The organism is Streptomyces sp. SID13031 (genome assembly GCF_010548305.1).
Lineage (GTDB): Bacteria > Actinomycetota > Actinomycetes > Propionibacteriales > Kribbellaceae > Kribbella.
Map to the genome: position 1 here is coordinate 112,707 of NZ_JAAGLV010000003.1, position 57,671 is coordinate 170,377.

Here is a 57,671-nt window from a genome sequence, read left to right on the forward strand (position 1 = left end):
CCGCTGGCGGAGTTCCGGATCGACCCGCTGACCGGCGACACGATCACCTTCGCCACCCACCGCAACACCCGGACCTACATGCCGCCGGCCGACCAGTGCCCGCTCGACGCCAGCAAGCCGGGCAACGCGACCGAGATCCCCGACCACGACTACAACGTGGCCGTCTTCGAGAACCGGTTCCCGTCGTTCTCCGGACCCGGCCGGTGCGAGGTGGTCTGCTTCACCAGCGACCACAACCAGTCGTTCACCGAGCTGTCCCAGGGCCAGGCCCGGCTCGTCGTCGACGCCTGGGCCGACCGGACGGCGGAGCTCAGCGCCCGCCCCGACGTCGAGTACGTCTTCCCGTTCGAGAACCGCGGCCGCGAGATCGGCGTGACGCTGAATCACCCGCACGGCCAGATCTACGCCTACCCGTTCCTCCCGCCGCGGATCAAGACGCTGATGGCGCGTGCCCGCGAGCACCAAGAAGTTGCCGGGAGCAACCTCTTCGCCGACATCCTGGCCGCCGAGCGCAAGGACGGCCGCCGGGTCGTGGCGGAGAACGGGAACTGGACCGCGTTCGTGCCGCAGGCGGCCCGCTGGCCGGTCGAGGTCCACCTGTACCCGCATCGCCAGGTCGCCGACATCGCCGGGCTGACCGTCGAGGAGCGAGACGACTTCGCCCTGCTGTACCTCGACGTACTGGGCCGTTTCGACGGTCAGTACGACGACGACCTGCCCTACATCGCGGCCTGGCACCCGGCGCCGGTCCGGGCGGATCGCGAGCTGGGCTACCTGCACCTGGAGTTGTTGTCGATCCGGCGGGCCCAGGACAAGATCAAATACCTCGCGGGGTCGGAGTCCGGGATGGGCGCCTTCATCTCCGACACGCTGCCCGAGGACGTCGCCGAGACGCTGCGGAAGGTTGGCTCGTGAGCAGGTTCGTGGAGTACTTCGGAGTCGAACCCGACGGGTCCTGGCGCGCACCCGGCCGGGTCAACCTGATCGGCGAGCACACCGACTACAACGACGGCCTGGTGCTGCCGATCGCGTTGCCGAACCAGATCACCATCACCGCCTCGGCCCGGACCGACGGCCTGATCTCGGTGGCGTCGGCGGGACAGGACGGGGTCATCTCGTTCTCGCTGGACTCCCTGGCTCCTGGCTCCGTGAAGGACTGGGCTGCCTACCCGGCGGGCGCCGCGTGGGTGCTCCTGCAGGACAAGTACGAGATCGGTGGCGCCAACCTGCTCGTCGAGTCGGATCTGCCATCCGGTGCCGGCCTGTCCTCGTCAGCTGCCCTGCTGTGCGCGACAGCCGTTGCCCTGCTGGGACTGCACGACATCGAGGTCGACCCGGCCGAGGTCGCGCGGCTCGCTCAGCGCGCCGAGAACCAGTACGTCGGTGCGCCGGTCGGCCTGATGGACCAGATGGCGTCGATGTGCTGCACGGCCGGCCACGCCCTGTACTTCGACATCCGCGCGATGACGACGGACCAGATCCCCTTCGAGCCCGCGGCCGACGGTCTCGCCCTGCTGGTCGTCGACGTGAAGGCACCGCATCGCCTCGTCGACGGCGAGTACGCGGCCCGCCGCAACTCCTGCGAACAGGCCGCCGCCCAACTCGGCGTACCGGCCCTGCGCTCGATCGCCTTCGAAGAGCTGGACGATGCCCTGGCGAGGTTGAGCGACGACGTCGACCGCCGCCGCGTACGCCACGTTGTCACCGAGATCCGCCGCGTCGAGGACGCCGTAGCCCTCCTGCGCGCAGGCAACCTCCGAGCCGTCGGCCCCCTCTTCACCGCCTCCCACGCCTCGCTCCGCGACGACTTCGAAATCACCGTCCCCGAACTGGACGTAGCCGTAGACACCGCCCTCGCCGCCGGCGCCCTAGGCGCCCGGATGACCGGCGGCGGCTTCGGCGGCTGCATCATCGCCCTGGTCGAAGCCTCAGCCACCGACACGATCCTGACCGCCATCGACAAGTCCTTCGCCGACCACGGCTTCACCACCCCGAGCGCCCTGGACGCAACCCCTTCAGCAGGCGCCTCCCGCATCTCCTGACGCCGGCGAGGGATGACGAGGAGCGCCGGGCCGGATGTGCTGCTGCCCGGCTTCGGCTTTGAGCGCGTCGACCAGCGGCTTGGGGAGGCGCAGCAAGGTGGTGACCATCGGCGGATCAACCCATTCGCCGCCGCTCATCTCCGAGCCGGTGTCATGGCCGGCGTAGTGCTCAGCCAACGTGACCTCGCACCCGAATTGAGCTCACCGAAGTTGAGGCACCTGCGAGGTCGCCGGAGGCGGCGAGCCTTGAACCGGCGGGGTGGGTCAGGTGGTGATGATCAGGTCGCAGCCGGTTTCGCGCATGGATTTTTTGGCGGACGGGGGGAGGCCGGAGTCGGTGATGACCACGTCCAGGTCGGACCAGGTGGCGAAGGTGCTCAGGCCTACGGTGCCCCATTTGGTGTGGTCGGCGACGAGGACCACCTCGCGGCTGGCGGCGATGAAGGAGCGGTTGGTCTCGGCTTCCATCAGGTTCGGAGTGCTGAGGCCGTGTTCTGCGTCTACGCCGTGAGCGCCGAGGAAGAGCATGTCCAGGTGCAGTGACTGCAGGGCGGCGGTGGCGATCGGGCCGACCAGCGCGTCGGACGGCGTCCGGATTCCACCGATCAGTACTACGGTGCGGTCGGAGCGGCCGTTGCCGTGGAAGACGTCGGCGATCCGGGCCGAGTTGGTGACGACGGTGAGGTTCTCGACGCGGAGCAGCTGCCGCGCGAGCGCGTAGGTCGTCGTACCGGCGCCGATGCCGATCGCGCTGTCCGGTTGCACCCGGCGGGCGGCCTCGACGGCGATCGCGTGCTTGGCGGCCGACTCCTGGGTGAGTTTGGCGTCGAAGCCCGGCTCGTGCGCGCTGCGCAGCCCGACCGAGGTCGCGCCGCCGTGCACCTTGTGCAGCAGGCCGCTGGAGTCGAGGGCGTCCAGGTCGCGCCGGATGGTCATGTCGGAGACACCGAAGCGGTCGACCAACTCGGCGACCGTGATCGCGCCGCGGCTGTTGACCTCGGCAACGATCGTGGCCTGCCGCTGGGCGGCGAGCTGACCGCCCCGGCCGCGGGACGGTTCGGTGGGTCCGGCTGCGTTCACATCTGACAGCCTAAGGTCTGGACTGCTCGATCGCAGTCGGAATCTGTTGATTTGTGTGCCGCTCCTTGTGACAGCCGGTGAAATGGCGTTGCCGCCACGGTCTTGGCTTGTCAGGCTGGGCTATGCGATTCCCCGAGGACGTCCCCACCCTGACCGACGATGGCGTCACGCTGCGTGCACACACGGTGGCGGACGTCCAGCCGGCGTACGAGATCTGCCAGGACCCGGAGATGCAGCGCTGGACGACGATCCCGGTGCCGTACGTGCTGCAGGATGCCGCGCACTTCCTGACCGAGCTCATCCCGGCGGGTTGGCGCGAGGGCAACACCTGGGCCTGGGCGATCGAGTACGACGGGCGCTACGCGGGCACGATCGATCTGCGCCCCGAGGACGGCAACGTCGGCGAGGTGGGCTTCGCGATGGCGCCATGGGCGCGGGGCAACGGCGTGATGACCCGCGCACTGGGTCTCGTGGTCAGGTACGGGTTCGAGCGGGGCTGGGACCGGGTGACCTGGCGCGCGTACGTCGGCAACTGGGGCTCCCGGCGGGTCGCGTGGAAGTGCGGCTTCCGGAATCTGGTGACGATTCCAGCCGGTGGCGTGCAGCGTGGGGTCCGCAGGGACGAGTGGGTCGCGTCGATCGCCCGGGACGACGTACCGGAGCCGCAGGGGAACTGGTGGCGGGTGCCGGCGATCGAGGCCGATGGCGTGCGGCTGCGGACGCTTCGCAGTACCGACGCCAAGCGCCTGATGGAAGCCTGCAACGACGCGCGGACCCAGGAGTGGCTGGCCGGCCTCGCGAAGCCTTACCAGCTGGAGGATGCCGAGGGGTTCATCGAGAGCCGGCAGGAGAATCTCGCGAGCGGCGAAGGCGTCACCTGGGGGATCGCCGACCCGGACACCGACGAGTTGCTCGGCAACGTGAGCGTGTTCGACCTGAAGAACCGGATCGACAAGACGATGGGCGAGGTCGGCTACTGGGCGCACCCCGACGCGCGCGGCCGGGGCGTGATGAGCGCCGCGGTCCGGTGCGCGATCGGGCACGCTTTCACCCCGGTCGAGGACGGCGGCCTCGGCCGGCGCCGGCTGGTGCTGTTCGCTGCCGAGGGCAACACCGCCTCCCAGCGCGTTGCCGAGGTCAACGGGTTCACCCGGACCGGGCGTGAGCGCGCCGCCAGCCCGGGCCGGGACGGCACCTTCCGCGATCTGCACGCCTTCGACCTGCTGAGCACCGACCGGCTGCCGGGTTCGGGCCGGTGAACGGCCGTGAAAAGTCGTTCGCGGAGGTAACGAATCCGCTCTTCTGGGACCAGTTAGTGACTGACGACACATCTTCCCCTCGCCGTGGAACGTTCTGACTGATTGAATCGACGAGTGAGAGATCGTGAGGAACTCGTCCGCCGCTGGCAGGCCGGGTGGTCTGTATCGCGGGGCTGGACCACAGTCGAGGATGACAACGACGGGATCCTGACCGTCCGCGCGGGTGAGGACAACCGCGCGATGGAGTACGTCGTCCTGGACGCGGACGACAAACCCGAGCGCGTCGAGCGCGCGGCCGAGCTGGCCAGAGCCGCGGGCAGCGGCCGGGGCGCCGGCTGGGTCACCCTCGCCACCGACGACCGGGAGGCGCGGATCGAGCAGCTCGAGGATCTGGGGCTGGAGGTGCAGCGCGACCAGGACTGGCTGATGACCATCCAGCTGTCCGAGCAGCCCGCCCTCAAGCTGAACGAGCGCTACGCCCTGCGCACGGAGCTCGAGGACGACCTGATCATCACCCGCGCCACGCTGCACGGCGGGGTCGTCTCGAGCGGCCGGATGGCGGTGGTCGGTCAGGACGCCGTCGCCGACCGGATCGAGACCGATCCGGCCCACCGGCGCCGCGGTCTGGGCAGCGCCGTGATGGCCTCACTCGTGGAGACGGCCGCGACCCAGGGCGCCAAACGCGGCATCCTGATCGCCTCGATCGACGGTCTGCGCCTCTACCGGAGCCTCGGCTGGAAGGTCATCGCCGACATCGTCATCGCCCGGTCCTGACGGTCGCCGTCAGCACCGCCTCGGTGCTGACGGGAGTGATCCCGAAGGTGTTCTGGGCGTCGGTGGAGTCGAGCACGAACGTCGCCCGGAACTGATACTGCAGCTCGCGGATCTCCTTCGCCTGTTTGTTGAACAATCCACCCATCCAGAGCACGGCCGGCGGCATCGCCGACAGCCGGGGAGCCTGTACTCCGGCCAGCGCTGCCGCCTGCGTCGCCAGCTCGCGGATGGAGACCGGCGGCGGGGTCGGCACGTGCCAGATTCGGCCCAGCGCGGTGTCGTCGGAGGCGATCGCGACGAGCGTCCGGGCGACGTCGTCCACAGCGGTCCAGCTGTGCAACGCGTCGAGATCAGCCGGTACCGCGGTCTTCTTGCCGGCCAGCACGCCGGGCAGCACCCCGATCGTGAAGAACGACGCCGCTCCCGCCCCGAGATAGTCGGAGCCACGGACTTCCGCAGTACGGATCTGGCCGGCCTGATGCGCGGCGAGCGCGGCGGCCCAGAGCTTCGCCCGGACGTGGCCCTTCACCGAGTTGGGCCGATCGGGATCGCCGTCCCTCATCGCGCCGGCCGGTTGCCCATAGCCGTAGAGGTTGCCGGTGGTGAGCAGTACGGCGCCGGTCGCCTCGGCCGCCTTGACCAGCGAGGCGCCCAACGGCGGCCAGTCGGTGACCCACTTGTCGTACGCCGGTCCACCACAACTGAACACCGTTTCGGCACCGTCGGCGAGCTTTGTCAGTACTGCGGGGTCGCTGGCGTCGGCCTGCACTTTCTCCACACCGTCAGGCCCGCTGCCGCTCCTGGTGACGAGTCGAACCTGCTCCCCGCGCTCGACGAGCAACCGCGCCACCGCAGTACCGACCGGACCCGAACCGACGACGACGCGCACTGTTTCCCCTGTCTTGGTAGAGGTCTAGAACACTACGGGCTGTCGGTAAAAGGTTCGTCAATGCGGGCGTGAGGTATGCCGCAAGGGGTCGTGGTCCGCACTGAGATCCGCTAACGTCCGTGCCGCAACGACCTGGGGATCACGGGGATCGACGCAGGACGACGAGAGGCTCGCTGGCTCCATGACCGACGCACCAAACGATCCCTTCTACTCACAGAACAACGAGCCGCCCCGCTCGCACAGCCGCAAACCGCGGCGTGGTGGGGTGGCCGGACCGATCCTGGGCGCGGCGGCAGTGCTGGCCTTGCTGGCCGGCGTCGGCTGGTACGTGACTCGTGACGACTCCCAGCCGACCAGCCAGAACGAGCCGCTGACGGTCAAGGGCAGCTCGCTGGTCACTCCGACCGACGACGCGAGTAGCCCGGCCGACACGCCGGTACCGACCCCGACGCCCACCCGGACTCCTTCGGCCACGCCGTCCAAGACGCCGTCGAAGACCCCCACGGCGACCCCGACCCGGTCGACCAGTGCGCCGAGCCGTCAGGGCACCCGCTCCCCCAAGCCGTCGACGAAGCCGACGCCGCGACCGACCCACACCGCGACCCCGAAGCCGCCGACCACCAAGCCGCCGGCGCCGAGTGGTGGCGCCGAGTCGCAGGTACTGCAACTGACGAACGCTGAACGCGCCAAGAACGGCTGTGGTCCGCTGCGGACGAACAGCGCGCTGACCAAGGCCGCCGACCTGCACGCGACCGATATGGTCGCGCACCACTTCTTCGACCACAACAGCCAGGACGGCCGGTCGCCGTTCGACCGGATGAAGACGGCCGGCTTCAAGGGTGGCGCGATGGCCGAGAACATTGCCGTCGGCTACAAGAGCGCGGCGGCCGTGGTGGACGGCTGGATGCACAGCGAGGGCCACCGCAAGAACATCCTGAACTGCGACTACACGATGATCGGCATCGGCTATGACAGCGGCCAGGTCAAGCCCGAATGGGGCAATGGAAGTTGGGTCCAGGACTTCGGCGGCTGACCCGGAATGCTCCGAATCTAAGGGATTCGTTAAGACGTTTGCTTGAACCGTAACAGTGACCATGCGTGTCGGTTAAGGTCACTGTTCGGTAACCAGGGGGGCTGGCTACGAACATGGCAACGAACACGCGCGGGGAACGACGGATTTCCGGTAGTACGACGAACTGAAGAGGACTCGCCCACCCATGACGGAAACGCCTACCCCTGGGCGGCACCGCAGCAGAAAGGCACCCCGACGCCGAGGCCTGATCGGCCCGGTCGTGAGTGCCCTGTCGGTGCTACTCGCCATCGGACCCGTGGTCTGGGTGATGTCGGCCCGTGACGGTTCCGCTGTCGCCGACGACACCAAGGTTCTGAACGTCTCCGAGGACAACTCCGGTCCGGCCGCGGTCGAGGGCGGCAGCGCCGGTCTCGGCAAGCCCAAGATCTCCGTGACCAAGACGCTGCCGAACGGCCAGACCACCACGATCACCCCGACCGGTACGCCGGCCCTGGGCTCGGCCGAGTCGACCTCCAGCACGAGTACGTCGGCCACGCCCGGCGCACCGACGACCGTGATCACCACCGGTCCGACCGGCGGCATCGAGACGGTCACCATCACGCCGACCGGTCCGGTGCAGACCGCCAACGACCACGGCCAGCCGACACCGAAGCCGCGTCCCTCGACGACGCGGCCGACCAAGCCGAACGAGCCGTCGAAGACGCCGACCAAGACGGTCACCAGCGAACCGCCGCCGGATGACCCGCCGGCGCCACCGCCGGGTGGAGGCGGCACCAGCGCGACAGAGCGTGACGTCCTCGACCTGACCAACCAGGCGCGGCGCAGCCAGGGCTGCAGCCCGCTGAAGCTGGACAGCAGCCTGGTCGAGGCCGCCGGTTCGCACGCCTCCGACATGGTCCGCCGGCACTACATGGACCACACCAACCCCGACGGCGAGGATCCGGGCGACCGGATGGCCCGCGCGGGGTACAGCGGCTCCGGCTGGGGCGAGAACATCGCCGCCGGCTACAGCAGTGCGCAGAAGGTCTTCAACGCCTGGATGAACAGCGACGGCCACCGGGCGAACATCCTCAACTGCAAGTTCACCAAGATCGGCATCGGGTACGACCCGGGCCAGGTCAAGTCCGAATGGGGACCGGGCAGCTGGGTGCAGGACTTCGGTCGCGGCTGACCGTCGGCAGGTAGTACAGCGGTCGGCATTGTCCGCCGGGCACCGAGTTCGTCACAGGCACTGTGGCGAAGCGACAACGGAGGCCCGATTGGTCGCCGATCGCCGCGGGTAGATCCGTCCTTGCGATGCCACCGGGCGCACCTCACAGCGCCACGGTGAGACGAATGAGGCACGTCTTGGGGGCGCGACCGTGAAGGGAACACGCACGTAATGTCAGAGCGTTCAGCCGCCGGACGGCGGAGTACACAATCAGGCCGGCCGGAGTCTCGCGCCCGCCGGATCGCGGTGGCGATCGGGACCGTCATCCTGGTGATCACGCCGATCTCCTGGATCCTGCTGCACCAGCCACAGTCGAACGAGGCCGACGCCTCCGTTCCCTACGTCACCCGCGACGACGACACCTACATCAAGACCTCGACCAAGCCGGTGGTGGCAACGCCGTCCGCGACGACACCGGGCAGCACACCGTCCGGTACTCCGACCAGCGCGACGCCGACACCCACCGACACACCCAGTACCCCGGGCCAGACACCGTCGACGACCCCCACGGACGGCCCGAGCACCACGCCGACCAGCGGGCCGACGGATGGCCCGACGGCCGGACCGACCGACGGCCCGAGCACGCAGACACCACAAGTTCCCCCGAACAGCCAGCAGCCGACGAACACCCCCAGCAGCACGCCATCCAGCACGCCGAGCACCAGCACCCCGCCACCACCCACGGACGACGGCGACATGTCCGGCGAGGAGGTCGAGCTGTTCTCGCTGGTCGACAACCAAAGGGTCGAGAACGGCTGCGCACCGCTGCGCCGCAACAGCAGCCTGAGTGGCGGCGCGGGGGCCGAGGCGGACGATCGGGCCGAGAGCAACAGCTACTCCAGCGGCTCGTCGAAGGCCTCGACCGGCGGCAAGGACATGACCGCGAAGACCGCGTTCAGCCGGCTGATGGACAACAGTTCCGGGACGCTCCTCGACTGCGGTTTGCGTGAGCTCGGCGTCGGCCGGGGGGACGCGAAATTCTGCAACGCCTTGATCTGTCTCGGCAGCGTCGGCCAGGCGACCCGCTACGCGTGGGTCGTTGACTTCAAGTAACGAGCAGTTCACCGGAACGGCGGCTCGGCGGTTCGCGGGCCGCCGTTCTTGGCTTCGGGGTGGGACGATGGGGAAAGGTGCTTGAGTCGACCCGCGGGGCGGGGTTAGCTTGAGCCTCCACCGATCCTTCGGGAGGCCGGGATGTACGGCGAGCGCGACGATCTCGAACCGGCCCGGCCTGCGCCGTACGGCATCCCACCCGATGCGATCGCGGACGAGCGCCCGGACCGCCGGCCGGAGGACGCCAAACGGATGGGGCTGAGCCGGCACACCGAGGAAGGCGCGGTCGTGCACTTCGTCGCCAACCTCGATCGCGCCAAACCCGGGCACAAGATGATGGCCTGGATCCTGCTCGTCACCTTCGCCGGACCGGCGCTCTACACCTTGCTCCTGCTGCTCTAGTACCCCGAGTTGGTCCAGCACTTCCGGCGGCATTGTCACGCTGCGTGGTGCGAGGCCTTGACGGATACGGAGGGTGACTTTATCGTTCAACCCGCCGGGGGGAATCGGCAGTCAGCAGTTCACCGGGCCGGGGGGAATCGGCCCACAGCCGGAGGGAAATCCGTGTTCGTACGTCGCTTCAGCCTGCCCATCGCCGCCGTCGCCAGCGCGCTCACCGCAGTCGTCGGGTTCGCCGTACCGCTGCCCGCGATGGCGGCCAGCACGATCGTGCTTTCCGGGATCCAGTACGACCCGGCCGGGACCGACACCCGGACCAACGCGCACCTGAACCAGGAGTTCTTCACCATCCGCAACCTGAGCACGCGGCCGATCAACCTGACCGGGTACATGGTGAAGGACGTCGCCAACCACACCTATGTCTTCCCGCGCGGCTACGTGCTCAAGGGCCGGACGACCGCGATCATCCGGACCGGCAGGAACCGCAACACGGCGGTCACCCTGTACTGGAACCAGGGCAACTACATCTGGAACAACACCGGCGACACCGCCCGCTTCATGACGCCGGCCGGCAAGACCTTCGACACCTGCTCGTACAAGGCCGTCACCGGCCGCACGCGCGTCGCCTGCTAGCGGCTCGACCCGCTACCGCTCGTCGGGCACTGTGAGGTGCCCGCGGGCGGCTGCGATCGCCACCCAAGGGACGGCGGACAGGGTCCCGATCCCCAACAGGAGCAGGGCCGGTCGCAGGCCCAGCGTTGCGCCGAGCAGGCCTCCGACGAGTCCGCCGAGCGGCCCGGTCCCCCACTCGACCAGGCGGATCACCGAGCCGACTCGGCCGAGCATTTCGGGTTCGACCGTTCGTTGCAGCATGGTCGCCCGGACGATGATCAGGTAGACCACCCCGAGCCCGAGCAGCAGTTGTCCCAGGCCGATGGTCGCGATCACGAGGAGATCCGGACCGCCTGCCAGCGGGATGAGCAGGTTGCCACCGAGCAGGATCGCGGCGATGACCGAGGTCCAGGTCGTACCGAACCGCCGGCTGACCGGGGTCGTGATCACGCCCGCCAGCAGCGGGCCGAGTCGCGACGGCGATCACAGGGATCGCGAACTCGCTGACCTGCGTACCGGCGTTGGAGAGCAGTTGGGCGGACCAGAAGAAGGCGAACGGCCGGTTGCGTCGTAGCGGCACCAGGCCGACTGTCTCAGACTCGGACCGTGTCACGCGCTCACTATCGCCTTGCGGCCCAAGCACCGTCCATCAGTTTATCGAGTGGGCGTCCCAAAAAGCAGTCAGGTCGGTGCGGGTAGCCGCCTGCGCAGCGGCCTTGAAGTCTGCGACCGTCGAGACGCCGTACCAGTGGGACTTCGTGTAGGCGCGGAGCATCGTGGCCATCGCGGGACTGCCCAGGACGCGTTCGAGGTCGTGCAGCATGCACGCGCCGTAGGTGTAGACGTAGCGACTCCAGCCGGCGCCGTACCTCTTCCAGTAGCCCATGTTGTTCGTGATCGACACGTCGAGCGTCCCCGGCCAGCAGCCTTCGGCGGTATCGCCCGTGTGCAGGTCCGTGGAGTAGACGGCGAAAGCCTCGTCCAGCCAGGGATCGGCGTACTCGTTGTTGCCGACGATCCCGTACCACCACTGGTGCGCCAGTTCGTGCACGACCGGGCCCTCCTCGGCCCGCGGCGCGATCAGCAGCACGAAGCCCGGATACTCCATCCCGCTGAAGGAGCCCCACTGGTCGTTGAGCACCAGATCGACCTCGCCGTACGGGTACTTCCCGAACCGCTTGCCGAAGTCATCGATCGCGGCAACACCCTTCGTCCGCGCGTCGGTGACAGCGCCTGCGGTGACCGCGCCGGTCCACCAAGTGCGCACCTTGATCCCGCCCGGCGAGGTGACGACGGATTGCCTGAACGGCCCGGCCGCCCAGGCGAAATCCCTGACCTGCTTGGCGATACTGACCGACGACACCTGCTTGCCCCGGCGCACGGTCGAAGTCAGCCCGGTCGCGGGCACCTGCACCGCGGCGGGATGATCAAGCCGTACGACGAAGTCGGCCGCGAGCGCGTAGTAGCTCTCCCCGATCCCGACGTCGGGCTCGAGATGCCAACCGGCCGCGTCCCGAACCGCCAGCACCGGAAGGGCATTGCCGAAGAAGCTGTAGCCCCCGGACCGCCCGAAACGGTCCGGCCGCTCGGGCGCGGTCATCGTCAGGTCGAACGCGATCGAGGTGCGCTTCCCAGCGGCCAGCGCAGCCGGCAGTTTCACCTTCAGCGCCGTGCAATTCACCGACAGCCCGGCCGGTACGCCGCCGCTGAAGTTGCTCACCTTGACCGGCTGCGCGCAGCCGTCCCAGCCGTTGCCCCACAGCCGCAGATACACCTCCGCCATCGGCATGCCAGAGGTGTTCGTGAAGGCGATCCGCTCGCGCCCGGTCCACGTCCGCCCGGTCGCGTCGCTGGTCAGCTGCACGTCGTACGCCGCTCCGCCTGGCCCGCGCGCAACGTTGCCCACAGCAACCGATGGCGCGACACCCACTGCGCCGAGCCCCAGCACGAACAGGAGAACGAAGATCCGGCGCACGGCGACTCCCCAACGTCGAGGTGGAGTCTCGAACGCTAGCGCGTCGCGGGGGCGGGATCTGCCCCGTCTGGAAGCCAGTCGTGTACCAAGATCTCATCGCCGACCGCGACCGCGCCCGGGGTCAGGACGGCGGCCTTCATCCCGAAGCTGACCCCGCCGCCGTAGCCGGGCTCACGCCGGTACTTCGCCAAAGTGCGCGTCGGCTCGGGCCCGCGCTTCTCCCCCGTGGCCTGGTCTACCGTCGGTACGGCGCAACGAATCGCGCGGGCGGCGTACCCGAAGGAGAGTGCGCCCGCCGACGCGCGCAGTACTCGATCCTCGGTGTGTGCATCGGGCCAGCCCGAGACGACGATGTTGGCGCGGAAGCGGTTCATCGGGATCGGCTCCCCGCCGGCCTCCACGATGCGCCCGTTGAGGCCGTCGAGCGAGGACAGCGACGTGATCAGCAGCGCATGCGCGTCGCCGAAGCCGGTCAGCCCCTTGTGCACACCCCAGCCCGGCCGCTCGTGCTCCGGAGTGACCCGGACCAGCGCGACCGGCTGGCCGAGCCGCTCGGAGAACCACTCCTCGGCGGCGGCAGCCTGCACCACCCCGGCCCCGAACCACTTGCCGAACAGGCTGACGTCTCGCCGCTTCCCGTCGTACGCGACCGGTACCTCGAGGTCGTCGGCCCCGTCGGCGGTCAGCCGCAGCGAGTCACCATCAGCCAGTACTTCGACGCGCAGCGCCGCCATCGCCGGCGTGGTGCGCTGACTCAGGAACGTGCCGTCGCCCGGGTTGACCAGCATGAAGCTCCGGTCGTGCCGCAAACCGGTCGCGAGCACGTCGGCGCGCTCGACGGAAACCCCGGTGAGACCCTTCACCGGGTAGTACGTCAGCGTGGTGACCCTGGCAGCAGACACTCGCCCAAGCTACCCGCGGACAGTCCGACCGGCCGCTCCCTTTGGCCGAAGCTGACCGTTAATTGTCCAGTTCAATCCACCTCGGCCGTCGCGCAGGTTTCCGCGACATCACTTCGACCAGGCTTGGGATCACCTTACTCAGCGGCCGAAAGTGCCCGCCGGCGCCGCCGGGGAGGCGAATCCCTCGGCATCCGTCAGCGGCGCCGCCTTGCCCGCCAGCTCGGCCAGCGGCACCACCTCGTACGGCGGTTGCGCGCGCCGCCCGACCGGGGTCAGGTCGGGGACCGGCTGAGGTGAGCCGACCAGGACGACGTTGCCGAAGCCCTTGCCGCGCAGGACTTTGCGCTCAGCCAGTGCGACGCCGTCGCCGAGGCCTGCCCGGACAGTCGCCGCCACCCGTCGGACGAATCCCAGCCCGGCAGATCCGTCGATCAGATTGAGCACCAGGACCCCACCCGGACGCAGGATTCGGGCGCACTGGGCGATGAACTCGACGGTGACCAGGTTGGCCGGTACCGCCTCCTGCAGGAAGGCGTCGACGATCACGACATCGGTCGAGTCGTCGTACACCTCGGTGATCCCGGCCCGGCCGGTGACGCCGCGGACCTTGATCCCGGCGCGCTTAGGCAGCGGCAGCGTCTCGCGGACGAACTCGGTGAGGTCCTCGTCGGGCTCCAGCACGATCTGCCGGGAGCGCGGCCGGGTGACCGCGACGTACCGGGCGAGGGTCAGCCCGGCGCCGCCGATGTGCACGACGGAGATCGGCTGCTTGCGCGCGGCGGCCAGGTCGAGCACGTCGCCGATCCGCCGGACGTACTCGAACGCGAGGTTGGCCGGATCGGCCAGGTCGACCTGGGACTGCAACGACCCGTCGACGCGGAGCAGGAAAGTACCGTCCGGCTCCGCCTCGACCGTCGCAGTCCCAGTGCCTACCTTTCGTTCCATCCAGTCATCTTGCCAGCCTGATCAGCGCGACTCGGCCTCCGCCGCGACCGCGATGTCGGTGTTGTCGGAGAAGAGACCGTCGATCCCGACCTTGCGGTACGCCGCGATCTCGCCGAACAGGTTGCCGGAGTCCGACGCCACCGTGGAGCTGTCGAAGTCGGCCGGCAGGAAGTTGTTCTCGACCCGGAACGTGTACGGGTGCACGACGAGCCCGGCGCGGTGGGCGTCGCGGACGAGATTGGTCGGCGTACCGAGCTTGCCGGTGGCGTCGAGCGGGATGATCTGGTCCTTCGACGGGCCGACGCCATCGGCATACGAGGCGACCTCTTGCAGACCCTTGGCGGACACGATGTCGGCGTAGGTGCGCTTGTCACCGCTCGCGACGAAGTCGTACGGCGCACCGACCGAGCTGGTCAGCTGGACCAGCGGCACCCGGAGCTGCTTGTCGAGCGCCTTCAGGTTCGCCACCTCGAACGACTGGACGAACACCTTCGCGTCCGACCGGTTGAGGTTGTTGCGGGTGAGCGTCTTGACCAGCTCCGGCTCGAGCGCGAGGCCCTGCTGCTGGAAGTAGGTGGGGTGCTTGGTCTCGGGGTAGATCCCGATCGGCCGGCCGAGCTCGCGGGACAGCCGCTTGGTCAGATCGATGACCTCCTGGAAGGTCGGGATCTGGTAGTGCCCGTCGAAGACGGTGTTGTGCTGCCGGATCGCCGGGATCCGCTCCTTCGCGCGGAGCGTCTTCAGCTCCTTCAGCGTGAAGTCCTCGGTGAACCAGCCGGTCAGCGGGGCACCGTCGAGCACCTTGGTCTTCTTCCGCGCCGCGAACTCCGGGTGCGCGGCGACATCGGTCGTACCGCCGATCTCCGGCTCGTGCCGGGTCACCAGCACGTGATCCTTGGTGGTCACCAGGTCGGGCTCGATGTAGTCGGCGCCCATCCGGGCGGCCAGCTCGTACGACGCCAGCGTGTGCTCGGGCCGGTACCCGGAGGCACCGCGATGGCCGACGATGACGAAGTCGTCGTGGTGCTTGGCCTCCGCCAGCCGGGCCGCCGGAGCGAGCGAGGCCGAATCCTGAGCGGTGGTCTGCGGGGACGAGGTGGACAACTGCGGGACGAACACCGAGGCGCCGACGGCAACAGCCGAGGCGGCAACTGCGACGAACCGGCGAGGCAGCACCGAAATCATCGAACTTTCTCCTTACAAGTCAGGGACTGTGCACACCATCCGGTCAGCAGAAGGCGGGATGGCATCCGGGTGATGAACGGGTGGTGTGGATCACCTGACCCACCGTCGCCTGTCCGGCGGGGACTTGCTAGCGTCCGAAGGGAGTCCGTCGTTGAATCCTTTGAGGAGCGTGTCGTGAGCAAAACCCCCGTGAAGGTCGCCATCACCGGCGGCGCCGGTCAGATCGGATACAGCCTGCTGTTCCGGATCGCGAGTGGCGCGCTGCTCGGGCCGGACACGCCGGTCGAGCTGCGGCTGCTGGAGGTCACCCCGGCGCTGAAGGCGCTCGAGGGGGTCGTGATGGAGCTCGACGACAGCGCGTTCCCGACGCTGGCCGGCGTGGAGATCGGCGACGACGCCAACAAGATCTTCGACGGCGCGAACCTGGCCCTGCTGGTCGGCGCCCGTCCCCGGACCAAGGGGATGGAGCGCGGCGACCTGCTGGAAGCCAACGGCGCGATCTTCACCGTCCAGGGCAAGGCGCTGAACGAGCACGCCGCCGACGACATCCGGATCACCGTGACCGGCAACCCGGCCAACACCAACGCGCTGATCGCCCGCAGCAACGCGCCGGACATCCCGGCCGAGCGGTTCTCCGCGCTGACCCGGCTGGACCACAACCGCGCGCTGGCCCAGCTCGCCAAGAAGTCCGGCACGCACGTGACCGACCTCAAGAAGCTGACCATCTGGGGCAACCACAGCGCCACCCAGTACCCGGACATCTTCCACGCGGAGGTGGCCGGCAAGAACGCGGTCGAGGTCGTGAACGACCAGGAGTGGCTGGAGAACGACTTCATCCCGACCGTGCAGAAGCGCGGCGCGGCGATCATCGAGGCCCGCGGCGCCTCCTCGGCCGCCTCGGCCGCGATGGCGACCGTCGACCACGTGCGCGACTGGGTCAAGGGCTCGGCCGACGGCGACTGGCTGTCGATGGCGGTCGTCTCCGACGGCTCGTACGGCGTACCGGAGGGTCTGATCTCCTCGTTCCCGGTGACCACCAAGGACGGGAACTACGAGATCGTCCAGGGCCTGGAGATCAACGACTTCTCCCGCGCCCGGATCGACGCCAGCACCAAAGAGCTCGGCGAGGAGCGCGACGCAGTCAAGGCGCTCGGCCTGCTCGGCTGACCTACCCACCGCGCAAAGAACCCCGGGGAGCCTCTCTTCCCGGGGTTCTTACGTCCGAAGAACCCAGCAACACGTCCCTCCGGTTCTTCGGACGTAAGCGATCAGCTCAGCGGGTAGGCCGCGATCACCGTCTGGTCGGTCGTGTTGCCGGCCACGTCGGCGACCTGCGCCCTCAGCGAGACCTTCGCACCGGCAGGCGTCGCGAAGATCGCCTGGTAGCCCGCCCCGGACCGTACGACGGTCGCCGCCTTCCACGTCTTGCCGTCATCGCCCGACACCTGGACCGCCACCTTCTTGACCGCCGGCAAGGTCGCGCCCGGCGTTCCGTCGAGAACCAGCGGCAACACCGTCACCGGCGTGCGCTTCACCGTGTTCCGGCTGTCCACCGCCGGCTGGTACCGGACCGTGCGAGCCGGCAACGCGGTCTCCTGCGCCGTCGCCGCCGAGCTGAACGTCAGCGTCAGGTCGGTCCGCCCCGAGTACGCCGTACCACTGCGCATGCCCGTCGTGACCAACTTGTACGACGCATTCTCGGCCGGCAACCCTTCGGCGAAGACGAACCCGAACGAACCCGAGGAAGCGACCTGCTCGCCGTTTCGGTAGAGCGTGCTGCTCGCCGAGTCGGTCCGCTCGATGCCACCGTGCCCGTCGGCGTCCCCGTGTTTGCCGATCCCGGCGTACAACTCACCACCGGTGCGGCTGAACTCGCTGACCTTCGGGACGAAGGACGCGGCGTTCCAGCGTTCGCGATACGTCCGGCCGGCCCGGTACTTCACCGGCGCGCCCGTCACGATGGAGGCCCCCCACCGCGACTCCTCGGTTGGTTCGAACACCTCGCCGAACCAACCGCCTGGTACCTCGTCCAGGTAGTACCGGATCGTCCTGGGCAGGTTGGCGGGGATGATCCGGACGAAGACTCCGCCGACGCCAGGCATCACGGGTGCGATCGCCATCCCCATCAACTGATCCGTTGTCGCATTCATCGTCTGGTCGACCACCGCCAGCTCTGCTGCCTTCGCGGTCCGGTGGAAGCCGGTGCTGAACTCGCCCGGTTGGTAGGCGGCGATCCCGTACAGGTACGGCGTGTTCAGGAAGGAGCCGTCCGCACCGGGCACACCCCACTCGGAGAAGACGTGCCCGGTCATCTGCGCGGCCGGCAGAGCCGGCCCGGCGCTATAGGTGAAGACGGTCTCGAGGTTGAAGCCGAGCAGGTTGGAGAGGAGAGCCCCGCGGCCGTCGGGCGCGGACCTGGTGTAACCCACATCTGCGAAGGCCTGCTCGGCCTCCGGGTTCGGCACCGTCGTACTGACCGCCTTGGCCTTGCGTGCGTCCAGCACGACCGTCTGGTCCGAGGTCAGTTTCACGCTCGGCGCGACGAGCTTGTAGAACTGGTAGTCCTCCTCCGTGACGGCGAACTCCTGGAAGTCGTCCAGCAAGTACTCCCCCTTCGGCAGTCTCACCTTCACCGTGCCACTCGGGTCGTAGAGCTGCTGGAATGTCTCGTTGTCGACGCCCGCCAGCAGGACCGGTCCCATGTCGTCAGGAGTTCCGTCCTTGCGAATCGGCTTGACCGTCAGCGTGTAGGCCTCGCCCTCCTTGGTCACGCCGACCGGTACTACGATGGTGGTTTCCCCGGCGGTCGCGGTGATCTGGCCGGAGTACTCGCCGTCCGGCCCGCTGTGGTTGGTCTTCGAGATCGCCTGCACAGACGCCGTACCGCCGGCCGGAACCGTCACGGACGAAGCGCTCAACGTCAGCGCATCCGCCGGAGCAGCGCTGCCACCGGGTGCAGTCAGCGACGCGGTCAGCGAAAGGGTGACCGGCTGGTCGCCGAGGTTCCGGTAGGTGACGTCCTTGGTCACGGGCACGTCGTCCGCGTGCGGGTAGGAAGCCACGCCGTACGAAACGGATCCCGGCTCGGCGATGACCGTCTGCTTGATCGCCTTGGTCAGGTCGATCCGGCCAGCGCCCTGCTGGAACGCGGTCTGGCCGGTGGCGACCTTGGCCGAGCCCATCAACGTGCTCTTGAGCTCAGACGCCTTCCAGGACTGGTGTTCCTGGACCAGCAACGCCGCCGCACCCGCGGTGTGCGGGGTCGCCATCGAAGTACCGTCGAGCCGGAGGTACTGGGCGCCGACGGGCTCGCCGATGCTGGAGTTCTTGGCCTTCGCCGCGACGATGCTCACCCCGGGCGCGGTCACATCGGGCTTGACCGCGCCGCCGTCGAGACTCGGCCCGCGGCTGGAGAAGTCGGCGAGCTGATCCTGCTTGTCGACCGCACCCACCGTGAGCGCCGCCTCGGCACTGCCCGGCGACTCGATCGAGTTCGGACCGTACTGCGCGCTGTTGCCGGCCGCGATCACGAAGAGCGTGCCGGTCTCGGCCGTCAGCCGGTTCACGGCTTCCTCGAGTGGGTCGATCTCCGGGGTGTTCTGGCCGCCGATGCTGAGGTTGACGATGTTCGCCTTCACCTCGTTCGCGGCCCACTCCATGCCCGCCAGGATGACGGACTCCTCGCACCCCCAGACCTCACAGATCTTGCCGTCGTACAGCCTCGCGTCCGGGGCGACACCCTTGTACTTGCCACCCGACGCGGCACCCGTGCCGCCGATCGTCGACGCCACGTGGGTGCCGTGACCGACCACATCGTCGGCCGATTCGCCGGTGAAGTTCTTCGCGCCGATCACCTGGGTCGCCAGATCGGGATGAGTGGCGTCGATGCCGGTGTCCAGGACGGCAACAGTCACGCCCTTGCCGGTGTAGCCCGCCTGCCAGGCGGCCGGGCCGCCGATCTGCGGCACCGACTGGTCCAGCAGGAGCTTGCGCTTGCCGTCCAGCCAGATCTTGGCGACACCACTGGCCGACCGGGCCTTCGCGCTACCGGTCAGCGCTGTGCCGGTCAGGTACTTCCCGGCGGTCTTCTTGTCCACCCGCACAGCGGCGCCGTCGATCGTGGGCAGCTGCCGGGTGACGGTGCCACCCACCGGAGCGGACCGCTTCGCCTTGCCCTGATAGGTGACCAGCAACGGAATCGTGCTGCTCGCCTTGTCGTCGTAGCCGCCCTCGACGAGCCCGGCGACGTCGAACAAGCGGCGATCCAGCTGCCCGGTCGCGACCTGGAGCCGGACGTCGGACGGGATCACGTACGACGCGTCCTTGGTCCGGTAGCGGTTGAAGACGATCTTCTCCCGGCCGGGTCCGGGCTCGACCGTCGCCTTGCTCGCATCGCCTCCACGCAGGGTGACCCGGTCGCCGGTGATCAGCGTGACGCGCACGTCTGCCGGAGTACCGGCTGTTGTCCTGGTGGTTGGGGCGGCCGGGCCTGGCGGGGCCGCTACCGACTGGCCGACGCCGGCCAGTCCGAGGCCCACGACCGCCAGTGAAGCGACGGTGGGCAGGCCGAAGCGTCTCGATCTCGAGCTGAAAGCCACGATGGGCTCCTCCAAAGGGGGTGCGGAAAAAGTCCTCACTACGCACTGCCTAAAACGGCATCAGCTGCCGTTCGGGTTGCACCCGCACTGTGTCCGGAACGCAGAAACAGGTTCCGGGATCGCGATGAGGATCCCGGAACCTGTTGTGGTGTCAGCGGATCAGCGGAACTGGTAGGCCCCGATGGTGGTCTGGTCCGTCGTGTTACCGGCGGCGTCGACCAGGTGTGCCTTCAGCGAGACCGAGCCGCCCTTCGGCGTCGCGAAGATCGCCTGGTAGCCGGAACCGACCCGGACCACGGTGGCCGACTTCCAGCTCTTGCCGTCGTCACCGGACACCTTCAGATCCAGCTTCTTCACGGCCGGCAGAGCAGCGTTGCCGGGCTGTGCCGTCAAGTGGATCGGCAGCACGGTCACGGCCGAACGCTTGACCGTGTTCTTGTTGTCCACGGCCGGCTTGTAGCCGATCGTCCGCAGAGTGATCGGCTGGACCCCGTCCGCCCCCGCCGACCGGAAGGTGAAGGTCAGGTCGATCTTGCCCGACTGCTTCGCCACCGAGGACCGGTCCAGCGAGGTGACGTACTTGTACGTCGCCTCGGCCGCCGGCAGGTCCTCGACCACCAGGTCACCGAACCAGTCGGACTCCCCGGCGAGCTGGCCGTTGCGGTAGAGCTTGCTGCTCTGAGTGTCCGCGACGGTCACCCCGGCGTTGCCATCGGCATCCGTGGTGGAGAAGAATCCGAGCTCGAGCAGGTTGCCGGTGCGCGTCGTGTAGAACGGCGTCGGCGCGAAGACCGCCGCGTTGAAGCGCTCCTGGTACGACTTGCCCGCCCGGTACGTCTTCGTCGGACCGGTCAGCCGGGTGATGGTCTGCGGGAACGGGTCCTCCGGATCGGCACTCGGCATCAGCTCGGACACCTCGGTCGACCAGTTGACCGGCGCGTGGTCGAGGTACAGCGTCGACTTGACCGGCAGGTCATAGGTCACGATCGGCGTCCAGCCACCGCTCAGACCAGGCGCGCCCGCCGTGACGATCCGCTCGGCCTGCCGGTCCGCGGTCGCGTTGATGGACTGCTTCACCGTGGCGAGTTCCTTCGCCCGGGCGTTGCGCTGGAAGCCGGTGAAGAACACGTCCGGCTTCACGTTCACCAGGCCGTACAGGTACGGCGTGTTGCTGTACCCGCCCTCCGGGGTCAGCTGGCCCCAGTGCGAGTTCACGTGCGAACTCATCTGCCCGGCCGGAGCAGGTCCGCCCAGGTTGGCGGAGTGCAGACCGACGAAGTCGAAGGTCAGGATGCTCGAGCTCAGGCCACCGGTCTCCTCGGTACCGAGCCGGTCGTACCCGAGATCGCCCAGGAAGACCTTCGCGTCCTTGTTCGGCACCGTGGTGGTCACCGGCTTCGTAGTCCTGGCGTCGAACACGACCGTCTTGTCACTCGTCAGCTGCAGCAGCGGCTGGACGATCGTGTACGAGTCGTAGGCTTCCGAGCCCGGCCGCTGGACGGCCTGGTCACCCTGCAGCAGGTAGTCACCCTTGGGCAGCCGGACCTTCGACGTGCCACTGGGGTCGCCGTAGAAGTCGAACCAGGGCGCGCTGACACCGAAGACCAGGCTTCCGCCGCCTTCAGCCGCCGGCTTGCCGTCGGTACCGACGTGGTTCATCGTCAGCGTGTAGCTCTCGACCTCCTTGGTCACCGCGATCGGGGAGACCACGGTCGCACCCGCCGAGGAGGCGGTGATCCGGCCCGAGTAGATGCCGTCCGGACCGTTGTGCTTGGTGTCCGAGGTGGCCTCGACCGTCGCCGTACCACCGGCAGGAACGGTCACCGACGCAGCGCTCAGCTTGATCGAGCCGGCCGGTGCCTGAGCACCGGTCGAGTCCGTCAGGGACGCGGTGAGCGCCAGCGTGACGGCCTGGTCGCCGAGGTTGCGGTAGGTGACCGTCTTGGTCACCGGGGCATCGTCGGTGTGCGGCCACTGCGCCGTCCCGAACGAGACACTGCCCGGCTCGGCGATGACGGACTGCTTGATCGCCTTCGCGACGTCGATCCGGCCCGCGCCCTGCTCGAACGAGGTCTGCCCGGCAGCCACCTTGGCCGACGCCATCAACGCGCCCTTGAGCTCGGTCGCCTTCCAGGCCGGGTGCTGCTGGGCCAGGATCGCGGCGGCGCCGACGGTGTGCGGGGTCGCCATCGAAGTACCGGACAGCCGGAGGTACTTGTCGCCGACCGGTTCGCCGATCACCGCGTCCTTGGAGCGCGCGGCGACGATGTCGACGCCGGGTGCGGTCACGTCGGGCTTGACCGCGCCATCACCGATCCGCGGTCCGCGGCTGGAGAAGTCGGCGAGCTGGTCCTGCTTGTCGACCGCGCCGACCGTCAGCGCGGCGTCCGCGCTGCCCGGCGACTCGATCGTGCTGTCCCCGAAGTACCCGCTGTTGCCGGCCGCGATCACGAACAGCGTGCCGGTCTCGGCAGTCAGCCGGTTCACCGCTTCCTCGAGCGGGTCGAGCTCCGGGGTGTCGCCGCCGCCGAGGCTGATGTTGACGACCTTCGCCTTCACCTCGTTCGCGGCCCACTCCATCCCGCCCAGGATCGCCGACTCGGTGCAGCCGTTCAGCTCGCAGACCTTGCCGTCGTAGAGCTTCGCGTCCGGAGCGACGCCCTTGTACTTGCCGGCCGACGCCGCCGCCGTACCGGCGATGGTCGAGGCGACGTGGGTGCCGTGGCCGACCTGGTCGCCGGCGGCCTCCTCGGTGAAGTTCTTCGCGCCCGCGACCTGGGTGGCCAGGTCCGGGTGGGTGGCGTCGATCCCGGTGTCGAGGATCGCGACCGAGACGCCCTTGCCGGTGTACCCGGCCTGCCAGGCCTCCGGTGCGCCGATCTGCGGTACGGACTGGTCGAGCGAGATGTGCCGCTTGCCGTCCAGCCAGACCTTGTCGATCCCGCTCGCCGACCGCGCGGACTGCGCGCCGGCCAGGCTCGTGCCGCTCAGAAAGGCCGCTGCCTTCGACTTGTCGACCTTGAGGGCCGCGCCGTTGATCACCGGCAGGTTCCGGCTGACGGTCGCGCCTGCGGGAGCGGACCGGTTCGCCTTGCCCTGGTAGGTGACGACGAGCGGGATCACCTTGCTCGACTTGTCGTCGTAGCCGGCCTTGATCAGCCCCGCGACGTCGAACAGCCGGCTGTCCAGCTTGCCGGACGTCACCGCCGCGCTGACGTCGGACGGGATCACCAGCAGTTGGTCCTTGTGCTTGGTCGCGCGGAACGTCACGCCGCTGCGGCCCGGTCCGGGCTCGATCGACGCCTTGGCCGGATCGCCACCGTGCAGGGTGACGCGGTCACCGGTGACGAGGGTGACGACCTGGTCCGGCGCGTTGACGGCCGGTCCGGTCTTGCTTGCTGTCTTGGCGTTCGTACTGCCGGCCGGTTCCGGCCGGCTCGCCTGTGCCTGCCCGACGGCGGTGACGCCCAGGCTCAGCACGGCCAGTGAAGCGACGGCGGTCAGCCCGAGTCGCCTCGATCTGGTTCTCGCTCTGCTTGTGGTTCTGGTTGGCACGATGAGTCCCTCCCAATTCGGTTCCTCAACAGGTGCCGCCTCGACGCCTCACGGTGCGGATGCGCGGCGACACATACGGTGAGACGCAGAGCCCTGCCGAACCGTTGCTCGGCCGGGAATCATTTGCACGAAGATGCAAGTGGCTCCCGGCCTCTTGACCTGGAACGGTTCAGCCCCGTACGCCGAAGGCGCGCAGTACGGTCGGCTCCGCCGTGGCGCCGTCGGCACCGATCTGCGGGAGGGACTGGTCCAGCGGTCAGTTAGGGATGATGAGGCTCAGGATGCCGATGGCCGCGCCGACGCCGAGCAGCAGGAGGATGTCGAACATCCGGCCGCGGACGCGGAGCAGGCCGGCCGCGGAGTCGCTGAGACCGGCCCGCAGCAGGGCGGCGAGCAGGACGCCGCCGGCGAAGATCAGACCGCCGTTACGCCAGTCGTAGAAGGTCAGGACGACCAGGCCGGTGATCGCCACCAGGCCAGACAGCACCAGCGGCCATTCACTGCGCCGCTCTGATGTCACAGGGTCCGCTGCCATCAACCGGCTGTGCCTTGTCGGGCCGATTGGGCCGCCTCGGCCGCCTCGACGACGTTGGTCAGCAGCATCGCGCGCGTCATCGGCCCGATCCCGCCCGGCATCGGCGCGATCCAGCTCGCCACCTCGCGGGCCGCGGCGTCGATGTCGCCGACGATCTTGCCCTCGGCGTTGCGGCTGGTGCCGACGTCCAGCAGGACGGCGCCCGGCTTGACCATGTCGGCGGTGATCAGCCCGGCCGATCCCGCGGCGGCGATCACGATGTCACCGGTCCGCACGACGGCGGCCAGGTCCTTGGTGCCGGTGTGGCACTGGGTCACGGTCGCGTTCTCGGTCCGCCGGGTGAAGAGCAAGCCCATCGGGCGACCCGCCGTCACGCCCCGGCCGACGACGACCACGTGCGCCCCGGCGATCGGTACGTCGTACCGGCGGAGGATCTCCACGCAGCCCTTGGGGGTGCAGGGCAACGGCCCGTCCTGGCCGAGGACGAGCTTGCCGAGGCTCATCGGGTGCAGCCCGTCGGCGTCCTTGACCGGGTCGATCAGGCCGAGGATCTCGTTGGTGTCGACGTGCTTGGGCAGCGGGAGCTGGACGATGAAACCGGTGCAGTCCGGGTTCTCGTTCAGCTCGACCACCTTGGCCGCGATCTCGTCCTGGGTCGCCGTGTCGGGCAGCTCGACCTGGATCGAGGAGATCCCGACCGCCGCGCAGTCGCGGTGCTTACCGGCCACGTAGGCCCGGCTGCCCGGATCCTCGCCGACCAGGATCGTGCCGAGCCCAGGCACGACGCCCTGCTCGGCCAGTTTCGCCACCCGGACGGCGAGCTCGCTCTTGATCGCCGCCGCCGTCGCTTTTCCGTCCAGAATCTCCGCCGTCACAACACCGGAGTCTGCCAGGCCCGGCGGCGGTGACGTGAACTGGAGCACAATACTGACCGATCGGTTGAAAACTGGCCGCGCGGTCAGGAGGATGGGTTCCATGGCAGCTACCACCGTCCGGGATCGGACCCGGCGCGAGATCGTCCAGCAGGCGATGGCTCTGTTCCAGAGCAACGGCTACACGGCGACCTCGCTGCAGGACATCGCGACCGCGACCGGCTGCTCCAAGGCGACCGTGCTCTATCACTTCAACGGGAAGGCCGCGGTGCTCGCCGCGGTCCTCGAACCGTCGCACGCCGGGCTGGTGAAACTGCTCGCCGAGGTGTCGCCACTGCCCGCTGCCGAGGCGCAGCGGATCGCGATCAAGCGGTTCGTCGAACTCGCCGTCGAGTTCCGGGGAGTGATCAGCGTGCTGCAGGACGTGCTGCCGACGATGGACGAGATGCCTGAGTTCACAGATCTGATCAGTAGAGGCATCCAGCTCACCGTGATCATGGCCGGCGGCCCGGACGACCAGCTCGAGCTCGGTCTGACCAAGTTCGCCGTCAACGGGTTGCTCGCCGAATGCCGGCATTCGGGCGAGCGCACCGATGCCGAGTTGCAGGCGTTGTGCGACACGGCCCTGCAGCGACTACTTCGGCTACCCAGCTGAACCCCCGCCCTACTCCCCTGCCTGCCCGCACCAGTGAAACGGACGCATCCTGATGGCCAATCTCCTGTACCGGCTCGGCCGGTTCTCCTACCAGCGGCGGCGGCTCGTCGCGGCGATCTGGACCTTCGTCCTGGTCCTGCTCGGTGTGGGCGCGCTGACGCTCGGCGCCGGGACCACGAACGCCTTCTCGATCCCCGGGACCGAGTCGCAGCGGGCACTGGACGCACTGCAGAAGGACCTGCCGGCCGCGAGCGGCGCCTCGTCCTCCGTGGTGGTGAAGGCGCCTGACGGCAAGAAGCTGACGGATCCGGCGGTGAAGGCGGCGGTCGGCGCGACCGTGGCGAAGGTCGCGCAGGTTCCCGAGGTGATCGCGGCGATCGATCCCTTCACCAGCAAGGCGATCAGCCCGGACGGGACGACGGCGCTGATCAGCGTCCAGTTCGACAAGGCCGCTGACGAGCTGTCCAAGGAAAGTACCGAGGCTTACGACAACCTGGCCTCGCTCAGTACGGGTGATCTGCAGGTCGTACCAGGCGGTCAGATCGTCGGCGGGCCACCGGCGATCGGTTCGACCGAGGCGATCGGCGTCGCGGTCGCGGCGCTCGTCCTGGTGATCACCTTCGGGTCGCTGGTCGCGGCCGGGATGACGTTGCTGACCGCGCTGCTCGGCGTACTCGCCGGGATGGCCGGGTTGTTCATCGTCACCTCCTTCGTGGACGTCTCGTCGACCGCGCCGATCCTGGCGCTGATGCTCGGGCTCGCGGTGGGGATCGACTATGCGTTGTTCATCAGCTCGCGGCACCGCACCCAACTCGCCGCTGGGATGGATGAAGAGGAATCCGTCGCACGGGCGACCGCGACGGCCGGGTCGGCGGTGATGTTCGCGGGGGCGACCGTGGTGATCGCGCTGGCCGGGTTGAGCGTGGTCGGCGTTCCGTTCCTGACCGCGATGGGGCTTGCCGCGGCGGGAACGGTGCTGACCGCAGTACTGGTTGCGCTGACTCTGGGGCCGGCTCTGCTCGGCTTCATGGGCCGGAAGGTTCTGCCGCGCAAGATCCGGAAGACGGCTGCTGCTCCTGCGGCCGAGGGCTTCGGGTTCCGCTGGGCCCGGTTGGTGACGCGGTTCCGGATCCCGATCGTTGCCGTGGGCATCATCGGGCTCGGCGTCCTGGCGATCCCGACGCAGGACATGCAACTCGCACTGCCTGATGGCGCGACGGCTGCGGCCGGCACGAACCAGCGGGTGGCGTATGACTTGTCCGCGGCCGCCTTCGGTGCCGGCTCGAACGGACCGCTGGTCGTGGTCGTGAAGAGCGGCGACGCGGCGACGTCCGGCGCTGTCGTCGAGCAGGTGATGGGCAAGGCCAAGGGGCTGGCCGACGTGATCGCCGTACAGCCTGGTCCGGCGAGCAAGGACGGCGCGACCCAGTTGGTCACCGTGATCCCGAAGAGTGGGCCGGCCACGGAGCAGACCGCCGACCTGGTGAAGGATCTGCGGGCAGCGATTCACCCGCTGGAGACCGGTGGGACGACGGTCTCGGTCACCGGGAACACCGCGGTCGGCGTGGACGTGTCGAACAAACTGACCGCCGCGCTGCCGGTCTACCTGCTGGTCGTGATCGGGTTGTCGTTCCTGCTGTTGCTGCTGGCGTTCCGGTCGATCCTGGTCCCGCTGAAGGCGACGCTCGGCTTCCTGCTGACGATCGGCGCGACCTTCGGGATCACCGTCGGCGTCTTCCAGAAGGGCTGGGGCGCATCCCTGCTCGGCATCGACTCGCCCGGGCCGCTGGTCAGCTTCCTGCCGATCATCATGATGGGCATCCTGTTCGGGCTGGCGATGGACTACGAGGTGTTCATCGTGTCCCGGGTCCGGGAGGAGTTCGTGCACGGCAAGCACGCGACCGAGGCGACGATCCAGGGCGTCGGTCACGGCGCCCGGGTGGTGACGGCGGCGGCGCTGATCATGGCGGCGGTGTTCGCCGGCTTCATCCTGGTCGAGGACCCGATCATCAAGACGATCGGCTTCGGGCTGACCATCGGCGTCCTGATCGACGCCTTCGTGGTCCGGATGTCCATCGTCCCGGCGGTACTCTCCCTCCTCGGCGACCGGGCCTGGTCCTTCCCGAAGTGGCTCGACCGGATCACCCCGAAGGTCGACATCGAAGGCGAGTCCCTCCAGATCCCCCCGAAGCCGACCGAGAAGGAACTCGTCACCGTCGACTGACGGCGAGCCCACCACTGGTGGGCTCGTGGGTTCAAGGGAACCTTTTGTCGCCAGGTGCAAGTTTGTGTCCACCTAAGCCCTTCCCTCAAAGGGATCCTGGCTCGGCTGGCTGTCCCGAGCGACAGGACATAGTCGGCCGTTCGGCCGGCCGCCACGCTCACGAAGGCTGCGGCCGGCGGCGGTACAGGCACTATGTCCTGTCGGTCGGGACACCGGGGACAGAGCGCGAACCCCAGGATCCATCTCCCAACAGGCTCTGGTGGGTTTGCGGCGCTTGGAATGCCTCAGGGGTTGCCGGGGTTGAGCTGGGTAGTTTATTCTTTAACTATCCCGACCAAGGAGCCGACCATGCCCGCCGTCACCGTCAGCGACATCACCGTCCTGCCGCGCGTCCACCAGCCCGACCCGGCCGTCGCGAACGAGCGGAAGGTCCGGTCGGTCACCTCTGCGCCGAGCGGCTACGAGGGCGAGGGGTTCCCGGTACGCCGCGCGTTCGCGGGCGTCGACATGTCAGACCTGGACCCGTTCATCCACATGGACCAGATGGGCGAGGTCGAGTACGCGCCGGGCGAGCCCAAGGGCACCCCGTGGCACCCGCACCGTGGCTTCGAGACCGTCACGTACATGCTTGACGGGATCATGGAGCACCAGGACTCGCAGGGTGGCGGCGGCGTCATCTCCAACGGCGACACCCAGTGGATGACGGCCGGCAGTGGACTGCTGCACATCGAGACCCCACCGGAGCACCTGGTGCTGAGCGGTGGGCTCTTCCACGGCATCCAGCTCTGGGTGAACCTGCCCAAGGCGCAGAAGTGGGCAGCTCCGAAGTACCAGGACATCCGCGGGGGCGACTCGGCACTGCTGTCGACGGCCGACGGCGGCGCGCTGATCCGCGTTATCGCGGGCACCGTCGACGGACATGAAGGTCCCGGCTCGACCAATACCCCGATCACCCTCGTACACGCGACGGTCAGCCCGGGCGCCGAGCTGGTCCTGCCCTGGCAGCCCGACTACAACGCGCTCGTCTACGTGCTCGCGGGCCAGGGCACGGTCGGCGCCGAGCACCGCCCGATCCGCAAAGGTCAGCTCGCCCTCTTCGGCCCCGGCGACACGATCCGTACCGCGGCCGCGCTGTCGCAGCCGTCAGCGGAGCCCAACCTCGACGTCCTCATCCTCGGCGGCCGCCCGATCCGCGAGCCGATCGCGATGGCCGGCCCGTTCGTGATGAACACCCGCGAAGAGGTCATCCAGGCCTTCGAAGACTTCCAGGCCGGCAAACTCGGCTCCATCCCCGCCGTCCACGGCCTCGGCACCGACCTCCACGAGTCCAACTGACCCGTCGAAAGCGTTGCGTCCGAAGAACCCGAGGCACCTGACCCCAGGTTCTTCGGACGCAACGTAGGTGGAAGCTCCGAGGGTCAGCCGGCCAGGCTGTAGACGGTGGAACTACCCACGGTCTGGGCGGTGAAGTTGGCGGTGACCCAGGCGAGGATCTCGGTGCCGGACGAGGTCGAGCCGCCCTGGCCGCCGCCACCCTGGCCGCCGGACACGTAGTACGAGATCTTGCCCTCGGCAACGTATTGCTGGAACTGCGCCAAAGTGGGCGCGTCGTCGCCACCGCTCCAGCCGCCGATGCCGATCACGGCCTTGCCGCTGGCCAACTCCAGGGTCGCGGCGGATTGCGAACCGTTCGTCGCGGCAGCCCAGGTCGACGTCGTCTTCGACAGCAGCGAGGCCAGCTCGGAGTCGGCCTGATCCCCGCCACCCCCGCCGCCGCGTGCCGTCCCCTGCTCACCCGCCGTGCCGCTCGTCTCCTGGCCCGACGCGGACTGCCCCGCATCAGACTGCCCCGCATCAGATTGGCCCGGCGCGGACTGGCCCGAGGTGGATTGGCCGGGACGCGTGCCACCGAGGCCGCCGGTTCTGCCTGCTCCGCCCGGAGCCCCGCCGCCGCCCGGGCCGCCGCCACCGCCCATGGCGCTGGTGGATGGTCCTGAGGTGGGGATGGAGCCACTGTGCACCTGCGACGCGGTCGATACGGCGTACGCGGAACTGCCCACCCCGAGCGCCAGGACGACTGTGACAACCACAACTGGCACCAGACGTCCCAGTCGCCGAACGCCGACGGCAAGGACCGCAGCCGCCACCAGCCCGAGCGCCAGTACTACGAATCGCAACCAGGGAAGGAAGTCCGGCGTACGACCGAGCAGCACGTAGTCCCAGACTCCGGTCGCTGCCGTCATCGCCGCCAGGATGAGGCGAGCCACCAGGTCGGCACGGCGTTGCCAGCAGAGCCGCACGCCGGTCCCGATCAGCCCAGCGATCGCAGGAGCGAGCGCGACCGCGTAGTACGGGTGAGTGGTGCCGCTCATGTAGCTGAAGACGAGCGCTGTCACCACTAGCCAGCCGCCCCACAACAGCAGGCTCACGCGAACCAGGTCGGTCCTAGGCGCTCGGCGGGTGAGCCACAGTCCGCCGACCAGGGCAATCAGGGCTGCAGGCAACAACCAGGAGATCTCCGTGCCGAAGGAGTCCCCGAACATCCGGGTCAAGCCGGTACTGCCTCCGAAGCCCGTGTTCCCGCCACCTCCGCCACCACCACCACCGCCACGGTTGCCGTCGCCACCCAGGATGCGACCCAGTCCGTTGTAGCCGAGCGCCAGCTCCAGCAGGGAGTTGTTCGTGGATCCGCCGATGTAGGGGCGACTCGCTGCCGGCCACAGCTCGACCAGGGCGATGTACCAGCCGGCGGAGACCACCACGGCCGCCAGAGCGCCCACCAAGTGCAGCAATCGCTTCCGTACAGGAGTAGGCGCAGCGACCAGGTACACCAGGGCGAACGCGGGCAGTACCAGGAAGGCCTGCATCATCTTTGCCAGGAAGGCGAAACCGATCGCGACACCAGCCAGAGCCAGCCACTTCGGGCCGGCCTTCTCAACAGCCCGCACGACGCAGTACGCGGCGGCAACCATCAACAACACCAACAGCGCATCAGGATTGTTGAAGCGGAACATCAGGACGGCGACGGGGGTGACAGCGAGTACCGCGCCCGCGAGCAGGCCGGCGACCGCCCCGGAGGTCCGCTTGACCGTTGCATAGAGCAACGCCACTGCCGCAACACCCATCAGGGCTTGTGGAGCCAGCACGGAGAAGCTGGAGAAGCCGAAGAGCCGGGCGAACGCGGAACCGACCCAGAGCGCAGCCGGCGGTTTGTCGACGGTGATCGCGCCGCCGGCATCCAGGGCACCGAACAGCCAGGCCTTCCAGCTCTGGGAACCAGCCTGTACCGCGGCTGCGTAGAAGGTGTTGCCGTAGCCAGAGGCAGTCAGGTTCCACAGGTACAGCACGGCCGTAATGACCAGCAGCCCGAAGGCGGACGGCCGCGCGAAGCCAGGCTGGTCCGCCGGCCCGCGGATCAAGCGTCGGATCCGGCTCGGCGGCGGGGCGGACTGCTGGTCAGCCGAGGTCTGCGACGGAACGAGCAGAGCGGTCATTGGCGTTCTCCAAGTGATGACGGATGGCCCTGAGGCCTGATGGTCATACCGGGAACAATGACAAGCGGGACTCCGTCAGCCCTGGCAGCTAGCTGGGATCCTCCTGTGAACGCAGAAGGACCGGCTCGGTGTTGGGGGCGCCGAGCCGGTCCTTGTCCTGCGAGGTGCCTACCGCAGGTTGCGGTGCAGTGCGGTGATCAGTTCACCGGTCGAGGTGTCGCCGTCGAGGGACCAGATCATCGCGCCGCCGAGGTTGCGGTCGGAGATGTACTTAGCCTTGCGCTTCATCTCGGTCGGGTCGTCCCAGGTCCAGAAGGTGGTGCCGTCGAAGAGCCAGGCGAAACCGGCCTTCGCGTCGCGGTGCACGGTGAACGCGCTCGCCTTCGTCTTCAGGATCCGGTAGTCCTCGTAGCCCGCCTCGTACGTCGCCGGCGCCGGGCCGGTGGCCGGCTGGAAGAGGCCGTTGTTCTGGTTCGTGACGCCCGTCCAGCCGCGGCTGTAGAACGGCACGCCCATCACGATCTTGTTCCGCGGCGCACCCCGCTGCAGGTACGCGTCGACCGTCACCTGCGAGCTGAACTCCGCCGTCGACGGGTCACCCTTCGGCCCGTCGATCGAGGATTGCTGGTTCGTGATCGGATCCCACGCGCCGTGGTAGTCGTAGCCCTGCGTCGTACCGAAGGTCAGGTCCTTGAAGACCTGCTTGACCTGGTAACCACGGTCGAGCTGGACCGGGTCGGCCGGCAGGAAGGCGGACAGGTTGTACCGCCCACTGAACGGCCACGAGGCGCGATCGAGCTGCTTTCGGTACTCGTGGACGAACCCGGTGAAGTTCTCCCGGTCCTCCGGGCGGATGACGTTGCCCGGGTTGCCCTCGCTGGCGGGCCACTCCCAGTCCAGGTCGATGCCGTCGAAGACGCCCTTCGCGGCGCCGGCGGGCGCGCCCGGCAGGTTGCCCTTGATCCACATGTCCAGGCAGGACTTCACGCTCGCGGCCCGGTTGGCCGGGAGGGCGGCGTCGGAGAAGTACTTCGAACCGGTCCAGCCGCCCAGCGAGATGCTGATCCGCAGCTTCGGGAACTTCTTCTTCAGCTCCTTGAGCTGGTTCAGGTTGCCGGACAGCGGCTGGCCGGCGACGTCGGCCTGGCCGTTGACGCTCTGCTCGGCGGTGAAAGGCCGCTGGTAGTCGGCCCACGGGTCGCTGCTGATGCACTTGCCCTGCGCGTCCAGGAAGCCGAACGCGTAGTTCAGGTGGGTGAGTTTGGCGGCCGTACCGTTCTTGACCAGGTCACTGACGAGGAAGTTGCGGTCGTAGCCGCTCCACTGGGTGTAGTAACCGACAACACGCTTCTGACTATGGGCCTCGGCGGGCACCGCGACCAGCCCCAACGGGACTGTGACCGCGGCTGCCACGAGCAGCGCGAGACTCCGACGTTTCACCGACATGCTTCTCCCCAACGGGCGGGTGGAGGGACAGATGCCTCACCCTAGGTCGGCCCTAGTTATTTAGGCAACGTCTCTAACGAAAGCATTTTCCTCCCTCTCCATCCCCCAAGAGAGCGCTTTCTTACCCCATCCCCTGGGGCAAGTCAGCGAAAAGCCCCCGCCGCCCGGAAATCGGCGGCAGGGGCTTCGTCGCAGTACTAGTGGAAGAAGTGCCGGGTTCCGGTGAAGTACATGGTGACTCCGGCCTTCGTGGCGGCCTCGATGGCGAGGTCGTCGCGGATGGAGCCGCCGGGCTGGACCACTGCCTTGACGCCGGCTTCGAGCAGGACCTCCAGGCCGTCCGGGAAGGGGAAGAAGGCGTCGGAGGCCGCAACCGAGCCGGTGGCGCGCTCGCCCGCTCGGGAGACGGCCAAGCGGCAGGAGTCGACGCGGTTGACCTGGCCCATGCCGACGCCGACCGAGGCGCCGTCGGAGGCGAGCAGGATCGCGTTGGACTTGACCGCGCGGCAGGCCTTCCAGGCGAAGGCGAGGTCGGCCAGGACCTCGTCGGAGGCGGCTTCGCCGGCCGCCAGCGTCCACTTGGCCGGGTCGTCGCCCTCGGCCTGGAACACGTCCTTCTGCTGCATCAGCAGGCCACCGCTGATCGCACGGAACTCGACCGGCTGGCCGAACTTCTCCGGCGGGCAGACCAGCAGCCGGATGTTCTTCTTGGCCTGCAGGATCTCGGCCGCGCCGTCTTCGTACGCCGGTGCGACCAGTACCTCGGTGAAGATCTCCGCGACCTGCTTGGCCAGCTCGACCGACACCGGCCGGTTGGTGGCGATCACGCCGCCGTACGCCGAGACCGGGTCGCACTCGTGAGCGCGCCGGTGCGCATCGGCGATGTCCTTGCCGACCGCGATGCCACACGGGTTCGCGTGCTTGATGATCGCGACGGCCGGCTCGCTGAAGTCATACGCCGTACGCCGGGCCGCATCCGCGTCGACGTAGTTGTTGTACGACATCTCCTTGCCGTGCAACTGCTCCGCGGAAGCCAGACCGTTGCGGCCGTTGCTGTAGAGAGCAGCCGGCTGGTGCGGGTTCTCGCCGTAGCGCAGTACTGCCTTCTTGTCCCAGGCCGCGCCGACCCAGGCCGGGAAGCCCGACCCGTCGGTGCTGTCGGTCAGCACGCTGCCCATCCAGGAGGCGACGGCCACGTCGTACTCAGCCGTGTGCACGAACGCCTTGAGGGCGAGCTTCTGCCGCTCCTGCAGCGAGAAGCCGCCCTCGTCGAGCACGGTGTAGACGTCGGCGTACTGGTCCGGCGAGGTCACCACGGCGACGTTCGCGTGGTTCTTGGCCGCGCCGCGGACCATCGACGGACCGCCGATGTCGATCTGCTCGACACACTCGTCGACCGAGGCGCCGGACGCGACGGTCTGGGTGAACGGGTACAGGTTGCTGACCAGCAGGTCGAACGGCTCGACCCGCATCTCGGCCAGCTGCTCGACGTGGTCGGGCTTGCGGACGTCGGCGAGCAGCCCGGCGTGCACCTTCGGGTGCAGCGTCTTGACCCGCCCGTCGAGGCACTCGGGGAACCCGGTCAGCTCCTCGACCTTGGTGACCGGTACGCCGGCGGCCGCGATCCGGGCGGCGGTGGAGCCGGTCGACACGATCTGGACCCCGGCGTCGGACAGCGCCTTCGCGAGCTCCTCCAGACCGGTCTTGTCGTAGACGCTGATCAGCGCCCGGCGGATCGGCCTGCGGTCGGTGCTCACTTCAGTCGAACCTTTCGTCCGGTGATGGTCCAGCCGGCGCGGACCAATCGGCCGACCCACTCCACCAGCTGGCGGCGCTCGACCTCCTTGATCCGCTCCGTCAGGGTGTCTTCGGTGTCATCGTCTTCGACCGGTACGACGACCTGGCCGATGATCGGCCCGGTGTCCACCCCGCCGTCGACGAAGAACAGGGTCGCGCCGGCCACCTTGACGCCGTATTCGAGCGCGTCGCGCGGTCCGTGGATACCGGGGAAGGCCGGCAGCAGCGCGTTGTGGGTGTTGATGTAGCGATCCCCGAAGCCGGCCAGGAAGTCGTCACCGACCAGCTTGAGGAACCCGGCCGAGACGACCAGGTCGGGTTTGTACTGCGCCACCGATGCTGTCAGCGCGCGATCCCAGTCGGCCCGCTCGGCGTGGTCCTTGACCTTGTGCACGAACGTCGGGACGCCGGCCGCCTCCGCCCGGTCGAGCCCGGCGATACCTTCGCGGTCGGCGCCTACGGCCACCACCTGGGCGCCGTACGCCGGATCGGCGCACGCGTCGAGGAGGGCCTGCAGGTTCGAGCCGGAGCCCGAGATGAGCACCACGAGGCGCGCGGGCTCAGGAGTGGGCGCAACCGGGTCTGTCACCCGGCAAAGCCTAGCGTTCGGGGTCGGTCCCGCTCTCCACCGGTCGCCTTGCAGCGATCACAGCAGCGGTGATTGCAGCGCCGATCGCCATCCCGGCGATCAGCACACCGGCCGCTGGGATCGCGCCTGAGATGCCGACCTGAGCCATCCGGCCCGGCCCGGCGGCGCCACCCGCCAGCACCATCAGGACCAGCAGCGCGATCCCGGCCAGCAGAGCCGCTATACCGCCGCGCAGAGCGAAGGCGTCCCAGCCCAGCACATCCGCGTCCTCCGCAGTCAGCCCACGCCGGGCAACCACCAGCCCGGCCACCGCCCCAGCCGCCAGCGGCACCAGAGCCGTCAGTACGAGCAGGTACGTCGGTGTGGCGCCGTCAGCCGGTACTGCGGCCAGCAGCGGCAGCGCAGGGAGGTTGCCGACGTCCACCCCGGTCGGGGCAATCGACGTCCCGACTCCCAGCTGGAATCCGGGTCCTGCGAGGAACGCCACGACGTACAGGATCAGGTTGGGCAACAGCATCAAGCAGATCGCGAAGAGGACCACTGAGCCGACCACACCGGCATCCAGCAGCTCCAGCATCGAGGTGACCCGGGAGAAGTGGATAGCCAGCAGTACGGCGTACAGGAGGCTGGCGACGGCCACGATCGTCAGTACTGCGGCCGCAGCGGCAGGGAACACGTCACGCAGGCCCTGTGGAGTCGCCTCGGCCATGTCGGCAGCGGCTCCCGACTCCACCAGCACCCCCGCGGTACCCGCGATGAGCGCCAGTGTGGCTGCACCGAGGAAGGCAGTCACCGGCGAGACCTTCACAGCTCCGTCGGAGGTCAGGAGCGCAATGATGAGCGCACCCAGCCCGTAGGTGACTGCGAGCACCCCGGAGGCCAGTGCGAGATCCTTGGTCTGGTCTGCTCCGCTGACTCGGGCGGTGAACCGGCCGCCGCGGTACAGACACCAGGCGAGGAACAGGGTCAGCCCCAGCGGAGCGATAGTGAGCCTGGCGTCACCGAGAGTGGCACCAGCCTTGTGCGCGACCAGCCACACAGTGGCACCGGCCCGGACTGCACCGGACGCACCACCGAAGGCTGCAGCGAGCCAGCCGACCACTGCGACGACAGCACACACCAGTAGACCGGTGAGCAGACAAGCGCCTGCTCCAATCACCGCCGAGACGATCACCGGCTTGGTCGGTGCGGTGGCGTCGGGCTGGGCGGGCCCGGGCGCCTGGTGGGATCCGCCGTCACGGGCGCCCGGACGGCTCAACATGTCGGTCATCTGCCTCCATCGTCACTCGCTGCCTGGACCTCGCTCGTTCTGACACGCCGGATATGGAAGACTTCGGCCCTGCTCGGCTGTGTGTTCTTACATTTGCTTGCTCGGGGTGGAGACGACGGACCACCAGGTACCGTCGGGTGGAATCAGTCTGGAGGTCAAGAACTAGTGACCGGTTCCCACCGCGCCCCGCGGGGCGGCAGTCGTGCCGACGCCCGGGAGGCTCGCCGTCAGCAATCGCGCCGACGGAACCAGTTGATCGGCGCCGGAGCCGCCGTAGTACTGCTCGTCGGCGGTGGTGGTATCGCCGCGGTGAACGCCTTCGGTGGCAGCGACTCCCCCGGTGACGCCAAGAACTCCGACGGCGGTTCGGGCGGCGACGACTCGAGCCTGCTCGGCGACGCAGCGGTCCTGCTCGACGGTACGGCGGTCAAGCAGCTCGCCCCGGCCGCGGGCGCCTGGGTCGTCGCCAGTACCGACAACGGCAGCAACGCCCCGGACAAGGCCTTCGTCTGCCAGTCGCAACGCTTCGCCGACCCGGCCGGCATCCGGACCTGGATCCGCACCTTCCAGAACCCGTCGACCAAGGCGACCGCGGTCCAGTACGTCGAGGTCTCCAACGACGAGGCAGCGGCCGGCAAGGCGTACGCCACCATCACCGGCTGGCTCAGCGCCTGCAACACCCCCCAGCTCCGGCTGATCTCCAGCTACACGACCGACGGGCTCGGCTCCAAGGGCGTGGTGGCCGTCTTCGGCCAGCCCGGCCCGAAGACGAACAAGTACCGCACGATCAGCGTGAGCACCGCGGGCCAGACGACGATGGTGGTGGAGTACGACACCGCCGGGACGACGCCGCCCAAGCCGGACACCATGCTCGCGACGGCAGGTGCCGGGCTGAAGCGGATCTGCGCCCAGGCCAAGTGCACGACCGGGACGCCGACGGCCAAACCGGGGCTGCTGCCGACCACCGAGCCGGCCGGTTTCATGGCGCCGATCGATCTGCCGGTGCTGCCGAGCATCGACAATCCCTGGGTCAGCACGTCCAGCGCCGCACCGAAGGGCAGCGGCTGCGAGACCGACAAGCTCGACGTGAAGAAGGCCAAGCCCAAGTCGTCCAAGTCGCAGACGTACGTCGTACCGGAGGCGAAGGTGCCACCGGAGTTCGGGCTCGACACCCTGGTGGTGGCCTTCGCCAGCCCGAACGCGGCCGCCAACTACGTGGCCGCCATTCGCAAGGCTGTGGACAACTGCAAGAAGACCCAGTCGAACGCGACCGTGAAGGCGACCGGCGACATCGCCGTGGGCAGCAGCATCAGGGGTGAGAGCTGGCGGGCGTCTTACGACACCGGCAACGGCAAGATCTTCACCTACCGGGTCGGGATCGCAGCGGCCGGCTCGCGCGCCGTCTACGTCCTCTACCCGGTGCTGAAGGACCTGGACATCACCAACCCCGCCTTCAACGAGGTCCTGACCCGCGCCGCGGAACGCTCCGCGGCGTACAAGTAGCCCTGCTGTACAACGGAGACGGCCCCCAGGATCACCTGGGGGCCGTCTCCGTTGTCGTGCGGTGTTACTTGTTCAGGTTCTGCATGATGCCGCGCATCAGGTTGGCGGTCTCGGTCGGCGTCTTGCCGACCTTCACGCCGACGGCCTCGAGGGCCTCCTGCTTGGCGGCCGCCGTCCCGGACGAGCCGGAGACGATGGCGCCGGCATGGCCCATCGTCTTGCCCTCGGGAGCGGTGAAGCCGGCCACGTAGCCGACGACCGGCTTGGTGACGTTGTCCTTGATGAACGCCGCCGCGCGCTCCTCGGCGTCGCCGCCGATCTCGCCGATCATCACGATCGCGTCGGTCTCCGGGTCGTCCTGGAACGCCTGCAGCGCGTCGATGTGCGTCGTCCCGACGATCGGGTCGCCGCCGATGCCGATCGCGGTGGAGAAGCCGAAGTCGCTCAGCTCGTACATCATCTGGTACGTCAGCGTGCCCGACTTGGAGACCAGGCCGATCCGGCCGGCGCCGGCGATGCTCGCCGGGATGATGCCGGCGTTGGACTCACCCGGGGTGATGATGCCCGGGCAGTTCGGGCCGATGATCCGGGTGGTGCCGGAGGCCTGCGCGGCGGCGAAGAAGGCAGCGGTGTCGTGCACCGGTACGCCCTCGGTGATCACCACGACCAGCGGCATACCGGCCTCGATCGCCTCGAGCACCGCGTCCTTGGTGAACTTCGGCGGTACGAAGATGACCGAGACGTTCGCCCCGGTCTCCTTGATCGCCTCGGCGACCGAGCCGAAGACCGCCACCGACTTGCCGTCGAACTCGGCCGACTGGCCGGCCTTGCGCGGGTTCACCCCGCCGACGATGTTGGTGCCGGAGGCAAGCATCCGGGTGGTGTGCTTGGTGCCTTCCGAGCCGGTCATGCCCTGCACGATGACCTTGCTGTCCTTGGTCAGGAAGATAGACATTTCAGCGATCCCTTACTTCGCAGCCAGCTCGGCGGCCCGCTTGGCGGCGCCGTCCATCGTGTCGACCCGCTCGAGTCCGGCCAGGCCGGCCTCATCGAGGATCCGGCGACCCTCCTCGGCGTTGTTACCGTCCAGCCGGACGACCAGCGGCTTGTTCACGGCCTCACCGCGGGCGGCCAGCAGCTCGAACGCCTGGACGATGCCGTTCGCGACCGCGTCACAGGCGGTGATACCGCCGAAGACGTTCACGAAGACGCTCTTCACCTGGGCGTCGGAGATGATGATCTCCAGCCCGTTCGCCATCACCTCGGCGGACGCGCCGCCACCGATGTCGAGGAAGTTGGCCGGCTTGACGCCACCGAACTCCTCACCGGCGTAGGCGACCACGTCGAGGGTGCTCATCACGAGGCCCGCGCCGTTGCCGATGATGCCGACGGAGCCGTCGAGCTTCACGTAGTTGAGGCCCTTGGCCTTGGCCGCGGCCTCCAGCGGGTCCTCGGCCGACGAGTCGGCGTAGTCCGCGAACTCCGGGTGCCGGAACTCGGCGTTCTCGTCCAGGCTGACCTTGCCGTCCAGCGCCTCGACGTTGCCGTCCTTGAGCTTGACCAGCGGGTTCACCTCGACCAGCGTGGCGTCCTCGGCCAGGAAGACCTGGTACAGCTTGACGATCTCCGGCGCGACCGCGTCGATGATGTCGGCCGGGTATCCAGCTGCCGTTGCGATATCCCGGGCCTTGGCCTCGTCGACACCGGAGGCCGGGTCGATCGAGATCTTGGCGACCGCATCCGGGTTCGTGTGCGCGACCTCTTCGATCTCCATGCCGCCGGCGGCGGAGGCGATGCAGAGGTAGTTGCGGTTGGCCCGGTCGATCAGGAAGGAGAAGTAGTACTCCTCCGCGATCGCCGCGGCCGGCACGATGTTCAGCGTCTTGACGACGTGACCCTTGATGTCCAGACCAAGGATCTCGCGGGCGCGCTCCTCGGCCTCGTCGGGGTTGGCGGCGAGCTTGACGCCGCCGGCCTTGCCACGACCACCGGTCAGCACCTGGGCCTTCACCACGACTGTGCCACCGCCGAGCTTCTCGGCCGCCGCGCGGGCTTCCTCGGGCGTGTGGACGACTTCACCCACCGTCGTCCGTACACCGTGCTTGGCGAAGACAGCCTTCGCCTGGTACTCCATCAAGTCCACGACTGTGGTCCCTCTCTCGCCTGTTCGAGTTAGGCCGCGGCAGGCTGCGGTGCTAGAGAGGCACGGTCGCCGGCGCGTTCCGTCGGGCTGAGACTAGCCACCTCCGTACCCCGCGCGACAGTCGGGGTACACGCTGAGACGACCGTCACAGGCCGCTTGCGCTCGCGTGAAAGGCTGGTTGCCATGACAGAACAAGCGACCAGACCAGCTGACGACTGGTGGCGTAGTGCCGTCGTCTACCAGGTTTACCCTCGGTCGTTCGCGGACGCGGACGGTGACGGCACGGGCGACGTGAACGGTATCCGCTCCCGGCTGCCGTACCTGGCCGAGCTCGGCATCGACGCGATCTGGATCAGCCCGTGGTACCCGTCCCCGCTGCTCGACGGCGGGTACGACGTGTCCGACTACCGCGACATCAACCCGGAGTTCGGCACCCTCGCGGACGCCGACGCGCTGATCGCCGAGGCGCACGCGCTGGGGATCCGGATCCTGATCGACCTGGTCCCGAACCACTGCTCCTGGGACCACCCGGCGTTCAAGGCGGCGCTGGCCGCGCCCAAGGGCTCCCCCGAGCGCGACCTGTTCTGGTTCCGCGACGGCAAGGAAGGTGGGCTGCCGCCGACGAACTGGCCGGCCGCCTTCGGTGGTGGCGCCTGGCAGCAGATCGAGGACGGCCAGTGGTACCTGCACATGTTCGACATCTCGCAGCCGGACTGGAACTGGGACAACCCCAAGGTGATCGAGGAGTTCGACTCGATCCTGCGGTTCTGGTTCGACCGCGGTATCGACGGCTTCCGGATCGACGTCGCCGACTCGATGGCCAAGGACGCGTCGCTGCCGGACGTACCGCTGAAGGACGGTGAGCCGACCCGGGACAAGTACGTCGGCAACCCGTTCTACGACCAGCCCGGTGTGCACGCCATCCACCAGCGCTGGCGGGCGGTCGCCGACGAGTACGCCGGTACTCCGCAGGGGCCGCGCGTGTTCGTGGCCGAGGCGTGGCTGTCCCCGGCCGAGCGGCTGGCGCAGTACGTCCGCTCGAACGAGTTGCACTCCGCGTTCAACTTCGACGTACTCCGGTCCGCCTGGGACGCGAAGGAGCTGCGGCAGGTCATCGACTACACCACCGAGAGCCTCTGGGCTGTCGGTGCGCCGGCGACCTGGGTACTGAGCAACCACGACACCGTCAGGCACCGCACCCGCTACGGCCGGGATCAGCAGCAGGCATTGGAGGGTGCGGGCGTAGTACCGGTTGATCTGGCGCTGGGTCTACGTCGGGCCCGGGCGGCGGCTCTACTGGAGCTGGCGCTGCCCGGTGGCGCCTACATCTACCAGGGCGATGAGCTGGGCTTGCCTGAGGTGGAGGACCTGCCGGAGGACGTACTGGACGACCCCACTTGGGAGCGCTCGGGTCATACCGTCCGCGGGCGCGACGGGTGCCGTGTGCCCATCCCGTGGAGCGGTAGCGAGCCGCCGTACGGCTTCGGCACTGGTGACAGCCAGCCCTGGCTCCCGCAGCCGACGGACTGGGCGCCCCTGACCGCAGAGTCCGAGGTGGCCGACCCCAACAGCCACCTTGCTCTCTACAAGGCAGCGCTGCACATCCGCCGCGAGGAAGAGGCACTCGGCGAGGGCCGGCTGGCCTGGGACACCGAAGCACCCGACGGCGTCCTCTCCTTCACCCGCGACCCCGGCTTCCGCTGCGTGGTCAACGTGAGCGAGCAGCCGATCGACCTCCCCGCCGGCGAGGTACTGCTCGCCAGCGAGCCCCTCACCGGCAACAAGCTGCCGGTGGACGCCACCGTCTGGCTGAAGGTCTGAGCCAACGCCGAGGGCCCGGATCCTGATCGGATCCGGGCCCTCGGTCACTTGGTCACGTCGGTCACTAGGTGCGGTCAGCTTTGTCGCGATCCCGCCGGTCCTGCTCTTCCCGGGCGCGACGCTCCTGCTCTTCGCGGTCCCTGCGTTCCCGGTCCTCTTGATCGCGCTTGTTCCGGTTATCTCCGTAGCTCACTTTTCACACCTCCAAGCGGCTAGGTCTTCGACCATACGCCGATTGAAGGCACTTACTTCACGCCGCCCGCGGTCAGGCCGGCGACGATGCGGCGCTGGAAGAGCAGCACCGCGATCACCAGCGGAATCGTGACGATGACGCCGGCCGCCATCTGGCTTCCGAACGGCTGGTCCCGTCCCGACGCACCGGCGAACTGCGAGATGATCACGTTCGCGGTCTGGTGATCCTTCTTCTGGACCATCGCCAGCGCGATCAGGAACTCGTTCCAGGCCGCGATGAAGGTGATGATCGCGGTCGTGAAGACGCCTGGCGCCGCCAGCGGCAGGATCACCTTGCGGAACGCCTGCGCCGGGGTGCAGCCGTCGACCATCGCGGCCTGCTCCAGCTCGCGCGGCATCTGGCGGAAGAACGAGGTCAGGGTCCAGACCGCCAGTGGCAGGGCGAACGACAAACTCGGCACGATCATCGACTGGTAGGTGTTGATCCACTTGATGTCGACGAACAGCTTCAGCAGCGGAACGATCAGCGAGATCCCGGGGAACATCGACGTCGTGATGATGATCGCGAGGACGAGATTCTTGAACCGGAAATCCAGCCGCGCCAGTGTGTATGCCGCCACCAGACCGATCACCAGGGTCAGGATCGTCACCGTCCCGGCCACCAGCAGGCTGTTCGCCAGACCACGGCCGAAGCCGGTGCCGGACTTGAAGACGTCCTTGATGTTGTCGATCGAGAACGGCCTCGGAATGATCGAGTTGTCGAACTGGTCGCTGGGCCGCCGGAGCGCGGACACCACCATCCAGTAGAACGGCAACAGGCAGTAGAGAACGATCACGGCGACGCCGAGCAGGGGCGCGTACCTACGGAGCGGGCTGCCTTCAGCCCTGATTGTCGTAGCCATCACATACCTCCGGCTGACAGTCCGGCCAGGCCGGCTGTGCCTACACCGGGCGGTGCGGCATCGCCCGACGACTTCTTCTTCTTCTTGGGCTTCGCGACGTCACCGACGACATCGGCGCCGAGCAGCTTGACGAAGGCGAACGCCACCACCGCGACATAGATGAAGAGCAACGTCGCGTAGGCCGCCGCCGGACCGTATCTGGTGTTGAACGCCTCGTCGTAGGCGAGCATCGAGAGCGTCTCGACCGAGTCCTTGTGTGGACCGACCAGCACGAACGGCAGGTCGAAGATGCGCAGTGTGTCGAGCATCCGGAACAGCACTGCGACCAGCAACGCCGGCTTCACCAGCGGAAGCGTGATCATCCGGAACTGCTGGAACGGAGAGGCGCCATCCACCTTGGCAGCCTCATAGACCTCGGCCGGGATCGTCTGCAGGCCCGCCAGTACCAGCAGTCCGATGAACGGAGCGGTCTTCCAGGTGTCGGCGATGATGACCGAGGCCACCGATTGCCAGCCCTCCGTGGACCAGAGGATCTGCGTGCCGAGGACCGAGTTCATGACACCGTCGGCCTGGAAGATCCATTTCCACAGCAGGGCGGAAACCACAGTAGGGATCGCCCAGGGGACCAGGATGCTGGCCCGGACGATGCCGCGGCCCCTGAACGCCTTGTGCATCACCAGGGCCATCGCGACACCGAGCACCGTCTCGAGGACGACGCAGGTGATCGTGAAGAACGTGGTGTTGTAGAACGCGTTCCAGAATCGATCGGCGGTATCGCCGCTGAAGATCGCCGTGTAGTTGCCGAGGCCGACATAAACGTCGCCCTCGTTGACGAAGCCGGTCTCGGGATCTACGCCGCCCGGCTTGTACAAAGACGTACGAAGTGCCGAGACGATCGGGAAAGCGACGACCAGGCCGAGCACTAGCAGCGTCGGCGACAGCAGTAGCGCCGCAAGCTTCCCGGTGCCCTCGTCGTGACGTCTCACCTTCCCCGACTCCGGGGGTTCATTCACCGGTCGTGACGCGACCGGGGCGGGTGCACTCACCTCTGCCTCCTTCTGGCTCCGGGCAGAACCCGGGCTCTGACAGGTAGGGGTCGGTACGCAGCGTTCCGCTGCGCACCGACCCCATCCACTCGGATCATTGAGTGATAAGGCTGCTCAGCTTGGTCTGCAGGTCGGTCAGCGCCTGCTTCGGCTGCTTCTTGCTGGTGAGAGCGTCGTACGCCGCTTCCTGGACGGCAGCGGTGACATCGCCGTACTTGACCACCGAGGGACGCGGCTGCGCCTTCTCGATCGACGCCTTCAGCGGCGCCAGGTACGGGAACGTCTTGTTCAGCGCCGGGTCGTCGTACAACGAGGCCCAGCTCGGGGCCTGCGAGGACGCCTGCAGGTTCGCGCGCTGCCGTTCCTCACTGGCCATGAACTTGATGAAGTCGGCCGCGGTCGCCTTGTTCTTGGCGAAGGCGCTGATCGCGTAGTTGTGACCACCGAGCGTCGAGACGCCCGGGCCGGTCTTGCCCGGCAGCGGAGCGACACCGAACTTGCCCGCCACCTTCGACGAGCCGTCGGTCTTCGAGGCCAGCGCGTAGACGTACGGCCAGTTGCGGTGGAAGAGCAGCTTGCCGTCCTGGAAGGCGCGGCGGCCCTCTTCTTCCTTATAGGTGATGGCGGCCTTCGGAATGGCTCCGGACGCGAAGCCCTTGGTGAGCTCCTCGAGGCCGGCCAGCGCCTCCGGGGTGTCCACGTTCGGCTTGCCGTCCTTGCCGACGACGACGCCGCCCGCGGAGTTGACCGCCTCGGAGAAGTTCACCGTCAGGCCTTCGTACTTCTCGAACTGACCGGCGTAGCAGTTCACGCCCTTACCCTCGGGCAGTGCCGCAACCTTCTGGCAGGCGGCGAGCATCTCGTCCCAGGTGGTCGGCGGCGTCACACCGGCCTTGTCCAGCAGATCCTTGCGGTAGTAGAGCAGCCCACCGTCCGACGTGATCGGGACCGCGTACAGCTTGTCCCGGTACTTCGCGGTCTCGACGGTCGCCGGGATCGCCTTGCCGAGGCTGGGGAACTGGTCTTGTGGTAGTTCCAGAATCCACCGGTTGGCGGCGAACTCCGCGGTCCAGACGACGTCCAGGTTGAGGACACTGAACGAGTCCTGCTTGTTCTGGGCGTTCTGGACCATCTGCTGCCGCTGGCCATCGGCCGACTCCGGCAGCTCGGAGACGGTGACTTTCTCATCCGGGTGCTGCGAGTTCCAGGCTGCGACCTGGTCCGGCAGGAAGCCGGAGGTGTCCTTGCCGGTGGCAAACGTGATCGGGCCCTTACCCTCGAGCGCGGCAACCCCGGTCGTCGCCCCACCGCCGCTGCTGCTGTCGTCACCGCCACACGCGGACGCGAGCAGCAGGAGGCTGCCGACGACCGCCGAAGCGACCGCCTTGCGTGTGTGTGATCGTTCAAACCTCATCGTGTACCTGCCCTCTCCCGATGCGAACTCCTGGTCCTGCGTCGGTCGTCCACAGACCCCACCACGCTGCGAGCCGGCCTATCCGGACAGTAACCGAGATCGGGGGCGATGTGTCCTGAGCCACACATCTTGCCGATCCCGGTGCCATGAACGGACTTAACGCATGGCTGTATGCGACCGCGATTCCACACCGTGCACAACCAGGTGTTTCTTAACGATTAGGTATTACCGATTAGTAACATGCGATCCGTGGGCAGGACGGACCGGATCGGCTGCACAAAGTCGTCGGCACGCTCCGGAACGGATCCGCCGCTCTCGCGCCGGCGTTGCGGAGGGCAACGGGTGAGAGGAGTCCCCGGCCTGGTGTTCAGGCCGGTGTTTCAGGCCGTCGCGGAGGCGTCGCCGACGTGGCCGCGGACCCACTCGACGATCTCGGTGGTGGTCGCGCCGGGAGTGAAGATCTTGTGCACGCCGAGCTCGGCCAGCGGTTGCATGTCGGCCTCGGGGATGATCCCGCCGCCGAACACCACGATGTCGTCGGCGTCCCGCTCGGTCAGCAGCTCGCGGACCTTCTTGAACAGCGTCATGTGCGCGCCGGACAGCACCGACAGGCCGATCGCGTCGGCGTCCTCGGCGATCGCCGTCTCGACGATCTGCTCCGGCGTCTGGTGCAGGCCGGTGTAGATGACCTCCATACCGGCGTCCCGCAGGGCCCGGGCGACCACCTTCGCGCCCCGGTCGTGGCCGTCCAGTCCCGGCTTGGCGACGACTACTCGCAGTGGGCTGGCGACAGACATGAGCACTACCTCTCGATCCGCGGACGCGGCATTGCGCCAGGTGACCATCGCAGGCTATCCGAGCGAGATCTTACGGATAAGACACGGTGCCGTGTGTTCCCGGCCACGCGACCTGGGAACCGGTTACCGTGAGAAGAGATCGGACCAGTTGTACGGGGGGTCTGATTGGGAGTGAGGAGACGCGATGACCGCTGACGGCATCCGGGAAGCTCTCGAGGGACTCAAGTACGGCGCCCGCTCGGTGCTGTCACCCCGCGGTCTGCAGGGTGCCGCCGTCGAGCTCGGCTGGCTCACCACGCATCTGGCCATGTACCCGCTCGGCCTGGTCAGCGGCTCCGGCGCCCGCACCGAGCGGCTCAACCTGAGCGGCCTGACGCCGGCCCAGCGCAGTCTCCTGGTCGGTGACGTCCGCGCCGCCGGTACGCCGATCCTGCTCGCTCACGGCATCATCGACAACCACACGGTCTTCGCCCTGATGCGCCGCCAGTTGCTCCGCCGTGGCTTCACCCGGATCCAGACCTTCTCGTACTCACCACTGACGCTCGACGTCCGTAGTACCGCCGAGCGGATGGGCGCCGAGATCGAGCGGCTCTGCGAGGAGTCGGGCTCGGAGCAGATCCACATCGTCGGACACAGCCTCGGCGGCCTGATCGCCCGGTACTACGTGCAGCGGCTCGGTGGCGCCGATCGCGTCCACACCTGCGTCACGCTCGGGACCCCGCACCAGGGCACGGTCGCCGCGCGGCTGCTGCCGTGGCCACTGGTGAAGCAGCTCCGGCCGGACAGCGACCTGATGACCGAGCTGGCCGAGCCGGCGCCGGACTGCCAGACCCGGTTCGTGGCGTTCTACAGCGATGTCGACCAGCTGATCGTGCCGCAGCGCCGGGCCCGGATCCTGCATCCCGACCTGATCGCGCGCAACATCCGGGTCGACGGGGTGGGACACCTGTCGCTGCCGTTCCACGGAGAGGTCGTGCACCAGATCACCGGGATGCTCTCGCACCTCGACGAGCAGGACACAGTTGCATGAAAGTTCTTCCTGACATAGCAGCCTTCTGAGCGCTCAAGCCGATGCACGTGCAGCCGCGCATGCAAAAGTTTCGTGAAGGTAGGGCCAAGAAGGGGGTGGCAGGGTTTGTCGGCTCGTTGCGGTTCCGTTATGGTGCATGAGCCCCCGAGGGGAATAAAAAACCCTCGGGAGTGGACAGACAGCTGCCCCACCCCAGCCCCCTCCCCTGTGACCGAAAGGCCACGTTGTGTCCCAGCACCGTGCCGCGGCCAGCCGCGTCACGCCCGGCAAGCCTGCCGACGCTGCGCGCAAGACCGGCGCAGGACGTCACAGTGCCAAGCATCGTGTTGCCCGGCGTAACACCCCCAGCAGTACGCAGGTAGTAGGACTGACAGCGGCCCTCGCGGCTGCGGCCGGAGCCGTCGGCTTCAGCCACAGCGCTCTGGCCACCCCGACGTCGGCGAACTCCGCGGTCAACATCGCCGCCCTCAGCCTGGGCGACGGGCAGCTGTCCGAGTTGACCACTGCGCGGATCGAGCGCCGCAACCTCGCCACCCGTGACTCCTCCCGGGTCGAGCTCACCAGCACGGACACCAACAAGAAGCAGGCCGCGGCCGACCGGACCGCGAAGGCCCGGGCCGCGAAGCTCGCCGTCACCCGCGACCTGACCGCCAAGCGCGCCACCGCCCTCGCCAACGCCAAGGCCACCTACGAGCTGGCCCAGAAGAACGCCCGCGAGTCGGCCACCCGCTGCGAGATGATGATCTCGGGCTACCACATCACGGCCGGCTTCGGTCAGGCCGGCGGCCGCTGGGCCCGCGATCACACCGGGACCGACTTCGCAGCCCCGATCGGGACCCCGATCCGCAGCGTGATGAAGGGCGTCGTGGTCAGCGCCGAGTTCGCCGGCTCGTACGGCCGGCAGGTCCGCGTCCGGCACGAGGACGGTACCGAGACCTGGTACAACCACATGTCGAAGTTCAGCGTCGAGCCCGGCGAGACCGTGTACGCCGGTGACCAGGTCGGCGCGGTCGGCGTCACCGGCAACACCACCGGCCCGCACCTGCACTTCGAGGTCCGGCCGAACGGCAACGACCCGATCGACCCGATGCCGTGGCTGCGCAACCACTGCGGCCTCAATCCCTGATCGAGCCCGCCCGTCAAAGCTTGGTCCAGAGCCCCGATAAGGCTTGGCTCAAAGCACTTTCGCGGTACTAGGCTCACGCCCATGCGTCCGGAGCCTGGTCAGGTACTGCACTTCTCCGAAGACCCGACGATCCGGATCTTCCACCCCCAGCTCGTCCCGGCCTCGGCTCGTGTCGATTCACCGACCACGCCGTACGTCTGGGCCGTCGGCCACGATCGTGCGCCCGACTACTGGTTTCCCCGGCAGTGCCCTCGCGCGATGGCGTGGGTCGGCCCCGGGACGTCATCAGAGGACCGCTCCCGGATCATCGGCGACGGGTGCGGCACACGGGTGCACGCAGTCGAGTACGGCTGGCTGCAGGCCATGCGCACGGTCGAGCTGTACGCCTACCGGCTGCCCGCCGAGCCGTTCCAGCCCGCCGAGGCGGCTCTGGTGGCGACGGAGGCGGTTGAGCCGCTGGGGCCGCCCGAGCGGGTCGGCGATCTCCTCGAGCTGCATGCGGAGGCTGGGATCCAGTTGCGGGTACTGCCGCGACTGCACGAGTTCTGGGATGTTGTCATCGGCAGCACCCTCGAGTTCAGCGGCATCCGGCTGCGCAACGCGATCGCTGGCTGATGACATACCAGGAGACCGCCGAGCTGGCTTGGCAGTGGGTGCTCGACCAGGTGCGGTGGGACGACGGGCCGTGGATCCCCGAGTCGGTGGGCGGCCCGGAGCCGGCGGAGATACCGGATGAGCGGGACGGAATGCACAGTGGGATCGGTGGGCTGGCGCACGCGCTGGCTGAGATCGGGCTCAGCAGACCATGGACCGATCGGGAGCAGGCGCTGGCGGAACGCATCGGCGAGCGGATCCGCGCGGGGATCGCGGAGAGCACCGACTGCACGTTCTTCGACGGTCTGGTCAGCAGCATCGGCGCACTGACCGCACTGGGCCTTCCGGGCTCGGCAGCAGCCGTCGAGCGCCTCCAGGAGCTGGCTGAGCCGGATGGGTGGCCGCAGACGTCCGTAGTACCGCCCAAGTATCTGCCGGATGCGCGGATCAATGACATGACGCTCGGTACGGCCGGAGTGCTCCTGGGCGCTCTGTGGGCCCGCCGGAGCGGCGTCGAGGGCTCCACCCAGCTGGCAGAGCGTGCCGTGGCCCTACTGCTCGCAGAGGCCGTGCCAGTGCCTGCGGGGCTGGACTGGCCGTTCGTGCCAGAACGCTTCCTCCCGGAGCCGAAGTCGTCGATGCCGAACCTCTCGCACGGTCTCGCCGGGGTCGCGGCGACTCTGGCGATCGCCGGCAGCGAGCTCGGCCGGCCCGACCTGGTCGATGCGGCCCGCCGCGGCGCAGAGCACCTGGTCACTCTCAACGTTGGCGACGACAAGGGCTTCCTGGTCCCCCGGCTGGTGCCGGTCAACGAAGACTCCGACCTCGATCCAGTCACCTACAACTGGTGCCACGGACCAGCCGGTACGTCGCTGCTGTTCGCCGCGCTGGAGCACGCCGGTGTCGATCAGGTGGCCGGTGAACCGCCGCTGAGCTGGCGGCGGCGCTGCTCCCACACTGTGCGGACCTCTGGCCTCCCGGAGCGCCTCTACCCCGGCTTCTGGGACAACGACGGCCGCTGCTGCGGTACTACGGGTGTCGCCGACGTGCTCCTGGACTCGTGGCAGTCCACTGGTGACCAGGTCGATCTCGACTTCGCCCTGTTCCTGGCCGACACGTTGGTCGAGCGGGCCGTCCACGACGGGCAGCACGCCTACTGGCAGTTCATCGAGCACCGCAACGACGACCCGGTACTCCCACCAGGCGTCGGCTGGATGCAGGGAGCCGCCGGGATCGCGGCGTACCTGTTCCGCGTCGCCCGCGTGGTCGACCAGGGCCGTCAGGCCCGTACCGCCCTCCGGATGGAGAACTGGTGGGCGGTACGGGCATGACGGCTTACCTCACCCGGTATAGCCGGCGAAGATCTTGCTGAACTCGTAGGGCGTCTGCGGCACATTGGTGCAGTTCACCAGCGTGCCGTTGCAGGCGTTGCGGTCCCGGGTCATCTCCCAGAAGGACAACATCCCAAGGTGCTTGCCGCGGGCGAACGTCACCAACTGGCTGGAGTGGCTCTGGTTGAAGGTCCCGCCGTCGTCGTTGCGGCCGAGCATCGGCGTGACGCCGACCTTGAGCCACGCCTGAGCGTCGGTGAGAGCCGGCCACAGTGACTTGATCTGGTTGAACGTGGACTGCGCGGCCTGTACCGCGAAGTCCCCGTAGTTGCCGGAGGCCCGGTTGTAGTCCATCGCCATCACGTTCACCAGGTCGACCTTGACGCCGTTGTCGCGGGCCGATTTGAGGGCCGCGAACCCGTTCGCGTCGAGGCCTTCGGGCAGTACCGGCAGGGTGAGCGAGATCTTCAGGGCGGGCCGGTTGGCCTGCAGGATGGCGAGGGCCTGGGAGCGCCGGGCGACCGAGATCGGGTCGGCCACCGCCCCACCCTCGATGTCGAGGTCCAGGTAGCGCAACTGGTAGGCGTCGACGACCGCCTGGTACTCGGTCGCGGTCGCCTGCGGCGTCGGGCACACCTGGGCGAGTTCGCTGCCCGCGGCGCCGCCGAGGGAGACCTTGACGTCGCCGCCAAGGGCCCGGATCGCGTCGATCTGATCCTTGGCCCAACCGGTCCGGGGGTCGTACGCGCCGAACCAGCTCGCCCGGCAGCCGCCGGCTCCGGTGATGAAACCGAGAGTGAACGAGCGGAGGTTCCCGGCGGTGGCCATCGTGGTGAGCGAAGGCGTCGGCCAAGCACCCATGTCGACGTACGGCGCAACCGGCACCAGCGACCCGGCCGTGCCGGGCAAGGTGGTGGCGGTGACCGGGTTGCCGGCCGGTGAGGAGTTCCCGGCGGCATCGTGCGCACGAACCGAGAACGTATAGGCGGTTCCCGGGTTGAGTCCGCCGACGGTGCCGGTGGTCGCGGCCGTGGTGATCAGCGGCGTGCTACCGGAGTAGACGTCGTAGCCGGTCACTCCGATGTTGTCGGTGGAGGCGTTCCAGGCCAGCGACACCGTGCTGTTGCTCGTCGCGGTCACCCGGACATTGCCGGGTGCGGTCGGTGGGCTGGTGTCACCCGCGCCGCCTGCGCAGAGGCCGCCGTTGACCCGGCAGTTGATCGGGCGGGCCGGGCCGTTCGCGATGAACCCGAACGTGGCCGACTGGCCGGCGGCGAGCGGAGCATTCCAGCTCTCGTTCAAGGCCACGATGTGATTGCCGGTGCGGCTGACGACGGAATCCCAGGAGCTGGTGATGTTCGTACCGGCGGCGAGGTCGAACTCGACCTTCCAGGTGCTGATGGTGGCAGCGGTGCCGTTGGTGATGGTGTAGGCGGCCTGGAAGTTACCGCTCCACTCGCCGGTCAAGGCGTACGTCGCGGTGACCGAACCGGCCGCCGTCGCGGGAGCCGCGACGGCGAAGGGGGCGAGCAGGGTGAGGAGGGCGAAAAGGGAAGTCAGCATGCGTGACCTGGGGCGGGTCATGGTCGCCTCCCAGCGATTGCTTTAGATAAATTAAGAAGCATTAATATCTAAAGCTGGCCGGGAGTCAAGAGATCACCGCAGATGTAGTTGGGGTACTTGGGGTACTAGCGGCGCCAGACCTCAGCAGTCGTGAGGAAAGCCGAGGAGCCGGGGCGGTCGGCTGAGCCGTCGACCTGGACGAAGCCGGGGACGGAGGCGCCGCCGATCGAGACGGTGGCCGAGCGGACCGGGGCGATCACCAGGCTGAGGCTATGGGTGCCCTCGGCGAGCTGGAAGTTGTCGGTCGCGAACAGCCGCCGGTCGAGCACGCCGCCCATCTCGATCTGGATGTCGGCGGCCTTGACGCTCAGCCCGTCGGCGAGGTTCATCGAGACCTGGACCAGATCACGCTCGACGGCCGGCTCGTGCCAGGGCAGGCCCTGCACCTCGAGGAACGAGCGGACGAAGTACCGCTCCAGCCAGGAAGCCAGATCGACGTCCTCCGAGACCACCCGGACGATCCCGTCGAACCAGAGCACCACGGCCGTACCGGCGCCGCAGATCGACCAGTCGACCATCCAGATCGACGCGAACGCGGTGACCTTGCCGTCCTTGTCGAACAGCCGCAGCCCAGGATTGGCTCCCGCCAGGATGATCCGGCGGTTGCTGCTGTCTGCTGCCTTGGGCATGGGCTGGACCTTCGTCCGGGGAGGGCCGAAACACCGATTGTCGCAGCCTGCGGACAATTCAGCACGTTGAAGTCCGTTAAATCTTCTCCACCGGGGCGTAGCGCAGGAGCAGGCGCTTGACGCCCTCGGAGCCGAAGTCGATGTCCGCCTGGGCTTGCTGGCCCTCGCCGCGGACCACCACGACGGTGCCCATACCGAAGCTGTCGTGCACCACCCGGTCGCCCGGGTTGAGGCTGATGATCGGCTTGTCGGACGCCGTACGCCGGGCCGGCTCCCAGCGGGTACTGACCCCACTACCCCCGCCGGACGACGTACCGGTCCCGGACCAGCGGGTGATCGCGGACTCGTCGCGGCGCCAGTCGAGCAGCTCGGCCGGGATCTCCTCCAGGAAGCGCGACGGCGGGTTGTGCTGTGGGGCGCCGAACGCGCTGCGGACCGCGGCCCGCGAGATCGCCAGCCGCTGCCGGGCGCGGGTGATCCCGACGTAGGCGAGACGGCGCTCCTCCTCCAGCTCCTTCACGTCGGTGAGCGACCGGGAGTGCGGGAAGATGCCGTCCTCCATGCCGGTCAGGAAGACGACCGGAAACTCGAGGCCCTTCGCGGTGTGCAGTGTCATCAGCGTGACCACCCCACCGTCGTCGGCGGCGTCGGGAATCTGGTCCGCGTCGGCGACCAGCGCGACCCGCTCCAGAAACGCCTGCAGATCGGCCGGCTCGGAGGCCGCGATGCGCTCCTCGACGAACTCCCGGGCGACCGAGATGAACTCGTCCAGGTTCTCCACCCTGGTCTCGTCCTGCGGGTCCGGTGACTTCTGCAGCTCCTCGTAGTACCCGGAGCGGTGCAGGGCGACATCCAGGATGTCGTCCGGCGGGGCGCCCGAGTCGACCATCGCGGTCAGCTCGTCGAGGATGTCGACGAAGCTCTGGACCGCGTTGGCGCTGCGGCTCGCCATCGCCGGTGCGTCGTGGGCGCGGCGCAGGGCCGCGGAGAAGGTGATCCGGTCGCGCAGCGCGAGCGCCTCGATGGCTGCTTCGGCGCGCTCACCGATCCCGCGCTTCGGCACGTTCAGGATCCGGCGCAGCGAGACGGTGTCCTCGGGGTTGGTCAGCACCCGCAGGTAGGCGAGCGCGTCGCGGACCTCCTTGCGCTCGTAGAACCGGACGCCGCCGACCACCTTGTAGGGATGGCCGGTCCGGATGAAGACCTCCTCGAACACCCGCGACTGCGCGTTGGTCCGGTAGAACACCGCGACGTCGGACGGCTTGACCCCGTCGGCGTCGGCCAGCCGGTCGATCTCGTCGGCGACGAACTGTGCCTCGTCGTGCTCGTTGTCGGCCACATAGACGGCGATCTGCTCGCCCTTGCCGGAGTCGGACCACAGGTTCTTCGCCGGGCGGCCCTCGTTCCGGCTGATCACCGCGTTGGCCGCGGACAGGATCGTCTGGGTGGAGCGGTAGTTCTGCTCCAGCAGGATCGTCTCGGCGCCGGCGAAGTCCTCCTCGAAGGCAAGGATGTTGCGGATCGTCGCCCCGCGGAAGGCATAGATCGACTGGTCGGAGTCACCGACCACCATCAGCTCGGCGGGTGGGCTGATCGGTCCGTCGTTCGGGCCCGGCTCGAGCTCGGCGCACAGCTCACGGATCAGCGTGTACTGCGCGTGGTTGGTGTCCTGGTACTCGTCGACCAGCACGTGGCGGAACCGGCGCCGGTAATACTCCCGGACCTCGGGGAAGGCCTGCAGCAGGTTGACCGTGGTCATCAGCAGGTCGTCGAAGTCCAGCGCGTTGGCCTGGGCCAGCCGCTCCTGGTAGACCCGGTAGCACTCGGCGTACGTCTCCTCCAGATGGTTCTCGGTCTTGGACGCGGCCGACTCATGGTCGATCAGCTCGTTCTTCTGGGTGCTGATCCAGTTCAGGATCGCGCGCGGGTTGTACCGCTTGACGTCCAGGTCGAGCTCGCGGCAGACCAGCGTCATCAGCCGGCGCGAGTCGGTGCTGTCGTAGATCGAGAACGTCGAACTGATCCCGAACCGCTTGATGTCGCGGCGCAGGATCCGCACGCAGGACGAGTGGAAGGTGGAGACCCACATCAGCTTCGCCCGCGGCCCGACCAGCTCGACGACGCGCTCGCGCATCTCGGCGGCGGCCTTGTTGGTGAAGGTGATCGCCAGGATCGAGCCCGGGTGCGCGTCGCGCGCCGCCAGCAGATACGCGATCCGCCGCGTCAGCACCCGCGTCTTACCCGACCCGGCCCCCGCCACCACCAGCAACGGCTTGCCCGCGTGCACCACCGCAGCGCGCTGCTGCGGGTTCAGCCCCTCGAGCAGCGCACCCGCATCGGCCCGCTGCTTCCTGGGCTCCTCGAGCGGCACCGGCAATTCATCTGGAGAAAAGAGCGTCGTCATCGCCCACCACCTTAGACACCCCCACCGACAAACCCCCCACGCCGGTACAACACCCCCACGCAGCTCCTCCGTCGCAGCTCCCACCCACCCCCGAACGCCGCTCCGCTGTCGCGGCTACAACCCCTCGGAGCCGCCACCCTGCCCCCACCGCCTCACGGTGATACCTGCGGGTCGGCCCTCACCTCACCGAGCCCGGCGATCCACCCGCAACCCCGTTGGCGTGATCCCGCTTCGCGGACAGCCTCAGCTGCGCCCTGGCCCCGGGATCTCCTGGTAATACTGCAGCTCGTAGAGGTGAGCGCCCTTGACGAGAATCGAAACCTCGACAGGCACCCTGCCGTCCGAACACACCACCCGGAACTGTCGAAGTACAGGCACGTCAGCTGGCAACTCGAGTACTTCGAACTCCTCGGCGGTTGGCAGACGCGCCGACAACCGGTCGACGAAGTCGCGTTGTGGGTAGCCGAGTTCGGCAAGGATCTCCGGCGCACCGCCCGGAATCCTGCCCCGCTTGGCCAACGGAGTACCGGCGGCGATGATTGCCGGGTAGTACGACAGCGACAGTTCTAGCGGCTCGCCGTCGCGAGACAGGAGTCGTCGCCGGAGGATCGCCTTGGCGGCATCAGCCAGCCCGAGAGCCGCTCTAACCTCAGCAGGCGGTCGCACCTCGGCTACTTCGAGCAGGGTGTGCGAGTATCCCGAACTTGGCGGCAGGTAGGCCGCGACGTCGACTACGAAAGGCTGCTTGTCCCGCACATAGACGCCCTTGCCCACCTCGCTGTAGACGAAGCCCTCGCGCTTGAGAGCCGATAGCGCGCGCTGGATGGTCGCATTCGCCGCTGAGAAGCGCTCCACCAACTGCTGCGTCGACGGAAGCTGCGAGCCAGGCGCCATCTCACCGGCCATGATCAGCGCTCGGAGGTCGGCAGCGATTTGTTGATGCCGCGGCCGGACGTCGCGCCTATCCACGGCAGCCGCCAGAGATCAAGAGCATCAAGGAGTCACCTGATACCGCAGATGCCGATCCGCAGCTGTCATCGTCATGATGCTCATCTCGACCGGGCGACCTTCAAGAGAACGCGCCAGTCGAACCAGGACCAACACCCACTCACCATCGGCCAGGGCCAGTAGCTGCTGCTCATCGGATGTGGCAGGGCGGGCCGAAACGTCCTCCTGGACCCGCTCGAGCCGATAGCCGAGTTCAGCCAGCAGAGTGACCGCACCGCCACGAATCTTCCGTGACTCGGCAAGCGCCGTGCCACGAGCTATCTGGGACGGATAGTAGGAGTCGGTCAACTCAACCGGCTGGTCGTCGACGAGCATCACTCGTCGGCGCACGACGACGCGCTCATCCGATCCGAGCCGCAGACCTTCAGCCACACTCGCCGGTGGCGAAACCTCGGCGACCTCCCTTAGCTGCTGGGTACCGGACACTTTCCGCTCCGCGGTCTCCTCCGCCCAGGCGTCGGCCTCCCCCGCGCGACGCGGCCGCAGATACGGGCTCGAGACGCTTTCCCACTCGCCGGGCGTACTCACTTCGATCCGCCTCTCCATCGGCTGTCTGTCCCTGCAGATCATTCACTCTACTGGCAAACGAGGCGGGGTTCGCAGACCCAAACCTTACTGCAATATGCGAAAGGCATTACGGTTGATGATACGGGGCCGGCGTTGTGAAGTCCCTGCGCCTCTGGTCTCGCCTCAACGTGGTGGGCGCCTCGGTGGCGGGGAGCCGATTCTCCGGTACCACGCTACGAGAGTCGACGTGGGAGGAGTCCACGATCAATGGTGTTCTCTTCGAGCAGGTCGACCTCTCGTCAGCGCGCTGGGAGGGAACGAGGATCGAGCGCACAGCCTTCACCGGCTGCCAACTCTCTGGATTCAGCGTGACCGATGCGAGCCTGGGTAACGTCCTCTTCGAGAACTGCCGGTTGGACTACGCGACCTTTCACGGGGTACGAACGACCGGCGCAGTCGCTTTCGTGAACTGCACGCTCGCTGAAGCAAGCCTGATCAACTGTCGCTTCAGCGACGTGGTTTTCGAGCAGTGCCGCCTTGCCGGTACCGAATTCGACAGTTGCGAGCTGCGCGGCGCCGACCTGCGCGGCAATCTCCTCGACAGCATCCGCGGAATCGCGTCACTTCGAGGCGCCAAGGTCGCGGTCGATCAGCTCTTCGAGCTGGCTCGTGCTCTGCCGGCTGACTTGGAACTTCAGCTCAGCGGCCCAGTAGGCGGCGGAGGAAGGAGCGGGTAGGTGGTTGGTGGGGCTGGGGCCAGGTGGTGTCTGACTTTGTCCAGGGGTGGGATTGGTCGGTACCTCGATCCGTCTTCGCCGGTTGCGCGCAGTACGGGCTCTCTCATACCGAAAGTCTGGCATCCGGCATAGCAGGGCGGGAACCGTTTCATCCACCGGATGGAATCGGGCGCGTGTCGGCTGAGAGCAGACCTGCTGGCAGCAGAAAAGGTGGGGATCAGGGTCGCCGGGTGGTCATGGTGGGTTCATGGCCGATGAGATGAAACCTCCCATGTTCAACGAGCAGACCCGGCAGTCGTTGCTGAGGCGGCGGATCGTCGTACTGGACGGGCAGCTGAACGACGACAACGGCACGCTCCTGACCACCCAGCTCCTCACCCTGGCCGCCGAGGACCCGACGACCGACATCTCGTTGTGGATCCACTCGATCGGCGGGTCGGTGCCCTCGATGCTGGCGATCCGGGACGTCAT

General features: G+C 68.1%; 50 protein-coding genes (2 of these 50 cut by a window edge). 21 read left to right on the plus strand and 29 right to left on the minus strand.

The window, feature by feature from the left end; translation table 11 throughout:
• Positions 1-915 carry the 3' portion of a galactose-1-phosphate uridylyltransferase gene (galT, locus tag G3I17_RS40530; RefSeq protein WP_164595270.1) on the plus strand. 135 nt of this gene lie to the left of the window's left edge, so the window shows 915 of its 1,050 coding nt (coding positions 136-1,050); its start codon lies off the left edge, out of view; its stop codon occupies positions 913-915.
• Positions 912-2,042 carry a galactokinase gene (gene galK, locus G3I17_RS40535; protein WP_164595271.1) on the plus strand — a complete coding sequence of 377 codons (1,131 nt, stop codon included), beginning with the start codon at positions 912-914 and terminating at the stop codon, positions 2,040-2,042. Before galT ends, galK begins: the two co-directional genes overlap by 4 nt.
• On the opposite strand, the gene G3I17_RS07875 is transcribed toward galK, so the two are convergent.
• Entirely contained in the window at positions 2,016-2,219 is a 204-nt protein-coding gene (locus G3I17_RS07875; protein ID WP_164595272.1) for a hypothetical protein, read from the minus strand. The two genes, galK and G3I17_RS07875, sit on opposite strands and share 27 nt — an antisense overlap.
• 87 nt (positions 2,220-2,306) lie before the next feature.
• A complete protein-coding gene (locus tag G3I17_RS07880) occupies positions 2,307-3,122 on the minus strand; it encodes a DeoR/GlpR family DNA-binding transcription regulator (RefSeq protein ID WP_164595273.1) in 816 nt (271 codons plus the stop codon).
• Between the two features lie 122 nt (positions 3,123-3,244).
• Here G3I17_RS07880 and G3I17_RS07885 point away from each other — a divergent pair, with 122 nt between their 5' ends.
• The gene (locus G3I17_RS07885; RefSeq protein ID WP_164595274.1) at positions 3,245-4,381 is read left to right on the plus strand and encodes a GNAT family N-acetyltransferase; all 1,137 of its coding nucleotides are present in this window, start codon (positions 3,245-3,247) and stop codon (positions 4,379-4,381) included.
• A gap of 114 nt (positions 4,382-4,495) precedes the next feature.
• Positions 4,496-5,155 carry a GNAT family N-acetyltransferase gene (locus G3I17_RS42020; protein ID WP_164595275.1) on the plus strand — a complete coding sequence of 220 codons (660 nt, stop codon included), beginning with the start codon at positions 4,496-4,498 and terminating at the stop codon, positions 5,153-5,155.
• Here G3I17_RS42020 and G3I17_RS07895 read toward each other — a convergent pair.
• The gene (locus tag G3I17_RS07895; protein ID WP_164595276.1) at positions 5,139-6,044 is read right to left on the minus strand and encodes an NAD-dependent epimerase/dehydratase family protein; all 906 of its coding nucleotides are present in this window, start codon (positions 6,042-6,044) and stop codon (positions 5,139-5,141) included. The two genes, G3I17_RS42020 and G3I17_RS07895, sit on opposite strands and share 17 nt — an antisense overlap.
• Positions 6,045-6,225: 181 nt before the next feature.
• On the opposite strand from G3I17_RS07895, the gene G3I17_RS07900 reads away from it, so the two are divergent.
• From G3I17_RS07900 to G3I17_RS07920, 5 genes are all read left to right on the plus strand, one after another.
• Positions 6,226-7,077, plus strand: coding sequence for a CAP domain-containing protein (locus G3I17_RS07900; RefSeq protein ID WP_164595277.1), 852 nt, complete (start codon positions 6,226-6,228; stop codon positions 7,075-7,077).
• A 184-nt stretch (positions 7,078-7,261) separates the two neighbouring features.
• Positions 7,262-8,248 (plus strand): CAP domain-containing protein, encoded by a 987-nt coding sequence (locus G3I17_RS07905; protein WP_164595278.1) that lies wholly within the window; start codon positions 7,262-7,264, stop codon positions 8,246-8,248.
• A 210-nt stretch (positions 8,249-8,458) separates the two neighbouring features.
• Positions 8,459-9,340, plus strand: coding sequence for a hypothetical protein (locus G3I17_RS07910; RefSeq protein ID WP_203589891.1), 882 nt, complete (start codon positions 8,459-8,461; stop codon positions 9,338-9,340).
• Between the two features lie 141 nt (positions 9,341-9,481).
• A complete protein-coding gene (locus tag G3I17_RS07915; protein WP_164595279.1) occupies positions 9,482-9,742 on the plus strand; it encodes a hypothetical protein in 261 nt (86 codons plus the stop codon).
• Positions 9,743-9,904: 162 nt separating this feature from the next.
• Positions 9,905-10,372 carry a lamin tail domain-containing protein gene (locus tag G3I17_RS07920; RefSeq protein WP_164595280.1) on the plus strand — a complete coding sequence of 156 codons (468 nt, stop codon included), beginning with the start codon at positions 9,905-9,907 and terminating at the stop codon, positions 10,370-10,372.
• A gap of 12 nt (positions 10,373-10,384) precedes the next feature.
• On the opposite strand, the gene G3I17_RS07925 is transcribed toward G3I17_RS07920, so the two are convergent.
• The 5 genes from G3I17_RS07925 to G3I17_RS07945 form a co-directional block, all read right to left on the minus strand.
• The gene (locus G3I17_RS07925; protein ID WP_164595281.1) at positions 10,385-10,801 is read right to left on the minus strand and encodes a hypothetical protein; all 417 of its coding nucleotides are present in this window, start codon (positions 10,799-10,801) and stop codon (positions 10,385-10,387) included.
• 199 nt (positions 10,802-11,000) lie between these two features.
• Positions 11,001-12,326 (minus strand): M1 family metallopeptidase, encoded by a 1,326-nt coding sequence (locus G3I17_RS07930; protein WP_164595282.1) that lies wholly within the window; start codon positions 12,324-12,326, stop codon positions 11,001-11,003.
• Positions 12,327-12,361: 35 nt separating this feature from the next.
• Positions 12,362-13,228, minus strand: a complete 867-nt coding sequence (locus tag G3I17_RS07935) for an MOSC N-terminal beta barrel domain-containing protein (protein ID WP_164595283.1) — start codon at positions 13,226-13,228, stop codon at positions 12,362-12,364.
• Between the two features lie 138 nt (positions 13,229-13,366).
• The gene (locus G3I17_RS07940) at positions 13,367-14,173 is read right to left on the minus strand and encodes a fused MFS/spermidine synthase (protein WP_164595284.1); all 807 of its coding nucleotides are present in this window, start codon (positions 14,171-14,173) and stop codon (positions 13,367-13,369) included.
• A 21-nt stretch (positions 14,174-14,194) separates the two neighbouring features.
• The gene (locus G3I17_RS07945) at positions 14,195-15,358 is read right to left on the minus strand and encodes a glycerophosphodiester phosphodiesterase (protein ID WP_164595285.1); all 1,164 of its coding nucleotides are present in this window, start codon (positions 15,356-15,358) and stop codon (positions 14,195-14,197) included.
• A gap of 174 nt (positions 15,359-15,532) precedes the next feature.
• Between G3I17_RS07945 and G3I17_RS07950 the strand changes: the two genes are divergently transcribed.
• Positions 15,533-16,525 (plus strand): malate dehydrogenase, encoded by a 993-nt coding sequence (locus tag G3I17_RS07950; RefSeq protein WP_164595286.1) that lies wholly within the window; start codon positions 15,533-15,535, stop codon positions 16,523-16,525.
• 101 nt (positions 16,526-16,626) lie between these two features.
• Here G3I17_RS07950 and G3I17_RS07955 read toward each other — a convergent pair whose 3' ends face one another.
• The 4 genes from G3I17_RS07955 to G3I17_RS07970 form a co-directional block, all read right to left on the minus strand.
• A complete protein-coding gene (locus tag G3I17_RS07955; protein WP_164595287.1) occupies positions 16,627-19,956 on the minus strand; it encodes a S8 family serine peptidase in 3,330 nt (1,109 codons plus the stop codon).
• A 159-nt stretch (positions 19,957-20,115) separates the two neighbouring features.
• Positions 20,116-23,511, minus strand: coding sequence for a S8 family serine peptidase (locus G3I17_RS07960; protein WP_203589893.1), 3,396 nt, complete (start codon positions 23,509-23,511; stop codon positions 20,116-20,118).
• A gap of 256 nt (positions 23,512-23,767) precedes the next feature.
• Entirely contained in the window at positions 23,768-24,031 is a 264-nt protein-coding gene (locus tag G3I17_RS07965; RefSeq protein ID WP_203589894.1) for a DUF3017 domain-containing protein, read from the minus strand.
• Positions 24,032-24,045: 14 nt separating this feature from the next.
• Positions 24,046-24,921: a bifunctional methylenetetrahydrofolate dehydrogenase/methenyltetrahydrofolate cyclohydrolase gene (locus G3I17_RS07970; protein ID WP_164595289.1), complete on the minus strand. Its 876-nt coding sequence runs from the start codon at positions 24,919-24,921 to the stop codon at positions 24,046-24,048.
• Between the two features lie 100 nt (positions 24,922-25,021).
• Here G3I17_RS07970 and G3I17_RS07975 point away from each other — a divergent pair, with 100 nt between their 5' ends.
• The 3 genes from G3I17_RS07975 to G3I17_RS07985 all read left to right on the plus strand — a co-directional run bounded on the left by G3I17_RS07975 (position 25,022) and on the right by G3I17_RS07985 (position 29,132).
• Entirely contained in the window at positions 25,022-25,573 is a 552-nt protein-coding gene (locus G3I17_RS07975) for a TetR/AcrR family transcriptional regulator (RefSeq protein WP_164595290.1), read from the plus strand.
• Between the two features lie 52 nt (positions 25,574-25,625).
• Positions 25,626-27,797 (plus strand): MMPL family transporter, encoded by a 2,172-nt coding sequence (locus G3I17_RS07980; protein ID WP_164595291.1) that lies wholly within the window; start codon positions 25,626-25,628, stop codon positions 27,795-27,797.
• Positions 27,798-28,145: 348 nt separating this feature from the next.
• Positions 28,146-29,132, plus strand: coding sequence for a pirin family protein (locus tag G3I17_RS07985; RefSeq protein ID WP_164595292.1), 987 nt, complete (start codon positions 28,146-28,148; stop codon positions 29,130-29,132).
• Positions 29,133-29,215: 83 nt separating this feature from the next.
• On the opposite strand, the gene G3I17_RS07990 is transcribed toward G3I17_RS07985, so the two are convergent.
• From G3I17_RS07990 to G3I17_RS08010, 5 genes are all read right to left on the minus strand, one after another.
• A complete protein-coding gene (locus G3I17_RS07990; RefSeq protein WP_164595293.1) occupies positions 29,216-31,291 on the minus strand; it encodes a glycosyltransferase family 39 protein in 2,076 nt (691 codons plus the stop codon).
• A gap of 168 nt (positions 31,292-31,459) precedes the next feature.
• Positions 31,460-32,737 carry a glycoside hydrolase family 18 protein gene (locus G3I17_RS07995; protein WP_164595294.1) on the minus strand — a complete coding sequence of 426 codons (1,278 nt, stop codon included), beginning with the start codon at positions 32,735-32,737 and terminating at the stop codon, positions 31,460-31,462.
• 197 nt (positions 32,738-32,934) lie between these two features.
• On the minus strand, positions 32,935-34,494 hold the full coding sequence (gene purH, locus G3I17_RS08000; RefSeq protein WP_164595295.1) for a bifunctional phosphoribosylaminoimidazolecarboxamide formyltransferase/IMP cyclohydrolase: 1,560 nt from the start codon (positions 34,492-34,494) through the stop codon (positions 32,935-32,937).
• Positions 34,491-35,123, minus strand: a complete 633-nt coding sequence (gene purN / locus G3I17_RS08005) for a phosphoribosylglycinamide formyltransferase (RefSeq protein ID WP_164595296.1) — start codon at positions 35,121-35,123, stop codon at positions 34,491-34,493. Before purN ends, purH begins: the two co-directional genes overlap by 4 nt.
• Before the next feature lie 10 nt (positions 35,124-35,133).
• Positions 35,134-36,393, minus strand: a complete 1,260-nt coding sequence (locus G3I17_RS08010) for a DUF6350 family protein (protein ID WP_164595297.1) — start codon at positions 36,391-36,393, stop codon at positions 35,134-35,136.
• 165 nt (positions 36,394-36,558) lie between these two features.
• Between G3I17_RS08010 and G3I17_RS08015 the strand changes: the two genes are divergently transcribed.
• Complete coding sequence (locus tag G3I17_RS08015; protein ID WP_164595298.1) at positions 36,559-37,896, plus strand: hypothetical protein; 1,338 nt, start codon at positions 36,559-36,561, stop codon at positions 37,894-37,896.
• A 64-nt stretch (positions 37,897-37,960) separates the two neighbouring features.
• On the opposite strand, the gene sucD is transcribed toward G3I17_RS08015, so the two are convergent.
• The gene (gene sucD / locus G3I17_RS08020; RefSeq protein WP_164595299.1) at positions 37,961-38,851 is read right to left on the minus strand and encodes a succinate--CoA ligase subunit alpha; all 891 of its coding nucleotides are present in this window, start codon (positions 38,849-38,851) and stop codon (positions 37,961-37,963) included.
• 12 nt (positions 38,852-38,863) lie between these two features.
• Complete coding sequence (gene sucC, locus G3I17_RS08025) at positions 38,864-40,039, minus strand: ADP-forming succinate--CoA ligase subunit beta (RefSeq protein WP_164595300.1); 1,176 nt, start codon at positions 40,037-40,039, stop codon at positions 38,864-38,866.
• Between the two features lie 183 nt (positions 40,040-40,222).
• Between sucC and G3I17_RS08030 the strand changes: the two genes are divergently transcribed.
• Complete coding sequence (locus G3I17_RS08030; RefSeq protein ID WP_164595301.1) at positions 40,223-41,860, plus strand: glycoside hydrolase family 13 protein; 1,638 nt, start codon at positions 40,223-40,225, stop codon at positions 41,858-41,860.
• A gap of 64 nt (positions 41,861-41,924) precedes the next feature.
• Here G3I17_RS08030 and G3I17_RS41555 read toward each other — a convergent pair whose 3' ends face one another.
• The 5 genes from G3I17_RS41555 to G3I17_RS08050 all read right to left on the minus strand — a co-directional run bounded on the left by G3I17_RS41555 (position 41,925) and on the right by G3I17_RS08050 (position 46,211).
• Positions 41,925-42,053: a hypothetical protein gene (locus G3I17_RS41555; RefSeq protein WP_275402401.1), complete on the minus strand. Its 129-nt coding sequence runs from the start codon at positions 42,051-42,053 to the stop codon at positions 41,925-41,927.
• 52 nt (positions 42,054-42,105) lie between these two features.
• Positions 42,106-42,954, minus strand: coding sequence for a carbohydrate ABC transporter permease (locus tag G3I17_RS08035; protein ID WP_164595302.1), 849 nt, complete (start codon positions 42,952-42,954; stop codon positions 42,106-42,108).
• Positions 42,954-43,940: a sugar ABC transporter permease gene (locus G3I17_RS08040; protein WP_164595303.1), complete on the minus strand. Its 987-nt coding sequence runs from the start codon at positions 43,938-43,940 to the stop codon at positions 42,954-42,956. Before G3I17_RS08040 ends, G3I17_RS08035 begins: the two co-directional genes overlap by 1 nt.
• Before the next feature lie 154 nt (positions 43,941-44,094).
• Complete coding sequence (locus G3I17_RS08045) at positions 44,095-45,414, minus strand: ABC transporter substrate-binding protein (protein ID WP_164595304.1); 1,320 nt, start codon at positions 45,412-45,414, stop codon at positions 44,095-44,097.
• Positions 45,415-45,794: 380 nt separating this feature from the next.
• The gene (locus tag G3I17_RS08050) at positions 45,795-46,211 is read right to left on the minus strand and encodes a cobalamin B12-binding domain-containing protein (RefSeq protein WP_164595305.1); all 417 of its coding nucleotides are present in this window, start codon (positions 46,209-46,211) and stop codon (positions 45,795-45,797) included.
• Between the two features lie 184 nt (positions 46,212-46,395).
• Between G3I17_RS08050 and G3I17_RS08055 the strand changes: the two genes are divergently transcribed.
• From G3I17_RS08055 to G3I17_RS08070, 4 genes are all read left to right on the plus strand, one after another.
• A complete protein-coding gene (locus tag G3I17_RS08055; protein WP_164595306.1) occupies positions 46,396-47,241 on the plus strand; it encodes an alpha/beta fold hydrolase in 846 nt (281 codons plus the stop codon).
• Positions 47,242-47,467: 226 nt separating this feature from the next.
• Positions 47,468-48,367 (plus strand): M23 family metallopeptidase, encoded by a 900-nt coding sequence (locus tag G3I17_RS42025; protein WP_203589896.1) that lies wholly within the window; start codon positions 47,468-47,470, stop codon positions 48,365-48,367.
• A gap of 81 nt (positions 48,368-48,448) precedes the next feature.
• Positions 48,449-48,982: a DUF6886 family protein gene (locus G3I17_RS08065; RefSeq protein WP_164595307.1), complete on the plus strand. Its 534-nt coding sequence runs from the start codon at positions 48,449-48,451 to the stop codon at positions 48,980-48,982.
• Positions 48,982-50,292, plus strand: a complete 1,311-nt coding sequence (locus G3I17_RS08070) for a lanthionine synthetase LanC family protein (RefSeq protein ID WP_203589897.1) — start codon at positions 48,982-48,984, stop codon at positions 50,290-50,292. Before G3I17_RS08065 ends, G3I17_RS08070 begins: the two co-directional genes overlap by 1 nt.
• A 9-nt stretch (positions 50,293-50,301) precedes the next feature.
• Here G3I17_RS08070 and G3I17_RS08075 read toward each other — a convergent pair whose 3' ends face one another.
• The 5 genes from G3I17_RS08075 to G3I17_RS08095 all read right to left on the minus strand — a co-directional run bounded on the left by G3I17_RS08075 (position 50,302) and on the right by G3I17_RS08095 (position 56,382).
• Positions 50,302-51,855: a cellulose binding domain-containing protein gene (locus tag G3I17_RS08075; protein WP_239062317.1), complete on the minus strand. Its 1,554-nt coding sequence runs from the start codon at positions 51,853-51,855 to the stop codon at positions 50,302-50,304.
• A gap of 125 nt (positions 51,856-51,980) precedes the next feature.
• Positions 51,981-52,544, minus strand: coding sequence for a hypothetical protein (locus G3I17_RS08080; RefSeq protein WP_164595309.1), 564 nt, complete (start codon positions 52,542-52,544; stop codon positions 51,981-51,983).
• Positions 52,545-52,620: 76 nt separating this feature from the next.
• Positions 52,621-54,948, minus strand: a complete 2,328-nt coding sequence (pcrA, locus tag G3I17_RS08085) for a DNA helicase PcrA (protein ID WP_164595310.1) — start codon at positions 54,946-54,948, stop codon at positions 52,621-52,623.
• Positions 54,949-55,191: 243 nt separating this feature from the next.
• Positions 55,192-55,917, minus strand: coding sequence for a GntR family transcriptional regulator (locus G3I17_RS08090; RefSeq protein ID WP_343238236.1), 726 nt, complete (start codon positions 55,915-55,917; stop codon positions 55,192-55,194).
• A 24-nt stretch (positions 55,918-55,941) separates the two neighbouring features.
• Positions 55,942-56,382 carry a UTRA domain-containing protein gene (locus G3I17_RS08095; protein WP_343238237.1) on the minus strand — a complete coding sequence of 147 codons (441 nt, stop codon included), beginning with the start codon at positions 56,380-56,382 and terminating at the stop codon, positions 55,942-55,944.
• A 236-nt stretch (positions 56,383-56,618) separates the two neighbouring features.
• Here G3I17_RS08095 and G3I17_RS08100 point away from each other — a divergent pair, with 236 nt between their 5' ends.
• A complete protein-coding gene (locus G3I17_RS08100) occupies positions 56,619-57,200 on the plus strand; it encodes a pentapeptide repeat-containing protein (RefSeq protein ID WP_164595312.1) in 582 nt (193 codons plus the stop codon).
• 247 nt (positions 57,201-57,447) lie between these two features.
• Positions 57,448-57,671 carry the 5' end (the start) of an ATP-dependent Clp protease proteolytic subunit gene (locus G3I17_RS08105; RefSeq protein WP_164595313.1) on the plus strand. Its footprint extends 385 nt past the window's final position, so the window shows 224 of its 609 coding nt (coding positions 1-224); its start codon is at positions 57,448-57,450; its stop codon lies off the right edge, out of view.

Bases quoted from the DNA above. Each gene is read 5' to 3' on its own strand.
- G3I17_RS07885 (WP_164595274.1), top strand. From the start codon at position 3,245: ATGCGATTCCCCGAGGACGTCCCCACCCTGACCGACGATGGCGTCACG.
- G3I17_RS07900 (WP_164595277.1), top strand. From the start codon at position 6,226: ATGACCGACGCACCAAACGATCCCTTCTACTCACAGAACAACGAGCCG.
- G3I17_RS07905 (WP_164595278.1), top strand. From the start codon at position 7,262: ATGACGGAAACGCCTACCCCTGGGCGGCACCGCAGCAGAAAGGCACCC.
- G3I17_RS07910 (WP_203589891.1), top strand. From the start codon at position 8,459: ATGTCAGAGCGTTCAGCCGCCGGACGGCGGAGTACACAATCAGGCCGG.
- G3I17_RS07915 (WP_164595279.1), top strand. From the start codon at position 9,482: ATGTACGGCGAGCGCGACGATCTCGAACCGGCCCGGCCTGCGCCGTAC.
- G3I17_RS07940 (WP_164595284.1), bottom strand. From the start codon at position 14,173: ATGGAACGAAAGGTAGGCACTGGGACTGCGACGGTCGAGGCGGAGCCG.
- G3I17_RS07945 (WP_164595285.1), bottom strand. From the start codon at position 15,358: ATGATTTCGGTGCTGCCTCGCCGGTTCGTCGCAGTTGCCGCCTCGGCT.
- G3I17_RS07975 (WP_164595290.1), top strand. From the start codon at position 25,022: ATGGCAGCTACCACCGTCCGGGATCGGACCCGGCGCGAGATCGTCCAG.
- G3I17_RS07980 (WP_164595291.1), top strand. From the start codon at position 25,626: ATGGCCAATCTCCTGTACCGGCTCGGCCGGTTCTCCTACCAGCGGCGG.
- G3I17_RS07985 (WP_164595292.1), top strand. From the start codon at position 28,146: ATGCCCGCCGTCACCGTCAGCGACATCACCGTCCTGCCGCGCGTCCAC.
- G3I17_RS07990 (WP_164595293.1), bottom strand. From the start codon at position 31,291: ATGACCGCTCTGCTCGTTCCGTCGCAGACCTCGGCTGACCAGCAGTCC.
- G3I17_RS07995 (WP_164595294.1), bottom strand. From the start codon at position 32,737: ATGTCGGTGAAACGTCGGAGTCTCGCGCTGCTCGTGGCAGCCGCGGTC.
- G3I17_RS08010 (WP_164595297.1), bottom strand. From the start codon at position 36,393: ATGACCGACATGTTGAGCCGTCCGGGCGCCCGTGACGGCGGATCCCAC.
- sucD (WP_164595299.1), bottom strand. From the start codon at position 38,851: ATGTCTATCTTCCTGACCAAGGACAGCAAGGTCATCGTGCAGGGCATG.
- G3I17_RS08030 (WP_164595301.1), top strand. From the start codon at position 40,223: ATGACAGAACAAGCGACCAGACCAGCTGACGACTGGTGGCGTAGTGCC.
- G3I17_RS08035 (WP_164595302.1), bottom strand. From the start codon at position 42,954: ATGGCTACGACAATCAGGGCTGAAGGCAGCCCGCTCCGTAGGTACGCG.
- G3I17_RS08045 (WP_164595304.1), bottom strand. From the start codon at position 45,414: ATGAGGTTTGAACGATCACACACACGCAAGGCGGTCGCTTCGGCGGTC.
- G3I17_RS08050 (WP_164595305.1), bottom strand. From the start codon at position 46,211: ATGTCTGTCGCCAGCCCACTGCGAGTAGTCGTCGCCAAGCCGGGACTG.
- G3I17_RS08055 (WP_164595306.1), top strand. From the start codon at position 46,396: ATGACCGCTGACGGCATCCGGGAAGCTCTCGAGGGACTCAAGTACGGC.
- G3I17_RS08065 (WP_164595307.1), top strand. From the start codon at position 48,449: ATGCGTCCGGAGCCTGGTCAGGTACTGCACTTCTCCGAAGACCCGACG.
- G3I17_RS08070 (WP_203589897.1), top strand. From the start codon at position 48,982: ATGACATACCAGGAGACCGCCGAGCTGGCTTGGCAGTGGGTGCTCGAC.
- G3I17_RS08075 (WP_239062317.1), bottom strand. From the start codon at position 51,855: ATGCTGACTTCCCTTTTCGCCCTCCTCACCCTGCTCGCCCCCTTCGCC.
- G3I17_RS08080 (WP_164595309.1), bottom strand. From the start codon at position 52,544: ATGCCCAAGGCAGCAGACAGCAGCAACCGCCGGATCATCCTGGCGGGA.
- pcrA (WP_164595310.1), bottom strand. From the start codon at position 54,948: ATGACGACGCTCTTTTCTCCAGATGAATTGCCGGTGCCGCTCGAGGAG.